Annotated in this window: 60 protein-coding genes (2 of these 60 running past the window's edge); 30 read left to right on the top strand and 30 right to left on the bottom strand. The window is 32.6% G+C overall.

From position 1 onward, the window contains the following. The 4 genes from Q0910_RS14905 to Q0910_RS14890 form a co-directional block, all read right to left on the bottom strand. Window positions 1-1,080 carry the 5' portion of a multiheme c-type cytochrome gene (locus tag Q0910_RS14905; RefSeq protein WP_299218124.1) on the bottom strand. 150 nt of this gene lie to the left of the window's left edge, so the window shows 1,080 of its 1,230 coding nt (coding positions 1-1,080); it begins with the start codon at window positions 1,078-1,080; its stop codon lies beyond the left edge, outside the window. Between the two features lie 209 nt (window positions 1,081-1,289). After that, window positions 1,290-2,666 carry a hypothetical protein gene (locus Q0910_RS14900; RefSeq protein WP_299218122.1) on the bottom strand — a complete coding sequence of 459 codons (1,377 nt, stop codon included), beginning with the start codon at window positions 2,664-2,666 and terminating at the stop codon, window positions 1,290-1,292. A gap of 425 nt (window positions 2,667-3,091) precedes the next feature. After that, window positions 3,092-7,477: a DNA polymerase III subunit alpha gene (gene dnaE / locus Q0910_RS14895; RefSeq protein ID WP_299218119.1), complete on the bottom strand. Its 4,386-nt coding sequence runs from the start codon at window positions 7,475-7,477 to the stop codon at window positions 3,092-3,094. 240 nt (window positions 7,478-7,717) lie between these two features. Continuing rightward, a complete protein-coding gene (locus Q0910_RS14890) occupies window positions 7,718-8,602 on the bottom strand; it encodes a DUF6252 family protein (protein ID WP_299218117.1) in 885 nt (294 codons plus the stop codon). A 359-nt stretch (window positions 8,603-8,961) separates the two neighbouring features. Here Q0910_RS14890 and Q0910_RS14885 point away from each other — a divergent pair, with 359 nt between their 5' ends. The 4 genes from Q0910_RS14885 to Q0910_RS14870 are packed head-to-tail and all read left to right on the top strand — an operon-like array spanning window position 8,962 to window position 11,196. Then, a complete protein-coding gene (locus Q0910_RS14885) occupies window positions 8,962-9,495 on the top strand; it encodes a 30S ribosomal protein S16 (protein ID WP_299218115.1) in 534 nt (177 codons plus the stop codon). Between the two features lie 14 nt (window positions 9,496-9,509). After that, window positions 9,510-10,034: a ribosome maturation factor RimM gene (rimM, locus tag Q0910_RS14880; protein WP_299218113.1), complete on the top strand. Its 525-nt coding sequence runs from the start codon at window positions 9,510-9,512 to the stop codon at window positions 10,032-10,034. Between the two features lie 45 nt (window positions 10,035-10,079). Further along, window positions 10,080-10,430, top strand: a complete 351-nt coding sequence (locus Q0910_RS14875; protein WP_299218111.1) for a four helix bundle protein — start codon at window positions 10,080-10,082, stop codon at window positions 10,428-10,430. Window positions 10,431-10,485: 55 nt separating this feature from the next. After that, a complete protein-coding gene (locus Q0910_RS14870; RefSeq protein WP_299218109.1) occupies window positions 10,486-11,196 on the top strand; it encodes a methyltransferase in 711 nt (236 codons plus the stop codon). Between the two features lie 118 nt (window positions 11,197-11,314). Here the strand turns inward: Q0910_RS14870 and Q0910_RS14865 are convergent, their stop codons facing one another. Further along, window positions 11,315-11,626, bottom strand: a complete 312-nt coding sequence (locus Q0910_RS14865; protein ID WP_118460136.1) for a hypothetical protein — start codon at window positions 11,624-11,626, stop codon at window positions 11,315-11,317. A gap of 390 nt (window positions 11,627-12,016) precedes the next feature. On the opposite strand from Q0910_RS14865, the gene Q0910_RS14860 reads away from it, so the two are divergent. Together Q0910_RS14860 and Q0910_RS14855 are read left to right on the top strand one after the other, a co-directional pair. Further along, window positions 12,017-13,195, top strand: coding sequence for an acyl-CoA dehydrogenase family protein (locus Q0910_RS14860; protein ID WP_118460137.1), 1,179 nt, complete (start codon window positions 12,017-12,019; stop codon window positions 13,193-13,195). Between the two features lie 82 nt (window positions 13,196-13,277). Next, window positions 13,278-13,841, top strand: coding sequence for a hypothetical protein (locus Q0910_RS14855; RefSeq protein ID WP_118460138.1), 564 nt, complete (start codon window positions 13,278-13,280; stop codon window positions 13,839-13,841). A 32-nt stretch (window positions 13,842-13,873) separates the two neighbouring features. Here Q0910_RS14855 and Q0910_RS14850 read toward each other — a convergent pair whose 3' ends face one another. Together Q0910_RS14850 and Q0910_RS14845 are read right to left on the bottom strand one after the other, a co-directional pair. Further along, a complete protein-coding gene (locus Q0910_RS14850) occupies window positions 13,874-15,274 on the bottom strand; it encodes an aminotransferase class V-fold PLP-dependent enzyme (RefSeq protein ID WP_299218106.1) in 1,401 nt (466 codons plus the stop codon). 16 nt (window positions 15,275-15,290) lie between these two features. Next, window positions 15,291-15,926 (bottom strand): LysE family translocator, encoded by a 636-nt coding sequence (locus Q0910_RS14845; RefSeq protein ID WP_299218104.1) that lies wholly within the window; start codon window positions 15,924-15,926, stop codon window positions 15,291-15,293. A gap of 154 nt (window positions 15,927-16,080) precedes the next feature. Between Q0910_RS14845 and Q0910_RS14840 the strand changes: the two genes are divergently transcribed. The 5 genes from Q0910_RS14840 to Q0910_RS14820 all read left to right on the top strand — a co-directional run bounded on the left by Q0910_RS14840 (window position 16,081) and on the right by Q0910_RS14820 (window position 19,869). Next, window positions 16,081-16,527, top strand: coding sequence for an Lrp/AsnC family transcriptional regulator (locus tag Q0910_RS14840; protein WP_299218102.1), 447 nt, complete (start codon window positions 16,081-16,083; stop codon window positions 16,525-16,527). A gap of 38 nt (window positions 16,528-16,565) precedes the next feature. Continuing rightward, a complete protein-coding gene (locus tag Q0910_RS14835; protein WP_299218100.1) occupies window positions 16,566-17,243 on the top strand; it encodes a glycerophosphodiester phosphodiesterase family protein in 678 nt (225 codons plus the stop codon). Next, complete coding sequence (locus Q0910_RS14830) at window positions 17,243-18,454, top strand: NAD(P)/FAD-dependent oxidoreductase (RefSeq protein WP_299218098.1); 1,212 nt, start codon at window positions 17,243-17,245, stop codon at window positions 18,452-18,454. Before Q0910_RS14835 ends, Q0910_RS14830 begins: the two co-directional genes overlap by 1 nt. Continuing rightward, on the top strand, window positions 18,455-19,012 hold the full coding sequence (locus Q0910_RS14825; RefSeq protein WP_299218096.1) for a DUF1697 domain-containing protein: 558 nt from the start codon (window positions 18,455-18,457) through the stop codon (window positions 19,010-19,012). A gap of 74 nt (window positions 19,013-19,086) precedes the next feature. Beyond that, window positions 19,087-19,869, top strand: coding sequence for a hypothetical protein (locus tag Q0910_RS14820; RefSeq protein WP_299218094.1), 783 nt, complete (start codon window positions 19,087-19,089; stop codon window positions 19,867-19,869). A gap of 107 nt (window positions 19,870-19,976) precedes the next feature. Here the strand turns inward: Q0910_RS14820 and Q0910_RS14815 are convergent, their stop codons facing one another. Together Q0910_RS14815 and Q0910_RS14810 are read right to left on the bottom strand one after the other, a co-directional pair. Beyond that, on the bottom strand, window positions 19,977-20,534 hold the full coding sequence (locus Q0910_RS14815) for a TetR/AcrR family transcriptional regulator (RefSeq protein ID WP_299218092.1): 558 nt from the start codon (window positions 20,532-20,534) through the stop codon (window positions 19,977-19,979). Between the two features lie 26 nt (window positions 20,535-20,560). After that, window positions 20,561-21,034, bottom strand: coding sequence for a TspO/MBR family protein (locus Q0910_RS14810; protein WP_299218089.1), 474 nt, complete (start codon window positions 21,032-21,034; stop codon window positions 20,561-20,563). Window positions 21,035-21,132: 98 nt separating this feature from the next. Between Q0910_RS14810 and Q0910_RS14805 the strand changes: the two genes are divergently transcribed. The 4 genes from Q0910_RS14805 (at window position 21,133) to Q0910_RS14790 (ending at window position 25,362) form a co-directional block, all read left to right on the top strand. Further along, entirely contained in the window at window positions 21,133-22,218 is a 1,086-nt protein-coding gene (locus Q0910_RS14805) for a diphosphomevalonate decarboxylase (RefSeq protein ID WP_299218087.1), read from the top strand. Window positions 22,219-22,265: 47 nt separating this feature from the next. Continuing rightward, complete coding sequence (locus tag Q0910_RS14800) at window positions 22,266-23,201, top strand: mevalonate kinase (protein WP_299218085.1); 936 nt, start codon at window positions 22,266-22,268, stop codon at window positions 23,199-23,201. Window positions 23,202-23,216: 15 nt separating this feature from the next. After that, complete coding sequence (locus Q0910_RS14795; RefSeq protein WP_299218083.1) at window positions 23,217-24,125, top strand: geranylgeranylglycerol-phosphate geranylgeranyltransferase; 909 nt, start codon at window positions 23,217-23,219, stop codon at window positions 24,123-24,125. Window positions 24,126-24,525: 400 nt separating this feature from the next. Next, window positions 24,526-25,362, top strand: coding sequence for a hypothetical protein (locus tag Q0910_RS14790; protein ID WP_299218081.1), 837 nt, complete (start codon window positions 24,526-24,528; stop codon window positions 25,360-25,362). 78 nt (window positions 25,363-25,440) lie between these two features. On the opposite strand, the gene Q0910_RS14785 is transcribed toward Q0910_RS14790, so the two are convergent. Further along, entirely contained in the window at window positions 25,441-25,785 is a 345-nt protein-coding gene (locus Q0910_RS14785; protein ID WP_299218079.1) for a hypothetical protein, read from the bottom strand. Between the two features lie 453 nt (window positions 25,786-26,238). On the opposite strand from Q0910_RS14785, the gene Q0910_RS14780 reads away from it, so the two are divergent. The 3 genes from Q0910_RS14780 to Q0910_RS14770 are packed head-to-tail and all read left to right on the top strand — an operon-like array spanning window position 26,239 to window position 28,500. Then, the gene (locus Q0910_RS14780) at window positions 26,239-27,195 is read left to right on the top strand and encodes a carbon-nitrogen hydrolase family protein (protein WP_299218077.1); all 957 of its coding nucleotides are present in this window, start codon (window positions 26,239-26,241) and stop codon (window positions 27,193-27,195) included. 48 nt (window positions 27,196-27,243) lie between these two features. Further along, window positions 27,244-28,083: a pseudouridine synthase gene (locus Q0910_RS14775; protein ID WP_299218074.1), complete on the top strand. Its 840-nt coding sequence runs from the start codon at window positions 27,244-27,246 to the stop codon at window positions 28,081-28,083. A 9-nt stretch (window positions 28,084-28,092) separates the two neighbouring features. Further along, window positions 28,093-28,500, top strand: coding sequence for a hypothetical protein (locus Q0910_RS14770; protein ID WP_299218072.1), 408 nt, complete (start codon window positions 28,093-28,095; stop codon window positions 28,498-28,500). 157 nt (window positions 28,501-28,657) lie between these two features. Here Q0910_RS14770 and Q0910_RS14765 read toward each other — a convergent pair whose 3' ends face one another. Then, the gene (locus Q0910_RS14765) at window positions 28,658-29,419 is read right to left on the bottom strand and encodes a LytTR family DNA-binding domain-containing protein (protein ID WP_299218070.1); all 762 of its coding nucleotides are present in this window, start codon (window positions 29,417-29,419) and stop codon (window positions 28,658-28,660) included. 1 nt (window position 29,420) lies between these two features. Next, entirely contained in the window at window positions 29,421-30,437 is a 1,017-nt protein-coding gene (locus Q0910_RS14760) for a histidine kinase (protein ID WP_299218067.1), read from the bottom strand. A 216-nt stretch (window positions 30,438-30,653) separates the two neighbouring features. Here Q0910_RS14760 and Q0910_RS14755 point away from each other — a divergent pair, with 216 nt between their 5' ends. Together Q0910_RS14755 and Q0910_RS14750 are read left to right on the top strand one after the other, a co-directional pair. Next, window positions 30,654-31,844, top strand: a complete 1,191-nt coding sequence (locus Q0910_RS14755; RefSeq protein WP_299218065.1) for a hypothetical protein — start codon at window positions 30,654-30,656, stop codon at window positions 31,842-31,844. A 1-nt stretch (window position 31,845) separates the two neighbouring features. Further along, window positions 31,846-32,469: a hypothetical protein gene (locus Q0910_RS14750; RefSeq protein WP_299218063.1), complete on the top strand. Its 624-nt coding sequence runs from the start codon at window positions 31,846-31,848 to the stop codon at window positions 32,467-32,469. An 18-nt stretch (window positions 32,470-32,487) separates the two neighbouring features. On the opposite strand, the gene Q0910_RS14745 is transcribed toward Q0910_RS14750, so the two are convergent. Genes Q0910_RS14745 through Q0910_RS14720 form a run of 6 tightly spaced genes read right to left on the bottom strand, consistent with a single transcriptional unit; the run spans window position 32,488 to window position 37,792 of the window. Then, window positions 32,488-33,315: an alpha/beta fold hydrolase gene (locus tag Q0910_RS14745; RefSeq protein ID WP_299218061.1), complete on the bottom strand. Its 828-nt coding sequence runs from the start codon at window positions 33,313-33,315 to the stop codon at window positions 32,488-32,490. A 7-nt stretch (window positions 33,316-33,322) separates the two neighbouring features. Continuing rightward, window positions 33,323-33,751, bottom strand: coding sequence for a hypothetical protein (locus Q0910_RS14740; protein WP_299218058.1), 429 nt, complete (start codon window positions 33,749-33,751; stop codon window positions 33,323-33,325). Beyond that, entirely contained in the window at window positions 33,748-35,127 is a 1,380-nt protein-coding gene (locus tag Q0910_RS14735; RefSeq protein WP_299218055.1) for a mannosyltransferase, read from the bottom strand. Before Q0910_RS14735 ends, Q0910_RS14740 begins: the two co-directional genes overlap by 4 nt. Window positions 35,128-35,129: 2 nt before the next feature. Then, window positions 35,130-36,602 (bottom strand): cellulose synthase family protein, encoded by a 1,473-nt coding sequence (locus tag Q0910_RS14730; RefSeq protein ID WP_299218053.1) that lies wholly within the window; start codon window positions 36,600-36,602, stop codon window positions 35,130-35,132. Next, window positions 36,602-37,294 carry a glycosyltransferase family 2 protein gene (locus Q0910_RS14725; protein WP_299218051.1) on the bottom strand — a complete coding sequence of 231 codons (693 nt, stop codon included), beginning with the start codon at window positions 37,292-37,294 and terminating at the stop codon, window positions 36,602-36,604. Before Q0910_RS14725 ends, Q0910_RS14730 begins: the two co-directional genes overlap by 1 nt. Then, window positions 37,295-37,792, bottom strand: a complete 498-nt coding sequence (locus tag Q0910_RS14720) for a hypothetical protein (RefSeq protein WP_299218049.1) — start codon at window positions 37,790-37,792, stop codon at window positions 37,295-37,297. A 241-nt stretch (window positions 37,793-38,033) separates the two neighbouring features. Between Q0910_RS14720 and Q0910_RS14715 the strand changes: the two genes are divergently transcribed. After that, entirely contained in the window at window positions 38,034-39,317 is a 1,284-nt protein-coding gene (locus Q0910_RS14715) for a HAMP domain-containing sensor histidine kinase (RefSeq protein WP_299218047.1), read from the top strand. 79 nt (window positions 39,318-39,396) lie between these two features. On the opposite strand, the gene Q0910_RS14710 is transcribed toward Q0910_RS14715, so the two are convergent. Continuing rightward, complete coding sequence (locus tag Q0910_RS14710) at window positions 39,397-41,034, bottom strand: 4Fe-4S dicluster domain-containing protein (protein WP_299218045.1); 1,638 nt, start codon at window positions 41,032-41,034, stop codon at window positions 39,397-39,399. A gap of 3 nt (window positions 41,035-41,037) precedes the next feature. Beyond that, on the bottom strand, window positions 41,038-42,339 hold the full coding sequence (locus Q0910_RS14705; RefSeq protein WP_299218042.1) for an FAD/NAD(P)-binding oxidoreductase: 1,302 nt from the start codon (window positions 42,337-42,339) through the stop codon (window positions 41,038-41,040). 321 nt (window positions 42,340-42,660) lie between these two features. Between Q0910_RS14705 and Q0910_RS14700 the strand changes: the two genes are divergently transcribed. The 5 genes from Q0910_RS14700 (at window position 42,661) to Q0910_RS14680 (ending at window position 47,412) form a co-directional block, all read left to right on the top strand. Continuing rightward, entirely contained in the window at window positions 42,661-43,371 is a 711-nt protein-coding gene (locus Q0910_RS14700) for a DUF547 domain-containing protein (protein WP_299218038.1), read from the top strand. A gap of 66 nt (window positions 43,372-43,437) precedes the next feature. Continuing rightward, on the top strand, window positions 43,438-44,373 hold the full coding sequence (locus Q0910_RS14695) for a hypothetical protein (RefSeq protein ID WP_299218036.1): 936 nt from the start codon (window positions 43,438-43,440) through the stop codon (window positions 44,371-44,373). Between the two features lie 49 nt (window positions 44,374-44,422). Next, window positions 44,423-45,421 (top strand): glycoside hydrolase, encoded by a 999-nt coding sequence (locus Q0910_RS14690; protein ID WP_299218034.1) that lies wholly within the window; start codon window positions 44,423-44,425, stop codon window positions 45,419-45,421. Then, window positions 45,414-46,145 carry a hypothetical protein gene (locus Q0910_RS14685; RefSeq protein ID WP_299218031.1) on the top strand — a complete coding sequence of 244 codons (732 nt, stop codon included), beginning with the start codon at window positions 45,414-45,416 and terminating at the stop codon, window positions 46,143-46,145. Before Q0910_RS14690 ends, Q0910_RS14685 begins: the two co-directional genes overlap by 8 nt. Before the next feature lie 4 nt (window positions 46,146-46,149). Continuing rightward, complete coding sequence (locus tag Q0910_RS14680; RefSeq protein ID WP_299218029.1) at window positions 46,150-47,412, top strand: POTRA domain-containing protein; 1,263 nt, start codon at window positions 46,150-46,152, stop codon at window positions 47,410-47,412. 77 nt (window positions 47,413-47,489) lie between these two features. On the opposite strand, the gene Q0910_RS14675 is transcribed toward Q0910_RS14680, so the two are convergent. Further along, on the bottom strand, window positions 47,490-47,684 hold the full coding sequence (locus Q0910_RS14675; RefSeq protein ID WP_299218027.1) for a hypothetical protein: 195 nt from the start codon (window positions 47,682-47,684) through the stop codon (window positions 47,490-47,492). 423 nt (window positions 47,685-48,107) lie between these two features. Here Q0910_RS14675 and Q0910_RS14670 point away from each other — a divergent pair, with 423 nt between their 5' ends. From Q0910_RS14670 to Q0910_RS14660, 3 genes are all read left to right on the top strand, one after another. Then, window positions 48,108-48,236 carry a hypothetical protein gene (locus Q0910_RS14670; protein WP_299218026.1) on the top strand — a complete coding sequence of 43 codons (129 nt, stop codon included), beginning with the start codon at window positions 48,108-48,110 and terminating at the stop codon, window positions 48,234-48,236. Window positions 48,237-48,362: 126 nt separating this feature from the next. Next, the gene (locus Q0910_RS14665) at window positions 48,363-48,494 is read left to right on the top strand and encodes a hypothetical protein (RefSeq protein WP_299218025.1); all 132 of its coding nucleotides are present in this window, start codon (window positions 48,363-48,365) and stop codon (window positions 48,492-48,494) included. A gap of 71 nt (window positions 48,495-48,565) precedes the next feature. Continuing rightward, window positions 48,566-49,396, top strand: coding sequence for a thioredoxin domain-containing protein (locus Q0910_RS14660; RefSeq protein WP_299218024.1), 831 nt, complete (start codon window positions 48,566-48,568; stop codon window positions 49,394-49,396). Between the two features lie 350 nt (window positions 49,397-49,746). On the opposite strand, the gene Q0910_RS14655 is transcribed toward Q0910_RS14660, so the two are convergent. From Q0910_RS14655 to Q0910_RS14615, 9 genes are all read right to left on the bottom strand, one after another. Further along, complete coding sequence (locus Q0910_RS14655) at window positions 49,747-50,712, bottom strand: NAD-dependent epimerase/dehydratase family protein (protein WP_299218023.1); 966 nt, start codon at window positions 50,710-50,712, stop codon at window positions 49,747-49,749. Between the two features lie 83 nt (window positions 50,713-50,795). Further along, window positions 50,796-51,746, bottom strand: coding sequence for an AraC family transcriptional regulator (locus tag Q0910_RS14650; RefSeq protein ID WP_299218022.1), 951 nt, complete (start codon window positions 51,744-51,746; stop codon window positions 50,796-50,798). 36 nt (window positions 51,747-51,782) lie between these two features. After that, entirely contained in the window at window positions 51,783-52,355 is a 573-nt protein-coding gene (locus Q0910_RS14645) for a YceI family protein (protein WP_299218021.1), read from the bottom strand. Window positions 52,356-52,367: 12 nt separating this feature from the next. Beyond that, complete coding sequence (locus Q0910_RS14640; RefSeq protein ID WP_299218020.1) at window positions 52,368-52,856, bottom strand: hypothetical protein; 489 nt, start codon at window positions 52,854-52,856, stop codon at window positions 52,368-52,370. A 7-nt stretch (window positions 52,857-52,863) separates the two neighbouring features. After that, a complete protein-coding gene (locus Q0910_RS14635; protein ID WP_299218019.1) occupies window positions 52,864-53,265 on the bottom strand; it encodes a hypothetical protein in 402 nt (133 codons plus the stop codon). Between the two features lie 123 nt (window positions 53,266-53,388). After that, window positions 53,389-54,504, bottom strand: coding sequence for a helix-turn-helix domain-containing protein (locus Q0910_RS14630; RefSeq protein ID WP_299218018.1), 1,116 nt, complete (start codon window positions 54,502-54,504; stop codon window positions 53,389-53,391). Window positions 54,505-54,528: 24 nt separating this feature from the next. Continuing rightward, window positions 54,529-55,239 carry a TIGR04283 family arsenosugar biosynthesis glycosyltransferase gene (locus Q0910_RS14625; protein ID WP_299218017.1) on the bottom strand — a complete coding sequence of 237 codons (711 nt, stop codon included), beginning with the start codon at window positions 55,237-55,239 and terminating at the stop codon, window positions 54,529-54,531. A gap of 27 nt (window positions 55,240-55,266) precedes the next feature. Further along, a complete protein-coding gene (locus Q0910_RS14620) occupies window positions 55,267-55,980 on the bottom strand; it encodes a DUF547 domain-containing protein (RefSeq protein WP_299218016.1) in 714 nt (237 codons plus the stop codon). A 121-nt stretch (window positions 55,981-56,101) separates the two neighbouring features. Continuing rightward, on the bottom strand, window positions 56,102-56,815 hold the full coding sequence (locus Q0910_RS14615) for a DUF547 domain-containing protein (RefSeq protein WP_299218014.1): 714 nt from the start codon (window positions 56,813-56,815) through the stop codon (window positions 56,102-56,104). Between the two features lie 246 nt (window positions 56,816-57,061). On the opposite strand from Q0910_RS14615, the gene Q0910_RS14610 reads away from it, so the two are divergent. Further along, window positions 57,062-57,671, top strand: partial view of an NADH:flavin oxidoreductase/NADH oxidase family protein gene (locus Q0910_RS14610; RefSeq protein WP_299218013.1) — the start only. 611 nt of this gene lie beyond the right edge of the window; only the first 610 of its 1,221 coding nucleotides appear in the window; it begins with the start codon at window positions 57,062-57,064; its stop codon lies off the right edge, out of view.

Here is a 57,671-nt window from a genome sequence, read left to right as displayed (position 1 = left end):
GCCTTTATCACCAGAGCAACTTATAGGGTTCGTTGTAGTACTATGGCAATTCATACATTTTTGATTAAATGAATTGAAATTTCCTCTTTCTTTTTTGTGAGGATCGTGACAAGTTATACAATCGAGCGAGGGACTTTGTTTAAAGCATTTGCTAGCTGTTAATAAACCATATTGATTTCCGTGTACGTCCAATTCTTCAAGACTTGATTCATCATAATCAGGAAATGAAAACTTTTTTAGCGTATCCCCTGTCATAAAAGAAAAAGCACGTTCTGTGGTTTCAGTTCTTAAACCAGAATGACACAAAGCACATGCGTCTAATCGTTGTTGATGAGATAATGAGCCATACTTTATAATATGCTTGGCAATAGTATCTTTGGGGTTTTGTTTGTGATACTTTACGTGATCTTTTACCGGTCCGTGACAACGTTGACAATCAATTCCGTATACTAGATTTTCTCTATGAAATTGATTGCTGTTTTTGTTTCCGTTTATATTTTGGGCGTAGGTAGTATGACATTCCAGACAACGTTCTAAAACAGGTCTGGCAGGAGCTAATTGGTTTGGAGCTCCAGGACTATTAATCCAACTATCAGTGGGAGTAAAATAAGAAGCTTGTAATTGGAACAGGTTATTGTTATTCCACATCAAATAAGACTGTCCTTTAGTTCCTGAACCTACCACAATATCCATTTTCGCAGAATAAAAAGGAACGCCTTGATCCTTGATTACTGGTTCCTGATAAAAACCAGAATCTTTTTCTATGAAGTTAAAAGTAACATCATCATTTAATCGTAATGCGTTTTTGTCTTCTTCAAAACTACCCTTAATTGTATTTTTGTTGGCAGGTTGGAAGGAATTGAAGTGTGCAGTGTGATGATGATCTTCCACTATTTGTTGATGACATTCTACACAGGTATATGAATCAATAAAATCCATTCCATTTGTATGGCTGGCTATGGGTGTAATGGAAATATATTCACTTTTGTCATTTGATTTTTTTAGATTGAAAGCGAAATATGATACTGTACCAAGAATAATAATACCGATAGTTATAATGTACAATTTATTCTTTTGCATAAGTTCTGATGTGCGATTCTTTTACAAGATATAATAATTTTAAAACAGACACGTCTATAATGTATTTAAGAATTGATATAAATCTGTTTCTTTATCTAGATTCAATTTTCAATTATTAAAAAAAGCTTAGTAACATAATAGTTACTAAGCTTTTCATATTTAACATAAAACTAAAGACAAATAAAATAGTTTATTCTTCAATCTTCTTTTTAGTTGTTTTGAGGTAATCCAATTTGGGAACCGATAACACTTGCGTCTGGTTGTGTAATTACAGGACAGTTTATAATCGCACCTGTTGCCGTTAGTAAATCCGATAAAGAATTTGCTAATGGACTAGGATTGGCATTTCCTCTGAAAGGGATTAAAATACCTTCTTCTAAAAGTTGATTTACTTGATCAAAACTTCTTAAAATTGGGCGATCAGATTCTGGAATTGTAAACTCAGTTACATGTGCATCCCACATTGGTGCATATCTTTCGTCTCTAGGATCAATTGGAAAAGTATTTGTTGGATCCTGTACTTGTTGATCGCTTAAAGAAGCTGTGTTCAAGCCTTGTACTCCAAAACCATCTGTATCCGTTGTTCTACCATTTGCTGTAGGGCTAAAAGGTAGCATAGAACCTCCTGGGAATAATCCAAATGTTGGTAAGTTAGCCAATCTTGGAGCAAAAACTCCTAACTCTATAGCTGCAGGTCCTGGATCTGAAGTATCTGTAACAATATGAAAGTAATATGGTCTACCATCTTGCCACCCGTCTAAAAGTTGCATTACAACTGAGGCTTGATTAATGGCTAAATTAGGATTGTTTAAATCATCTTGATCTTCGATGCTGTTTCCATTCGGATTTGGAATTCTATCATGAATACCAGTACTGTTGGCTACCAATTGAGCATTAATAACTACACCGCTAGGTAATACTACATATGATGACCATTTAGAATCTGCTATCGCACCAGGATTAGCTTCCGCTGGTGGGAAACCAAATAACAATCCATCTGGAGCTCCAGCGACTAAAGATCTTTTTGGCGAAAAATCCACCGATCCTTCAAAAACAAGTCTTCCTCTACGAGTGAAATATGCTTTTTGTTCTCCTCCTGATCCTACTGATGCTGCCATTCTAGGAGAAAAAATGACTCCTAGTTTTTTAGCCATAAATTTATCTGATGCTTCTGTTATTACATAGTATCCTTTTCTAAGGTTTCCATCTGGTAAGGTCTCCCAACCTTGAAACATTGGGAATCTAGCTGTGGGTCCAGCTGGGACAACAGACCTGTCTATTCTGAAATCGATACCTAAAACACTTGGTAAAAATACGTTTTGTGATTCTGTGAACCTAAGTGCAGGATTAAATACATTAAATGGGATTCCTCCGTCTTTACGAATACTACTTAATAGTATTTTGGCTTCCTTTAAAGCTCTAAATGATTGAAATAGTCCTTTAGATTGAGCTTCTTTTTCTAAGTCGTCTTCAGCTATTTCAATGGTTGTTAATTGATTTTCTGGAATTATAGCGTCATCAGTGCTACAGGCTATAAATAATGAGATTGTGAAAATACCTAAAAGTATCGTTTTGAAATTTTTCATTTTTTGTGTTTTAAGAGTTAAATTCTAAAAAAAAATAAAAACAATTGGCCAATCATTTTTAGGAGATCAAAAGGTTTTAAGATTTGATATATGTTGAGACGCTACCAATATTTTATACTTACAGCATTTGATTTTAAAATAAAGTGAATAGAGTCGTTTTTGAACTTTGTCAATTCGGAATTTTGTTGATTTTAAGGGTTTTACGAGGCGGTTGAGTGAAAATAGAATTTTTTAGGAAAGAGTTTTTTAACAAATAATTACCATATTTCCTCACTTTTTAAGAGTGTGTAGAAATGTCATAAGTGTTAGATAGCTAACATGTTAAGTGGATGTTTTTGACTTTTTTATAGAGCCAAATTGAAAAGTTATGTCTTTCCTGAAAACCCACTAATGCTTAATTAAAATATAAGATTAAGTTGTTATTTCTAATTCAATTTATAATAGACAGAATCATTTTCTAGAGCCATTAGTAATTCTTGAGAAATATTTACTTTTTGTTTTCGACTAGGCATATGTAATTTTAATTTTTCTGCCATCTCAAATATTACAAAGTTTAAGGTGTGATTTCCGGAATGCTCGGTTAATAATTCTTTAAGTCCGTCAATTCTCTTATCAGAAAGGTCATTGATATCTAATTGTATAGTTAATTTTCTAGCATAGGTTTCCATTACATCATGCAGTAACTGGAAACTGTTAAACTGTATCCTAGGATCTCCTTTTTTACCGGTATCTCGATTTACCCAACCTTCTTTTATAAAAGCTTTTGCGTACACAAAAGTACTTTGTACCAAGAAAGGTCTGTGTTTTAGATAGTCTTCTCCAAAAATTCTAAACTCGTGTGCAGTATTATAGTCTTCTATACTAAAAATAGCCCAACCTTTTCCGTTTTTAGAGGTACGGTGTTCTACACCCGTGATCACACCGCCAAATGATACTTCTCGATTCAGATTATTTTCTAAATCTGCAAAATTCAGAAGGTCTCCATTACAGAAATATTTCATTTCATATTTAAAATCATCCAGTGGATGGCCTGAAAGATAAATACCAACTACTTCTTTTTCTCGGGCTAGTTTTTCCATGGTTCCCCATTCTTCACAAGGAGGAACTACAGGCTCAGGAATCTGGACATCACTGGCTTCCCCAAATAAACTTACTTGAGAGGAATTTTCATTTTCCTGATATTTTGATCCATATTTCATCGCTTTTTCAAGAAATGTAACCCCATCTCCATCTTGATGAAAGTATTGACCTCTATGCGTTTCGGCAAAGGAGTCAAAACCACCAGCTAGTGCCAAACTTTCAAATGCTTTTTTATTGGCCGCTCGTAAATCAATACGTTTTGCCATATCAAAAATGGATTTATAGTGTCCATCTTCTTTTCTGTTTTCTACGATAGTGTCAACAGCTCCGGTACCAACACCTTTGATAGCTCCCATCCCAAATCGAACCGCGCCATCCTTGTTTACAGAGAATTTTCTATAGGATTCGTTAACATCAGGACCTAATACATCTAATTTCATACGTTTACATTCTTCCATAAAGAAAGTAACCTGTTTGATGTCATTCATGTTGTTAGAAAGCACCGCAGCCATGTATTCTGCTGGATAATGTGCTTTTAAGTATGCGGTCTGATAAGCTATCCAGGCATAACATGTAGAGTGAGATTTGTTAAAAGCATAAGCTGCAAAGGCTTCCCAGTCTTTCCAGATTTTTTCCAGACTATCTTCGGCATGGCCTTTAGCGGCAGCTTGTTTAATGAACTTAGGTTTCATTTTATCCAAAACTGCTTTCTGCTTTTTACCCATTGCCTTACGAAGTACATCGGCTTCACCCTTGGTAAAATCTGCAAGTTTCTGTGATAATAACATCACTTGCTCTTGGTATACTGTGATTCCGTAGGTTTCTTTTAGATATTCTTCACAGGCTTCAAGGTCATAAATGATTTCTTCTGTGCCGTGTTTTCGATTAATAAAACTAGGGATGTATTCTAAAGGACCTGGACGATATAATGCGTTCATTGCAATAAGATCTGCAAAAACAGTAGGCTTTAATTCCTTCATATATTTTTGCATCCCAGGAGATTCATATTGGAAGACTCCAACTGTTTCTCCTCGCTGGAACAACGCATAGGTTTCTTCATCATCTAGCGGGAAATTCTCCGGATCGAGATCTACATCGTGTTTAGCTTTTACAATTTTAACCGTATCCTTGATTAAAGTTAATGTCTTTAATCCCAGGAAATCCATTTTTAGTAGTCCTGCATCTTCTACAACAGAGTTGTCAAACTGCGTACAGTACATATCCGAATCCTTGGCTAAGGCAACAGGAACGAATTTGGTAATATCATCTGGGGTAATAATAACTCCACAAGCATGAATTCCTGTGTTTCTTACAGAGCCCTCTAGTATTCTTGCTTGATTTAAGGTTTCAGCTTCCAGATCATCACCTTCTGCAATTTTTAGAAGTTCATTTACTTTTTCTAATTCATCGCTTCTAAATTTCTTCTTTAAAGTAGCTTCATCTACGCCAAATATCTTTCCTAATTTAGACATATTAGGAATCAACTTGGCAATACGATCCGAATCTCCAAGAGGTAGATCAAGTACACGAGCTGTATCACGTATAGAGGATTTTGCCGCCATAGTACCATATGTAATGATCTGTGCCACTTGGTTAGCACCGTATTTTTCGATTACATAGTCCATAACACGGCCACGTCCCTCATCATCAAAATCAATATCGATATCGGGCATACTTACACGATCTGGATTTAAGAATCTCTCAAAAAGTAAATCATACTTAATTGGATCTAAATTAGTAATCCATAAACAATAGGCAACTGCTGATCCTGCTGCGGATCCACGTCCTGGACCCACTGAAACTCCCATATCTCTTGCTGCACGGATAAAATCTTCTACAATCAGGAAATATCCTGGATATCCAGTTTTTTCGATTACTTTTAGTTCGAAATCCAGACGCTCGTCAATTTCTGGAGTGATTTCTCCATATCGAATTTTGGCACCTTTATAGGTAATGTGTCTTAAGTATGCATTTTCTCCTCTCTTACCATCGTCAACTTTATCTTCTTCGGATTGAAATTCTTCTGGAATATCAAAGGCTGGTAATAATACATCCCTAGCAAGTACAAAAGGTTCTATCTTGTCGACAACTTCTTGAATATTGATAATAGCTTCAGGAAGGTCTTTGAATAAATTTTTCATCTCTTCAGAAGACTTAAAATAATATTCTTGATTAGGCAAGCCGTAACGATAACCTCTTCCTCGACCAATAGGAGTTGCTTGCTTTTCTCCATCTTTTACACACAAAAGAATATCATGTGCATTGGCATCTTTTTTCTCGCAATAATAGGTGTTATTAGAGGCGATAGTTTTTATGTTATGTTTTTTAGAGAAGTCAATCAGTACTGGGTTTACACGATTTTCATCTTCTTGATTATGACGCATAATCTCTATATATAGATCATCGCCAAATTCTTCTTTCCACCACAATAAAGCTTCTTCGGCTTGTTTTTCGCCGATATTCAATACTTTACTTGGGACTTCACCATAAAGATTCCCAGTTAGTACAATGATATCTTCTTTATATTGTTTGATAACCTCTTTGTCAATTCTAGGTAAATAGTAGAACCCATCTACAAAACCAATGGAAGACATTTTTGCAAGGTTATGATATCCGTTTTTATTTTTGGCGAGCAGCACAACTTGGTACCCGTTATCTTTTCTGGATTTATCTTTATGATTCTCACAAACAAAGAATTCAACACCAATGATAGGTTTTATCTCTATTCCAGTGGGTTCTTCACCATTTTCTATGGCTTCTTCGTTTGCAGCTTTTACACTTTTATTGTGATTAGTAACCGCGGATACAAAATGAAAAGCACCCATCATATTTGCATGATCAGTCATGGCAACAGCTGTCATTTTATGTTTAGCTGTTTCTTTCACTAAATCAGGAATACTAGTAGTGGATTGTAAAACCGAAAATTGGGTGTGATTATGAAGATGTGCAAAGTTTACTGAATCAAGAGCTGCAATATTTTTTTTGATCTCTTGTTGAGAAATATCGGAGCTGCCTTGTTGATCTAAAGCATCTTGGATTTTTTGTGAGGCCTTTTTAAGATTTATATGTTTTAAACCTATTAATTGAATAGGTTCTTTGTGAAGCTCTTTAAAATTCTGAAAATAATCAGGTTGAACATCTAGTTCTTCCTGTGTAAAAACTTGTTTACGGATCAATTCCAAAAAACATCGGGTAGTAGCTTCTACATCCGCAGTGGCATTATGTGCTTCGCCAAATGCTGTTCCAAAAAGATATTCGTGCAGTTCGGTTAACGTAGGAAGTTTAAATTTTCCTCCACGTCCTCCAGGAATCTGACATAAACTAGCAGTAGTTTCTGTACAGGTATCTAGAACCGGCAGTTCTTGCAGCTGATTGTCGATACCAAGTCTGTAAAACTCAGAGCCCATAATGTTAATATCAAATCCTACGTTCTGACCTACAACGAATTTGGTTTTGGAAAGTGCAATATTGAATTTCTCTAAAACTTCTGCTAATGTAATACCATCTTGATCTGCTAATGCGGTAGAAATTCCGTGAATTTTTTCTGCGTCATAAGGAATGTTAAACCCTTCGGGTTTTACTAAATAATCCTCGTGCTCTATACAGTTCCCCATTTCATCGTGTAACTGCCAAGCGATTTGGATACATCTTGGCCAGTTATCTGTGTCGCTTATTGGAGCATCCCAACGTTTAGGTAAACCTGTTGTTTCGGTATCAAAAATTAAATACATAAAAAGATCAGTTTCGAGAAAGTTTAATCTTCCGGTGGAAGTGATCTCCAAAAATAACTAAAATGATAAGTCGATTGATTAAAAGTTATTCCAATTTATCAACTATCAAGTATTGGGCTCTTTTGATAAATGAAAAATATAATACTAAAGGAATAAGGAATATTGTTAGAGTTTATCAAAAATAAAAAGCGTTCACCAATCATATTAGTGAACGCTTTTCGAACTATAGTTGAGTTGTGATTAATATCCGTAATCAAATAATCCTTCTGAAACAACTATTCCGCTTGTTGTGGTAAATTCAAAGCTACCACTAATGCATTTGGTTTCAGTATCGTGATAGGTTATCGTAAGCCTTCCTGATACTGCAGATGCTTTATCATTATATAAGCTATAAGTAGCACTGTATTCACCAGATCCGGTCAAAGAATGTGTTCCTACAGTAACATCTATCGGGAAAACAATAGTTATTTCTTCATCTTCATTACTCGCCTTAATCAAAATAGAAGGGTTGTTTACTCCAAAAGGGATTGCATCGTGATCATCTGTGATCATTTGGTTGCCGTTAATCATAGCGATAAGAGATGCATTTAAAAGACATGGGTTTATTTCAGGATCTTCTTCTTCCTCTTCAACGTTTATAATAATTTCTTCTTCCTGTTCCTCTTCTGGTTCAGGAACAAAATTCTCAATAGGTAGTCTATAAAACCATCCGTTTTTGAAGCTCATAGATTTTCCGTTACTACCTTTTAAGTCTTCAAAATAGAAATTACCGGAAACTTGATTGTTATAAATTTCTGTAATTACTATTTGTCCATTACTTACTCCATCTTCTGAGATAAACTTCACATCATTATCTTCAAAACTAACTTTATTAATAGCTTGTTGTTCTAATCTATAGGTTCCAATATCAGTAGAAGAGGTAGTGAAATTTATTGATTCTGTACCATTGTTTCCAACAATTACTAATGTGCCATCATCATGAATAATTGCTTTTCGGATGTCAGGTCTAAATAATTTTCCGTCGATTGTAGCTTGTAATCCTGGTGTGTTAAATTCCACATCATTTGTGCAAGAATTAAAAATTAAGCAGATTACTGCCAGTAGTGGGGTAATTTTTTTAATCATATGCTTGGGGCTTTAAAAATCTCATTACGGAAAAACCATAATTAGATGTTCGGGTACAAACATATAATGAAAATCTTAAGAAAACAATTTTTTTCCGATAAAAAACACATTTTTTGACGATTAAAGATTAAAAACATCGATGAAATACACAAAAAATAACTTTTACATTATAAAAAGTAAGTTTTTACACTTTATTTGTGCTCATGGATTTTATAGATCAGTACCTTATGTTTAGGTATAAATCTTAAAAGATTTTAAATTGATAATAAAGGCAAATCATTTTAGTGCTAATTTGCTAAAAATGATTACATTTGCGCACTTAATTATAATCGGGGTCGAGTACCCAAAAATTAATTCATATGTCTGTTAAAATAAGATTACAGAGACACGGTAAAAAAGGAAAACCTTTTTACTGGATCGTAGCAGCGGATGCTAGAGCAAAAAGAGATGGTAGATATTTAGAAAAAATAGGTACCTACAATCCAAATACCAACCCAGCAACTGTTGATTTAAATGTTGATGGAGCTGTAAAATGGTTACAAAATGGAGCGCAACCTACTGATACAGCTAGAGCTATCCTTTCTTATAAAGGAGCAATGCTAAAAAATCACCTTGCAGGTGGAGTTAGAAAAGGTGCTTTGACTGAAGAACAAGCTGAAGAGAAATTCAATGCTTGGGTTCAGGAAAAAGAAGGAGCTGTTGGTGCTAAGAAAGATTCTTTAGCAAAAGCAGAAGCTGATGCTAAAGCAAAAGTACTTGCTGCGGAAAAAGAAGTGAATGCTAAGCGTGAAGCTGATGCTGCAGAAGCAGAAGCTACTGCTAAAGCAGAAGAAGCTGCCGCTAATGCTACAGAAGCAGAAGCAACAGAAGAAGCTAGCAACGAGGAAGAATAGTTGCATTACTGACGATGAAGAAAGAAGATTGCTTCTATCTAGGCAAAATCGTAAGCAAATTTAGTTTTAAGGGCGAGGTGTTGATAAAACTTGACACTGACGAACCCGAAAGTTATGTGAAAATGGAATCGGTTTTTATTAATTATAATAAAAACTTGGTTCCATTTTTTATTGAAAAAAGTTCACTCCATAAAAGTGATTTGCTTCGCGTGAAATTTGAAGACGTAGATTCAGAAGAAGATGCGGATGATCTAATGAAAGCAGAAATATATCTGCCCATTGATCTTTTACCTAAACTTGAAGGAGATAAATTCTATTTTCACGAAGTGATAGGTTTTAAAATTATAGACAGTAATTTTGGAGAAGTAGGTATTATTAAGCATATCAACGATAGTACGGCACAGGCACTTTTTGAAATTGATCGCAATGGTATTGAGATTTTAATACCGATGAATGATGAATTTATAGATAAGGTGGATAGAGAGACTAATACAGTTTTTGTAAATACTCCAGAAGGATTGATTGATCTTTACCTTTAAATAAAAACCCCAAAAACTAAATCCCAAATTTCAAATACAAGTCTAATGAGTAAAGAAAAGGTTTATGATTTAGAACGAAGAACATATTTATTTGCTAGGGATTGTAGGTTTTTTGTTATGGATTTGCCAAAAACGATATCAAATATTGAAGATGGTAAACAATTGATTCGATCTTCAGGATCAGTAGGAGCAAATTATATTGAGGCAAACGAAAAGTTGGGTGATAAGGATTTTAAGTTTAGAATTAAAATTTCAAGAAAAGAAGCAAAAGAATCTAACTACTGGTTAAGGCTAATTTTAGATCTTAATTTGAATTTAAAATACAAAATAGATCCTTTAATACAAGAAAGCTCTGAATTGAAAAAGATCTTATCAGCCATACTTTTAAAGTCTTAGATTCCGTATTGATAGAAAAATTGTTATTTGTTATTTTGATATTGAGATTTATTTGATGAAACCATTCCAGTTTAAGCAATTTACAATACACCAGGATCGCTGTGCTATGAAGATAGGCACAGATGGGGTCTTACTGGGTTCTTGGGTTCCGTTATCTAATGAGATAAATTCAATCCTGGATATAGGTACGGGAACAGGAGTTATAGCATTGATGATGGCTCAGCGATCTTATGTAGATACCATAGATGCTATAGAAATTGATGATGATGCGTATGAGCAAGCAGTAGAAAATTTTGAAGCCTCGGATTGGGGAGATCGATTGTTTTGCTACCACGCTTCTTTTCAGGAATTTTTCCAGGAGATAGATGACGAATATGACTTACTAATTAGTAATCCTCCGTTTTATACAGATGATTACAAAACAGCTGATGCAAGTCGTGATACAGCTAGGTTTGAAGATTCGTTACCTTTTGAACACCTTTTTGTAGGAGCCTCTCATTTACTATCAGAAAATGGAAGATTTGCGGTTATACTCCCTTATAAAGAAGAAAATAATGCTATAGATATCGCAAAAAGAGTAGGATTATATCCTCAAAAAATTACCAGAGTTAAGGGAAATCCTTCTTCAGAAATTAAAAGAAGTATGTTATTATTCGGATTTGATCAATCCGATTTTGAATCAGAAGAATTGATTATAGAAAAAACCAGGCATCAATATACGAAAGAGTATATCGAATTGACAAAGGAGTTTTACCTTAAGATGTAAGATGAATATATAAAAAAAGGAGCATTATACTATAACGCTCCTTTTCTCCAAATTCAATCACTCTACGAAGTTTAATTTATATTTCTATAAATTAACACTCTTAAGATTTTTGCAGTAATTAGTCTTTAGCAACCCAATTACCTTCAGCGTCACAATGCACTTCTACTGTTTCTCCATCTTCTTTAGTAAGTTCTAACTTAAACTCAGAAGCATCTTCCTTGGCAGCAGCTTTACTAATAGTTGCTCCAGCAAAATCTTTTGCTACAGCGTCAAGCACTGGTTGTGGTAAGTTTTCAACAGCTAATTCAATATATTTTTCCTGAGCAGTAACTTCTACTGTTTCATCAGAAGACAATTCTTGTGCATTGATACTTTGTGTTCCTAATAAAAGTCCAAAAGCTACTACTGGTAATACAAATAAATTTTTCATTTTGTTCTTAGGTTTTAATTATTCTTTATTTCGTTGTTTAATTAAAAGGAATAATTGTGCCAGACGGTTTTCAATGAAGCAAAACGGATTAAATAGCTTTAAATCAGGTTTTTAAATAAAATATTAATAATGTTAAGAGTATCTAAAATGTGTAGAAATCAATTTCCAAATGCGGAATTTGTCCACAAGTTTCTATAAATTTAAGTCTAATATATTTCTGTTATGAGTGGCATTACCATCAAATATTCCAAGGATTAGAGATCCTCAATGTTTTGTATAATATTTTAAGAAGTCAAAAAAAATTGGTTGCTCTTTTTTCATTAATTACATTTGTTAGCGGTTTAATCACCATAATTTTGAAAATAGTATAAAACATAAATAGAAAATATAATGAAGCCCGATCTTTTTGAAGCACCAGATTATTATAATTTAGATGAACTCTTAACAGATGAGCATAAGTTAGTTCGCGATGCTGCTCGCAGTTGGGTAAAACGAGATGTGTCTCCTATTATTGAAGAATATGCCCAACGCGCAGAGTTTCCAAATCAAATTATTAAAGGTTTAGCAGAGATAGGAGCTTTTGGTCCTTATATTCCAGAAAAGTACGGTGGAGCTGGATTAGATCAGATTAGCTATGGATTGATTATGCAGGAAATAGAAAGGGGAGATTCTGGGGTTCGTTCTACGGCTTCAGTACAATCTTCGTTGGTTATGTATCCAATCTGGAAATACGGTACAGAAGAACAACGAAATAAATACCTTCCTAAGCTAGCATCAGGAGAGTTTATGGGATGTTTTGGGTTAACTGAACCTGATCATGGATCAAACCCTGGTGGAATGACTACCAATTTTAAAGATAAAGGAGATCACTATTTGCTTAACGGCGCTAAGTTATGGATATCCAATGCCCCTTTTGCTGATATAGCAGTGGTTTGGGCAAAAAATGAAGAAGGAAGAATTCATGGACTTGTTGTAGAACGAGGTATGGAAGGATTCTCCACACCGGAGACTCATAATAAATGGTCACTCCGTGCTTCGGCAACAGGAGAGCTTATTTTTGATAATGTAAAAGTACCTAAAGAAAATCTTTTACCAGGGAAAAGTGGATTGGGAGCTCCTTTAGGTTGTTTGGATTCTGCTCGTTTTGGAATCGCCTGGGGTGCAATTGGAGCAGCAATGGATTGTTATGATACAGCTTTACGCTATTCTAAAGAACGAATTCAGTTTGATAAACCCATTGGAGGAACACAACTTCAGCAAAAGAAGTTAGCAGAAATGATTACCGAGATTACCAAAGCACAATTACTTGCTTGGCGATTAGGAGTTTTGAGAGAAGAAGGAAAGGCTACTACAGCACAAATCTCTATGGCAAAACGTAATAATGTAGATATGGCGATAAAAATTGCCAGAGAAGCTAGACAAATTCTAGGAGGAATGGGAATTACTGGAGAGTATAGTATTATGAGGCATATGATGAATCTAGAAAGTGTAATTACTTATGAAGGAACCCATGATATTCATTTATTGATTACAGGAATGGATATTACAGGAATTGCCGCTTTTAAATAAGACTGAATTTTTAAAATAATAACGTCTTAGTTTTTCTAAGACGTTTTTTTATGGATATTTGCGGCTTCAAAAAATCAAACCAATGAAAAAAGTAATTTTTATTTTAGTGTGTAGTCTGTTTGTATATTCATCTTTTGCTCAGGATATGGCAAAGGTAGAACCAGTACAATTTCGAATAAATTTTTTAGCTCCAGGAGCAGAAGTTGAATTTGGGGTTACTAAAAGCTCTACAATATTATTAAATGCAGGTTTTTTATGGGGTATTGGATCTAGTGAGGATTTTAATGGAAACGTAGAGACTAATTTTGCGATTCTTCCGATAATTGATGGACAATACCGATACTATTACAATCTGAAACAAAGACAAGAAAAAGGTAAAAATATTTCTAAAAACAGTGGTAATTTTATAGCTCTAAAAGGAACTTATTATTTTACAGAGAGTTTTCTTGAGAATCTGGAAGGTAATGAGGAAGACCTTTTTACAGACGAAAGTGATCTGTCTGTGATTGGATTAGCATATGGAATACAGCGAACATATTTCGATTGGCTTCATTTAGGTTTTGAAGGAGGTATAGGGTATGGACAAACTCGTACAGATAATGTTGTGTTGCCTATATTGTCATTTACGATCGGATACGCTTTTTAGTTCTGAAAATGATTGGTTTACTAATGGATTTTTTAAACCGCAGGTCTGTGCTCGGATAGGTTTTTGGCTTTAGCAAATACTTCGATGGTTTGTTCGATGTCTTTCTCACTTGTCATCCAAGAGCAGATACTAATACGGATTACTGCTTTTCCTTGCCAAGTAGATCCTCCGCACCAACATTGACCAGATGTTTGTATAAAGCTTAAAACCAAATTTGTTTGTTGATCATTTTTACAAGCTACTAATACCTGATTGAAAACAACATCATTAAGTATTTTAAAACCGTTGGTTTGTAATCCTTTTTCGAGTTGTTTTGCTCTTATATGGAATGTAGTAACCATAGTATCAATTCCTGTTTTTCCAAGATACTTAATTGTTGCCCATAGTTCAATACCTCTGGAGCGTTTTGATAATTCTGGAGTGTACAATAGTGGATCTCGTTGTTCACTATAGATAATATATTCTCCTGTAGCTTGCAGAGCGGATAGAAGCGCTTCAGAATCTTTACATAATATTACCCCAGAATCATAAGGTGTATTTAATGTTTTATGACCATCAACCGCCCAAGATGAAGCCTTTTCAATTCCATTTGTGAGATAAGAAAGTGATTTTGAAGCAGCGGCCCAAAGTCCAAAGGCACCATCGATATGCACCCAGGAACCGGCTTTATTAGCAATGTCGCATATGGTATTGAAATGATCAAAAGATCCTGTGTTAGCATTTCCGGCTTGTAAAATTATAAGAGAATGATCATCTAATTCAGGTAATGCTTCTGTATTAAATCTTCCTTGGTTGTCAGATGGAATCCAGGTGATACTTTCGCTGCCAAAACCTAGCATCGCTAATGTCTTCTTAATACTTGCGTGGATCTGTTCGTGTGCAATAATTTTAATTTTTGGAGAACCATTTAATCCTTTTAAATTGATATCCCATCCTAAATTCTTGAGCAACCTAAATCTAGCAGCGGCAAGCCCAGATAGATTTGCCATAGATGTTCCACTAACAAAGCCTGCGACCGTTTCTTTTGGTAATTTAAAAATGGTTTTAAGCCATTGTTCACAGATTTGTTCTAATTTTGCATTAATAGGAGAAGTAAGATATAGTCCTCCGCATTGATCCCAAACATCAGACAACCATTTTACACCTAATGATACTGGGACTGCACCTCCATTTACAAAACCAAAATATCTGCCTCCGGTTTGGGCAATAGTTCCAGAAGAACCAAAATTATGTAATTGGTTAATAATTTCTGTGGCTGAGCAGGATTCTTCTTTAAGTGGTTCGTCAAATAAGTCTAATTTTTTTATGTTTTCTTCTGATGGAAAAACATCCATATCCTCAATCCCATCAATATAATTAAATGCAAAATTACGGGCTTGGTCAAAAAGTTTCTTTTCTGATAGCTCTAGGCGCATTTGCTCAAGTATATTCATAACTTTGCGTTTTTATTTACTGCTTTGTAAAAGCTAATTTGATTCCTAAAATGATAAATACACTACCCGTGAATTTATCTAACCATAGTTTTATTTTGTAATTACGTCTTATACTGTTAGATAATTTTGCCGCAAAAAAGGAAAGAAATAAACACCAAAGGGTTCCGGTAGTTACGAATGTAAAACCTAATATAAGGAAAGGAGTATAATTTTCTGCAAAGTCGGGGTTTATAAATTGAGGTAAAAAAGCAAGGAAAAATAATGCTACTTTTGGATTCAATACATTAGTTAATATTCCCGATAAATAAACTTTTCTATAATTTATCCTATACGTTTTACGCTCTTCTATTTCGAGATTATTTTGGCTTTTAGATCGTAAAAGTTGGATGCCTAAATATAGTAAATATATAGCCCCAGCGTATTTTATAATATTAAATGCTATTGCGGATTTTGCTAATAAAATAGATAACCCCAAGGCGGCAAATAAACAATGGATTAAGGCGCCGGTTGATATACCTAATGCGGATAAAACCCCTGATTTTTTTCCTTGAGAAATACTTCTTCCTAAGATATACATTGTGTCTGCCCCTGGAGTTAGGTTTAGCAGAATTCCTGCTAGTACAAAAGCTTCAAAATTTATGATTCCAAACATTTTTTCTTTTTTAATAAAAATAATTAGATGAGATATTATTATAATTTGAAATGTAAATTTAACTTTATGCTCTCAAGAAAAGAAGGGTGATTCAATCGATTTATATTGTTGTTTCCTTTGAATCGAGCTTTTTTTGGTATTAAAACAATGAATTGTGATAAAAGATGAATTAGATAGTAAAATACTTCTGTTTTTGAAAAATAATTCGAGAGCTTCATATGCTCAGATCGGACGACAGATCGGATTATCAGCTTCTGCTGTCGGTGAACGAATACAGCGATTAGAAAATACAGGAGTTATTACAGAGTATGCAACACTAATAGATACCAAAAAGATAGGTTTTTCTGTATCCGCATATATTCTGATGAGTTTAGAGAGCAAAAATTTTCACAATTTTATAAGTATTATTGATAGCTTTGAGGAGGTGGAACATTGCAGCAGGGTTACCGGAGAAAATTGCTTGATTATGAAGATTACAGTAAGAGATAGTGAGCATTTGCAGGAGGTGATTGATAAATTAGCAAAACACGGTAATCCATCAACACAAGTAATTCTTTCGGATATCATAACTAATGGCAAGAAAATAATTAATGGTAAGTAAATGTTTACTGAAAGTATGATTTAATCAATAGTATATTAATGAAAATATTTGGACATCGTGGAGCAGCTGGATTGGTTGCCGAAAACACCTTAAAATCTATAGCCGAGGCTTTGAAGTATAATGTAGACGGAATAGAAATAGACGTTCATAAATGTAAATCGGGAGAACTAATAGTTATCCATGATGAAACATTGCAAAGAACAACCAATAGTAAAGGAAAGGTTTCGGAATTTACTTTACAAGAATTAAAAAAATATAGAACTAGAGAAGGATATAGGATTCCAACTCTGGATGAAGTCTTGGATTTTGTGAATGCTAAATGTACTCTTAATATAGAACTAAAAGGAATCGGTACCGCTGTTCCCGTTGTAGAGCTTTTAGAAAAACAAATCAAAGATTCAAAATGGGATTATGATCATTTCATCTTATCTAGTTTTGATCACTCTCAGTTATTTCAAATAAAATCTAGAACTTCTGCATTTAAATTAGGAGTGCTAACGGAAAAAAATATCCCTTCTATATTAAAAGTAGCCGAGACATTGGAAGCATTTTCTGTACATCCGCCAATATATTCATTAACAAAGAAAGAAGTTGTTTTGGCAAAAAACAAAGGTTTTAAGGTGTATACCTGGACTGTAAATAATCCATCCCAGATAGAATCATCAAAAACCTGGAAGATTGATGGTATCATAACAGATTTCCCTAATTTTGCTTAATGCAGTATGATCTCTTAATAATTGGTGGTGGAGCAGCTGGATTTTTTACTGCGATTAATGTAGCAGAAAATGATCCAAGTCTAAAAATAGCTATTCTCGAAAGAGGAAAAGAAGTGCTATCCAAAGTGCGGATTTCTGGAGGAGGACGATGCAATGTGACGCATGCAGAGTTTATTCCTGATGCTTTAAGCAAGAATTACCCAAGAGGCGAGAAAGAGCTAAAAGGACCTTTTCATACTTTTATGACAGGGGATACAATGGAATGGTTCGATAATCGTGGTGTGGAATTGAAAATAGAGGATGATGGCAGGATTTTTCCGGTTTCTGATTCATCACAGACGATTATAGATTGTTTTTTGTCGGAAACCAAACGATTAGGTATCGAGGTTCTGACGAATCATTCAGTAAAAGATTTTTATCAAGAAAAGGAAACCTGGAAAGTAGTTACTAGTCAAGGAAATTTTGAAACAGTAAAACTGATGATCGCTACAGGGAGTAATCCTAAAATTTGGACAAAACTTAATTCCTTGGATCATCAAACCATCGATGCGGTTCCATCATTGTTTACCTTTAATATAAAAGATAATAGAATCAAAGGTCTGCCAGGAATAGCAACTAATGCTTCCGTTCAAGTAAAGAATTCTAAATTATCCAGTGATGGTCCGTTGCTTATTACTCATTGGGGGATGAGTGGTCCAGCGATTCTTAAACTTTCTGCTTGGGGAGCAATAGAATTAAATTCCTATCAATATAATTTTGAAATCATTGTTAATTGGATACAGGATTATTCTCAAGAAGAAGCATTGAATACGCTCAAAGTACTAAAAAATAAAAACCCAAAACAACAAGTGTCTAAATATGCTCAGTTTGAACTACCCAAAAGACTTTGGCAAAGTTTAGTTGCTGCTTCTGATATTGAGAGTACAACTCGATGGGCAGATACCAATAAATCCCAACTCAGCAAACTTTCAGAAGAACTGACTAAAGGTGTTTTTAAGGTAAACGGTAAAAGTACATTTAAGGAAGAATTCGTTACAGCAGGAGGAATTGATCTGAAAGAGATAAACTTTAAAACTTTTGAAAGTAAGAAACATAAGAATTTGTATTTTGCAGGAGAGGTATTAAATATAGATGCTATAACAGGAGGGTTTAATTTTCAGAATGCATGGACAGGTGGTTATATTGCTGCTCAGGCTATTACATTAAAATAAATGAATACATATATCGCTTTACTTCGTGGGATCAATGTGGGTGGCCATAAAAAGATAAAAATGGCAGATCTTAAAGAGATGCTGGAAAAGTTAGGATTTAGCGCTGTGGTAACGTATATCCAAAGTGGGAATGTTGTTTTTAGGGATGCTTCAGGAGATATAGATGCTTTAGAGACTAAAATTCAGATTGCCATCAAGAAACGTTTTGATTTTGATGTGCCTGTATTGATAATTACTCACGATACTCTAAATGAAATTTTTCAGAAAAACCCTTATACAAAAAGACTGGAAAGTGGTCAGATTGATGATAAAAAAATGTACTTCATGCTTTTATGTGATCAGCCGGATCCTATAGCAGTAGAAGAACTTTCTAAGGTATCTTTTGATCCTGAAGAATTCATAATTACTAAAAGTGTAATTTACCTATTTGCAGCTATTGGTTATGGAAAAACAAAATTACATAACAGCTTTTTTGAGAAAAAATTAAAGTGTCAAACAACCACTAGAAATCTCAGGACATTGAGTAAATTGTTAGAATTAAGTTTTTTAAAAAACTAAGTTGTTTTAATACTTCTCGGAAATCTGTGTAAAATTTTGTATCTTAAAAAGGTTTAACCATTACCTTATTAACTATGAAAAAAATTACACTAGCACTTATTATTATTTTCATTTGCAATAGCACCTTTGTTGCTCAGGCCAGCGATAATGAGCCTATAAAAAAGCTATTGATGGATTATATTAATAGGATTAACGATCTGGAAAGAGGGGCTAAAAAAAACGATGTTTTGTACTTATTTGATGAAAAATATAGCGGTAATACCGTTTATGTTAATTTATCAGGTGCTTTAGTTAGAAAAAATTATGATAAGAAAAATATTTCTTCACAATTAGATGATATTATAAATGATGATAATTATAGTTTTAAACTAACCTTGGATAAAATTGTTTTTCAGAGTCAGAAAGAAAATGCAGGAATTATTTCGGCTGTGGTTAGTTTTGAATCATTCATTAATAAAAAACTAGCTGAAAAAGGAACCATGTTGATGGATATTGTTGGAATTCAGGTTAATGATAGATGGCGGATCGTGCAAAACAATATGGTAAGAGTTTCTGAAGCTAAAGATATCGGAGAATGTGTTTGTTATATGTATGGAAATGGAGATACTAAGTTTGTTACTGAGGTGTATTTTCCGGCCGGATTAGAGTATGATCAGAAATTAGAGTCTTTTCAGATTACTAGGAAAGATGGAGTTAGGCTTATAAAATCTCATAGTGAAGAGTTTACCTGGAAAGGAAATGGTGGTATATATTACAAAGGAAAATCTATTGGTAAGACAAAAGATTCTAAACTTGCTATACAAGCAGCGGTTAAGGATTTGTATAAAGATTCGTGCATTAATGTGGTGTTCAACTAAGCTGCTATCCAGATTATAAATTTTTTTAAAACCAACAATCAATCTATCCTGCCAAATAATTATTTGGCAGGATAGATTACATTAAATTTTAAAGACTAACGGAATATTTAATCTCTTAAGAATCCTTTCCAGGATATTTCTATGGCTTGATTGATGTGCTTATCTAGCAGTTTTACCTTTTCATTTTCGTGGATTTTTACAAGAGACACTACGTTTCCAAAAAATAGTTCTTCCATAACCATGGAGTTGTATGATTTAAAAACTTTTTGGCGAATACCTGTTTTAAAAAAGTTTTCGATTTCACCATAATATTGTCTTGCCTTATCTTTTAAGGATTGAGGAATCTCTGGTGATCTCGCTATTTGTTCAGAAAACACAAAAGCAAGAGGGTTATTCACGAAATAATGAAACAGATTAAGCCACATGATTGAAAACTGCTTTTTAATATCATCTTCAGGGATATTACGCATAACCACGGTTCCAAAATCTTGAGTAAGCATTAAATAAAGTTCTGTTATAATTTCTTCTTTATTCTTAAAATGATGATATACAGTTCCATTAGCAACACCAGATTCTTTAATAATTTGCGAAAGAGAAGTTGCCTGTATTCCTTGTTTTGTAATTAATTCTAAAGTTGTCTGTAAGACGATTGACTTTTTGTTCATAAAAATTTTATTCCTTCATTCTTGGTTTAGTTAAGTTGCCATATACTAAAATTTAATGCAGTTGCAAAAGCAACCCAAATCAAGTAAGGGATAAGTAGGTAAGCGGCTGTAGAGTTTACAACTTTAAACCACTTGATTGTAAACAATAATAGGATAAACAGGGCAAGTATATCCACAAGTGCAATCAATGGATTACGCATTCCAAAGAAAAAAATGGACCACGCAGCATTGAGTAAAAGTTGAAACCCAAAATGATATAACGCAGTTTTTACCCATTTATGATAAAAACCTTTACTCCAAACAATTCCTGCAGCAATTCCCATCAAAATATAAAGGACCGTCCATACAGGAGCAAAAAGCCAATTAGGAGGAGTAAAAGATGGTTTCTCTAAAGCTACATACCAGGTACTAATGGATGTTTGAGTAGCAATATTGCCTAAAAACCCTATTAACAGGCATAATAACACAGCAATACCTATACGTAGTAACTTTTTTTTCATTAGGATTAGTTAGTTAAATACTAAAATAGCAATTTATTTTTACTAGCTTACTCTTAAAACCACTTAACAGCTTATCTTTGCCAAAATAATTTTGCATTATGGGTGATTATAGCCAATTTGTCTCTAAAATATCTTCAGTAAAACCGGATAAAGGATCTATTTCTTGTTCATCACCTAGTAATATAGCTTTAGTCAAATATTGGGGAAAGCGACCAGTACAATTACCGGAAAACCCCTCGATAAGTTTTACGCTAGATATTTGTAAAACAGAAACAACATTGCAGTATGAAAAGTTAGAGAATGCTTCTGAAGATTTTCAGTTTGAATTGTTTTTTGAAGGTGAGCCAAAACCGGATTTCAAGCCAAAAATCCAAAGTTTTTTTCAAAGAATTTCGGAATATATTCCTTTTCTGAAGCATTATAAGTTTATTATAGATACAAGTAATACTTTTCCACATAGTAGTGGTATTGCATCTTCTGCAAGTGGTATGAGTGCTTTAGCATATTGTTTAATGCAATTAGATAAACAAATAAATCCGACGATAACTGAAGAGGAATATATACAAAAAACCTCTTTTTTGTCTAGATTAGGATCAGGAAGTGCTAGTAGGAGTATAGAAGGACCTATAACCGTATGGGGGAAGCATAAAGAAGTTGCAGAAAGTAGCGATGCTTATGCAATTAAATTCCCATATGATGTTCATCCAAACTTTACTAATTATCAGGATACCATTCTTCTTGTAGATAAAGGCGAGAAACAAGTAAGTAGTTCTGTTGGTCACGATTTGATGCACGGTCATCCTTTTTCGTCAGAAAGATTTAAGCAGGCAAATGAAAACATCATAAGACTAAAAGATATTTTGATGTCAGGAGATTTAGATGGGTTTATTGAAGTGGTCGAAAGCGAAGCATTAACATTGCATGCGATGATGATGACTTCTCTACCCTATTTTGTATTAATGAAACCAAATACATTGTCCGTAATTAACAAAATTTGGGAATATAGAAAAGAAACAGGATCTAAGATCTGTTTTACGCTAGATGCTGGAGCAAATGTACACATATTGTATCCGGATTCCGAGAAAGATGGAGTAATGGATTTCATTAAGAGTGAGTTAGTTGTATATTGTCAGAAAGGGCAGTATATTTGCGACAAAATAGGATTAGGTGCTAAATTGTTGTAACTTTATCCTAATTAGTTAGACAAATTGGATATAATGATAGCAAACTGATGAAGGGACCACTATTTTACTCGAAAATACTTTTATTTGGCGAATACGGAATAATTAAAGATTCTAAAGGACTTTCTATTCCTTACAATTTCTTCAAAGGAGCTTTAAAGGTGACTGATAATCCAGATGAACAAGCTATTAAATCCAACAAAAGTTTACGTGATTTCGCGAACTACTTAGAGAAAATTCAGAATAAAGGTGTTGTGCAATTCGATTTACAAAGATTGAAAGAAGATGTTGGATCTGGAATGTATTTCGATAGTAGCATCCCTCAAGGATATGGAGTAGGTAGTAGTGGAGCACTGGTAGCGGCGATTTATGATAAGTATGCAGATGATAAAATTACGGTTTTAGAAAATCTTACTCGTGATAAACTACTGAAACTTAAAGAGGTTTTTGGATTAATGGAATCATTTTTCCATGGTAGTAGCTCAGGTTTAGATCCTTTAAATAGTTATTTGAGCCTTCCGATCCTTATCAATTCTAAAGATAATATAGAGCCAGCAGGAATTCCTTCACAAAGTGTAGACAATAAAAAGGGAGCTGTGTTTTTATTGGACAGCGGAATCGTTGGAGAAACTGCTCCTATGGTCAGTATCTTTATGGAAAACATGAAACAAGAAGGTTTCCGTACAATGCTTAAAAACCAGTTTGTAAAACATACAGATGCATGTGTTGATGATTTTCTTCAAGGAGATATCAAGTCGTTATTCTCAAACATCAAACAATTATCTAACGTTGTTTTGGATAATTTTAAGCCTATGATTCCTAAACAATTCCACGCATTATGGAAAAATGGAATCGAAACTAATGACTACTATCTTAAGCTATGTGGTTCTGGTGGAGGAGGTTATATTCTAGGATTTACTCAGGACTTAGATAAAGCTCAATCTGCTCTTAAAGATTATAAATTAGAGGTGGTTTACAACTTTTAATAGGTTCATATTAGGATGCTTTCCAGAAAAAATAAACTCATTCTTCTAAAGTTGTTGAGTCTATTTTCTATTGTTAGAGGTTATAATATTCTTGTTATTGTCTTCGCACAATACCTCACTTCTGTATTTATTCTTGCTCCTCATATACCATTGAGAAATGTTCTTTTTGATACTAATTTGTTTGTAATTGTTTTAGCATCTGCTGGCGTAATTGCTGCTGGATACATTATTAATAACTTTTACGACCGAGAAAAAGATCTCATAAACAGACCTCAGAAAACTATGCTGGATCGTTTGGTAAGTCAACGCACCAAATTAACCGGGTATTTTGTGCTTAACTTTCTTTCTGTAATACTTGCTAGTTATGTTTCATTTAGGGCAGTTATGTTTTTCTCCTTATATGTTTTCGGGATATGGTTCTATTCCCATAAACTTAAAAAAATGCCTTTTTTAGGAAATTTTGTTGCTTCAACATTATCTATAACACCATTTTTTGCTGTATTTATCTACTATAAGAATTTTGATGAAGTTGTTTTTGTTCACGCTACCTTTTTATTTTTAATGTTGGTGATGAGAGAAATGGTTAAAGATCTAGGAAACCTTAGAGGTGACGTCGCCCAAAATTATAAAACTATTCCTATTATATATGGAGAAACGACTTCTAAAAGATTAATTAGTTTACTTGTATTTGCTTCTTGTATTCCTATTTATCTGCTATTAACAAGGTATGAAATAGGTTTTATGTATCTTTATTTCTACGTATGCTTAGGACTGTTATTTTTATTTCTGATTGCTTTATGGAAATCATATGGAAGAACACATTACGTTTGGTTACATAATATTCTGAAACTGATTATTGTATCTGGTGTGTTTAGTATCGTATTAATCGATGTCAATATGATTTTGGATAGGATATTTTGGTAAAATTCATAGATCTATCATATTATAGTACGAATTCAGGATAAACTTTGCGCAATAATGATGTGGGCGTGACCACAAGGGTCAGGCTTTCCGTTACAATTCCTCGTACTTCGCCAGAAAAAGGCTCAGGCTGCGGGATTTTCACTACAATCCTTCACGCAAAAAGAGACATTTATAGTGAGTTTTCTAATGCATAGAACGGGTTAAATATCGTTCTGTAAATCACTGAAATGTTTCTTATTCGTTTCATTATATGTGTTATAGTATTTATTTTAAATAGGGGTATTTTCCCCTATATGAGATGTTTCCTTTTTAGGGTAGTTTTAAGGAAATTAAAGAAGATAAATACAAGGTTTATTTTCTTTAACTAAATATCATTTATAACCTTAAAACTTATTTAAAAATGAAATCAAATTCGAATTTATTAAATTACGTATCTCATCTATTATCAGATGATGATGCGTTAAAAACTTTTTTAGTAGATCCTATAACCGAAGCAGAAGGAATTCACGGGATTACTAAAGCAGAACGTGCAGTTTTACGAAGAACTATAGCGCATTTAAGTAATAATTCTGCCAATGGATATACTGTAAGTCGTCACTTGGGATCATATAGGAGATCTTTGCGACTTTTACAAAATGTATTACATAATGTAGGATCAAAAATGGTACAAGATGTATTAACTGATCCGCAATCCGAAAATGCAACAGCATTATATCCATTTTCAGTCGTTTATAATCTTCCTTCCGGGTCTAATGGCTCCGTAGATTTTACTTGTAAAGGGAATGATTTTGTGGATCAAAATTATGGAGGTCCTTATGCCATTTCTACTCCGGCATATACAGTGCAATTAAGCAATCAAAACCCAACAATTAAGGAGGTAATGGATGAAGTAAATAAACAGTATTTTTCATCTCCTGTGATGCCTTATACTACAGTTACGATTGATGGCGACTTATATGTAAAATCATTTACACCATTATCCGTATATGAATTAACTGCCGATCTTAGCAATTCTTGTTATGATCTAACAACTAATCCTGGCGCAGATTATGTTTTCTGGTTTTATTCTATTAATGGAAGGGCAAATCCAAATACTTCGGGATCAATAGGAGCATCTTTTGCAGATCAAAACTTAAATTCGGGAGATACTGTTTTTTGGCAATTGATTGCTCCTGATGCTACTTATGGATTTCAACCTTGCGCTATAACAAACGGGAATAAATATGTAAAGAAATAAGCTACAATACGAATAAAAAAAGAAAGAGCGCTTTTTATTAAAAGCGCTCTTTTAAATTATAGATTTTACTAAAGAAGTTTAAGCTTCAGGATTCAATACTTTTAATCTTAATCTGAATACTTTGTTTCCTGTTCTCGTGATATCAGAATCTACTTTTTTGTAGTTTAATCTGGTTTTTACATAATCTTCTATTGCTTCTTTTTCTGAATCAACGTTTAAGATTACAATTTCACCCTTAGCATTTAAGATAAACTCTATACTAGCGTTAATTTCGTTACGTTCTAATTTGATCTGTGGCTTTTCTAATAAAAGAGCTATTTCACTTCTTAATTTTTCCTTGTTTGTTTCTTCCGCGTTTTTGTCATTTGCAAAAACCTGAGTTGATGCTAAAACTACTACTAATAATACAATTAACTTTTTCATTTTTTGTGTTTTTGATTTGAGTTATAAAATATTGTTTGTTTAAATTTTATACGACAAATGTAGATGTGATAGGTAGATTTTTTTTAGTTTGAATTTTATTAGAATGTGTTCCTAAGTTTACCATTGTGTAAAAAAGAGAACGTTTTAACATAAATTGAACTTTGAATAATATATACTTTTTATAAGTTTACTTTAGGAGTATGAAGGTGGATTGATTTTTTTGATGTTAAATTCTCAAGTCTTGATATTATTGAAGTGCGAATAATTAAATTTTTGTAGCTACTCTAATGTTAACTTAACGTTACCAAAGGGTTTGACCGTAACGTCGATATTTTAATTTAAGTAGTTGAAAGTCAATTTTTTAAATGTTAATTATTCGTTAACTAAATCCTTAAACTTTGTGAATCCTAACAGCAAACCTGAATACAAAAACGATAAAATGAGACATTCTTCATGAAGAATCAATTACTTACTGTTGCATTGGCACAGATATCACCCGTATGGTTGGATAAAAAAGCCACTATAGAAAAAATAAAAAATTCAATTATCGAAGCTGCCTCAAAAAAAGCAGAGCTTATCGTATTTGGTGAGACATTGTTGCCAGGTTATCCATTTTGGGTTTCACTAACAGACGGAGCGCAATTTGATAATACAATTCAGAAAGAAATTCACGCACACTATGCTCAGAATGCTGTAGTAATAGAGAAAGGTGATCTGGATGCAATCTGTAGTTTAGCAAAAGAGCACGAAATAGCAATTTATTTAGGTATTATAGAACGACCATTAGATAGAGGAGGTCATAGTTTATATGCTTCATTAGTATATATAGATCAACATGGAGAAATTAAATCAGTACACCGTAAGTTACAACCCACATATGAGGAACGATTGACCTGGGCACCTGGAGATGGAAATGGGCTTCGTGTACATTCGCTCAAAGCGTTTACAGTGGGAGGCTTAAATTGTTGGGAAAACTGGATGCCATTACCAAGAGTTGCATTATATGGACAAGGAGAAAATCTACATGTCGCTGTTTGGCCAGGAAGTGATTATAATACCAAAGATATTACTCGCTATATAGCTAGAGAATCTAGATCCTATGTAATTTCAGTTTCCAGTTTAATGCGCAAAGAAGATTTTCCTTCAACCACACCACATTTAGATGAAATTCTGAAAAAAGCTCCTGATGTTTTAGGTAATGGAGGCTCATGTATTGCAGGACCTGACGGGGAGTGGATTCTAGAACCTGTAATTAATAAAGAGGGGTTGCTAATAGAAACCTTAGATTTTAATCGCGTATTACAAGAACGCCAGAATTTTGATCCGGTTGGACACTACTCCAGACCTGATGTTACTCAATTGAGTGTGAATAGAGAACGTCAAAGTACTGTTTGGTTTGGTGAAGAATAGTTGTTATTTCTAACAACTAAACAGCTATCTTTGCAAAAAATGTAAGATATGAGTCGTGGAGACAATTCCAATAGAGGAAAAGGAAGTGGAAGACAAGGAGGAAAACCAAAAGGGAAATCATATACTAAAGGTAATGCCCCAATAAAAAATAAAAATAACTCACCTAAAAAGATTTCTGATTCTGATGAAATCCGATTAAATAAATTTGTAGCTAATTCCGGTGTTTGCTCCAGGAGAGATGCAGATTTGTATATTAAGACAGGTAGTGTTTGGGTAAACGGAAAACCTATTACAGAAATGGGTTACAAAGTAAAGCTTACTGATGAGGTTAAATTCGATGGACGACTGATAACTCCAGAGAAAAAAGAATACGTGCTACTTAATAAGCCTAAAGGTTTTGTGACCTCTACGAGTCCAGAGAAAACGAGAACAGTAATGGATTTAGTAGCCAATGCTTCTAAAAATAGATTAAAACCAGTTGGTAGATTAGAACGTAATACAACAGGATTACTTTTGTTTACCAACGATGTGGATTTAGAAAAAAAATTGACACATCATAAGACAGGAGTTCGTAAAATCTTTCATGTAGAGTTAGATCGCAATCTTAAGTTCGAAGATTTTCAGAAAATAGAAAAAGGGATCAAATTAGAGGAAGGTTATATCCAGGTGGATGAGATTTCTTATATAGAAGGGGCTGCTAAAAGTGAAATTGGAATTCAATTGATGTCTTCAAAAAACGGAATCGTAACAAAACTTTTTGAACACCTTAATTACGGTGTAGTGAAATTAGACAGAGTTATTTTTGCTGGATTGACTAAGAAAGATCTTCCCAGAGGTCATTGGCGAATACTCACAGAACAAGAAGTTATTAACTTGAGGATGATGTAAATCAATTTCATGAGAAGTTTTAAGCCTCTAATTTTTGTAACTTTATCATTCTATTCTTTATGTTCTTTTTCTCAAATCAAATCTGAACATAACAATATCATTGAAAGGTATGATACTAGTTATGCTAGTATAATTGATTCTACGAAAGTTCTTTCTAGTAATAGCTATCTAACGTATTCTAAAGGTGAATTGTTTAAGTGCATTCATCTTACTAATGAAAATGGAGAAATTTATTTGGTAGATGTACGCTATTTAAAGAATTACAGAGGTTATATAAACTTTGATTCTGATATTGAAAAATTAGTTCTGTTTACTTCGAGAGGATCTGGATCCGGAAATCCAGAATACTTTATTACAATAAACAAAGACACAGGAATAAAGGGGTTTTTTGAAAAAAGGCCTGAATTAAATAATTAATACCTAGCCAACAACTCATTTAATTCATCACAATACTGTTTGATTCTGTACTTTTGAATTAAATGTATTAGCTGTTCTTACAATTTTATTTCACCACTTTTCATTCTATAAAAACTTTCTTTCCAGATAAATTCTTAAAAGCTATACCTTTTTAGTGTTAACTATAAAAATTTCGTAACCAACTTGAGCGTTCTTGACTTAAATATATACCATCTTCATATGTAGGTTCAAGTTGGACAACAAAGCGTCCTGGTTTATAGTTTTTTAAAGATTTAATAGCACTAATGTTAGTAAGTAATTTTCTGTGCAATCGTATAAAATGATTTGGATTTAATTCTTTTTGTAGTTGTTCTAAAGATTCGTCTATTATATAAGAATCACCATTTTTTAGCTTTACAAACACGGATTCATCCCTATAGAAGTATGCAATCTGCTCAATATTTACTGGTGTATATTTCTTGCCGTCTTTTAATAAGAATCGTTTCTTGTATTGCTCTTTTGTTTTAAGTTGATTTATAAGATCCATGTTTTTTAAGAATGAAGAGTCATTATCTATAGCAAATTTTTCTACAAATTTGGATACAGATATGTTTACATCCTCCTTGGTAATAGGTTTTAGCAAGTAATCAATTCCAGTTGTTTTAAAAGCTTTAATGGCGTATTGATCGTAGGCTGTGGTAAAAATAATTGAGGTGTCAATAACTACATTCTCTAAGATCTGAAAAGAAATACCATCAGAAAGCTGAATATCCATAAAGATTAGATCAGGTCTTTTATTGTTTTGAAACCATTTTGTCGCTGTTTTAACTGAACTTAAAATTTTGACTACATCAAAATCGAAAGAGACCTGATTGAGAATTTTTTGTAAATGCTGCAAGGCAGTGATTTCATCTTCTATGATAACCGTTTTTATTTTCATTTTATATAAATGGAATGGTTACTTTAAATATTTTTTCTTTAGATACTATTTTCACTTTTTCATTTGTAAGATAACTATATCTTTTTTGGATATTTTGTAATCCAGATCCGAGGTGATCTCCAGATACTTTTTTTATCCCTATAGAGGTAATTGACAATGAATCATTATCATTATTAAATTGTAATTCTAAGGGAGTGTCCTTATCAATTTGGTTATGCTTAATAGCATTTTCAATAAGTTGTTGGAGTACTAAAGGAGGAAGTTTTTTGCCTGCAATTTCCTTAAGAAATAGGTTGTTATTGATGATTAAAGCGTTCTGATAGCGTTGTTTCATAATATCAAGATATTGTATAGCAAGACCGTATTCTTCTTTTGCATCTATTACTGAGTTATTTTTGTTTTGAAGCATTACTCTATAAATACTCGAAATATTTTTTAAAAAACTTTTGGCAGACTCTGTGTCTTCATCTATAAGAAAGTAAAGAGTATTAAAATTATTAAAGAGAAAGTGTGGATTCAATTGATTTTTTAAAATAAGAAGATTGGCTTCTGTAATTTCACTTTTAATCTTTTCATTTTCAATTAATGTGTAGAAATGTTGGTTTTTCAAATCTGATAAATACTGAATTAGGGAGAATATGATGGATAAGCAAAGTCCAATAATAAATGCAAGGGTCATATGCTTTGAGTTAGGCTTCTCACTATAATATAGTAAGTGATCCATCCATTTAAAACCAAAAAATAATAAGGAATATGCTAATGTCCCTATTGCAATGCTTGATAAAAGAAATAGTATTTGCTGGATTAAATTTTTCTGTAGTATTTTAGAGTTACGCATCTTTTTTTGAAAAAAGCAAATAACTTCAAATGTAACGTGGGCAATAAGAAACCAAACAAAAGTCAAAAAATTAATTTCAGGAGGCTCTTTAAATTGAGATGTTAACCAAATGAGTACAACAAAAATTGTGGAAACAGCAATGGATATAAGTATCCTCTTATATATTGAAAAATTTTTCATAAACTATAATTGTATCAAAAATAGAATATTTCCAATAGGTTAAAACCATTATGACTCTAGTACAATGGATAATTTTGATGAATTCAACATCTTTATATTGTATATAGTAAAGTCTGTGCTCAAAATATTTAGGTTAATACAGCGATAGTTTACATTGAGAAAAATTTTAAAAAAACAAAGTGTTGAAATCTCTAGTTTTGAATAAAGACTTTTGAAATGAAACAAGTTGTTATTTTGTCAATTATATGGACCTTTTTTTTAAGTGTAAATGGTCAGGAAAAAGGACTTTTAGAAACTAATAGTTTTTTTATTGCAGATATATCTAATTCAAAATTTACACAATTTATTAAGCCTAAGATTCAGGAAAGTCAGTTTGTTTTTTTAGGAGAACAACACGGTATTATTGAAGTTGGTGAAATAACAAGTCTTTTGTATAACATTGCCCAACCTTTTGGATTCAGAACTTTGTGTATTGAAACAGATGACGTAGCAGCAAAAACACTTTCTTCGTTTTTAGATTTAGAATCTCCTATAAACAAGGCAAAAGAATTTGAAAAAAAATATCCTTTTACGATACCTTTTTATAATAATTATGAGGACTTTGAGATGTTTAAAAATATATTCAAATTAGAAGGTTCTCTATGGGGGATTGATCAAAGTCTAATGACACAGTTTAGATATAACTTTGATTATATTATTAACCGGACTAGCAATAAAAAGTTAAAGAACGCATTAATTCCTTTAAGGGAACAAGCAATAACATCTTATAAAAAAGCAATAGAAGAAAAAGATTTTATGGCTCCTTTTATATTTCAGTATAGTGAATCAATTCATCAAGAATTAATGAGCCTAACTATTGATTCTGTAGAGAAAGAAATTATTGAACAACTTTGGAAAACTAAAGAAATCTACGAATATAATTTTAATGGTGAATATTATTTAAACAATCAAATCAGAGGTCGTTTAATGAAGTCAAACTTTATGAATTATTACAGAAAAGCCTCTTTATTAGATTCATTACCAAAGGTAGTTTTCAAGCTTGGTGCAAATCATGCTGCTCTTGGTTTAACAAGAACTAATATTTATGATATTTCTAATTTATGTTCAGAATTAGCCATTATGAATGGAATGGAATCTTTACATATTTTAGCAATGGGTATTTCAGGAGTACAAAGACTAGCAAATCCTTTCGAGCCATCAAAGACATTACATACCATAAACGAAAATAAATACCTTCCAGAAGAATTTCTAGCGTTAACAGGTAAATCGGATGAAAAATATCTTGTCATAGATACAAGAGCATTAAGGCCTTATGCTAATAAATTTTCAAGAAAAGTAAAACAATTTATTTTCAAGTTTGATGTAATTATTCTTATCAAAGATGCAAAACCCCTTACGAGTTTTTGACATGAGAAGATTTTTAAAAAGGATAAATGGTTTTCAAATCATAATTGAATCTTTACTTATAATATTTAGTATTCTTTTTGCACTTGGAGTGAATGAAATTCGTGCTACGAAACAGTTAAACAGTCAAAAAGAAGAATCGTTACATAATCTTGAAAATGAACTGAAGCAAAATTTCATAGGTTTAAAGAAGGTTATTCCCTACCACAAAAAAATAACTCAAAGATTATTGAAAATAATTGACTCGGTGGGTACCATAAAAGGGAAAATAAATAAAACTGGTTTAGAGTTAATGAGTGATGTGAATCCTTCCGGTATTATGCCTCCTTCGCCACAGAAAACATCTTGGGAGACTATTAGGATTACTAATTCAATTAGTTTATTAGATTTTGAATTAGTGAATGATCTTTCAAAGCTTTATAAGCTTCAAGAAGACGGTGTTGAAATTACTTGGAAACTAATCGCTAATTTTTTACTCTCAAGAGAAAATTTTGATCCTAATCATACATTCGAAAACCTTAAGATTCTCAATGCATACATTACCGAACTATATAGTCAAGAACTCTATCTTAAACAGAAAATCAAAGATATTTTGGCTAAACATTTTGAAAATAGTGGTAAGGAATAAGCAATCCTTCTTCAGATCTCAATACCTCTTCAACAAATCCTGTAACTCATCATAATATTGTTTAGATAGGTAAATACCATTATGTCCAGCACCTTTGATGAGTGTAAGTTCGATTTTATCGGGATATAATTTTTTTAGTCGTTTAGAATGCTCTTCTGGTTTGATCAGGAAATCTTTAGAACCGTGAAAAACGCGAATTGGGCACTTGACTTCTCCTATGAACTTATAGGACGGAATTTCATAATTAATTAATGCTTGCGGAACAGGAGCTATATTGGCTATGAATTCGTTCCAAGCATAATACGGAGCTTCTAAAATAAGAAGTTTAGGATTATTCTTTGCTGCAGTATACGATGCAAACCCTGTTCCTATTGAATATCCTAATACAATAACATCTTTTTCTTCATAAAGAGTAAGCACATAATCATATATTTTTTGGGCATCATTATACAATTCAGATTCTTCCTCGTAAAAACTATCACTTTTACCATATCCTCTATAATCTACAAATAAGACATCAAAGCTATTTTCTGTATATAAATATGCTCGCTCTCCCCATTCATGAATTGCTCCTGCATTTCCATGAAAGTATAGGATTACACCTTTGCTAATAGAATCGGTTTTAAATAATAAAGCATTTAAACTCACATCATCTTCTACCTTAATGTTGATTTCCTCAAAAGATTGATCAAAAGAATAGGTATAATCCTTAGATAATACTTTAGGGTTAAAAAAGAAACGTTCTTGTTTTATATATAGGAATATGTATCCACAAAGAATCAAAATAATAATGAATACTATAAATCGTAATAATCTTCTTCCTATTTTTCTGAAATTGATTTTCAAAATGTCGCTATATTTTTTTTAATACAAATAAATTTGCTGGTGACTCCGCATACAGTATAAACCCTTTTTCCTTTTCGTTAAAAAGCTTGATGGTTTCAGATCCTAATAATTTCAAAATTTCATTATTAAATGTAGAGTAGAAACTCATTAAGAAAGCATTGTCATATTCATGTTGGATTTCAAAATCTCCTTCATCAATTTTTTCTGAATCTTCTAGTAAGATAAATTGATTTTTTATAAACTTAATTTGATAATTACAGTACAATCTATTCGAATTCGATTCACAATAATGTTTGTTGGTCATATATTTACATAGACTCCAATCGTTTTGTAATGAGTCTATTACAGCAGAAGAAGTGTCTTGAGAAAATGAAAAACTACTTATAAATGATGTTATGAGTAGATAGCATATTTTACTATGTAATGTAAATCTCAATTATAAATATATTTTAGTGAAACTATTTTTGTGTTTTTAAACACTTCGAAAATAAAAATACCAAATACGGTACTATATTCTAGAGCAACAAACCATAAATTTTCTTTAAAATCTGGATGCATATATGCAGTATAGCTAAATATAATGACAAATGACCACCAAATAGGGAACTTATATTTTGTAAAAACACAAAGCGCTAAAGGAACTGACAGATACCAGGGGTGTACCGTAGTTGATAAGAAATAATAACTACAAATTCCAATCATCATTACTGTAATTAGCTGAGTTGTACTTTTGTTTTTCCTTAAAAACGTGAGCAGTAAAAGGATCCCAATCACAATTAATGGTAAAATCTTACCAACCGTGCCAATGATATTCCAGCCAATAGTTTGGTAACCTATCCAGCGAATGATGTAATAAATGCTAGCGTTGAATTCAAAATTCTGAAACCAAAGGCCAATAGTTTTACCAAAATTAGAGATAAATTCTGAAGATAAAAAAGGAGCAAAAAGAAGTACAGTTGTGATAATAACGATACTATAAAATCCAACAAGTTTTAAAATCCGATATTTTAGACTGAGCTTGTCGAAGCCGACTATGAACTTCTGAAAGAATAATGGTAAAAATAATAATGGAATTAGTTTCACTGAAACAGAAAGCGCAAGAGCAATGGCTGCCCAATACCAATATCCCTTTTGCAGTAGATATAATGACCAGATAATAAAAAATATCATGACTGATTCAAAATGAAGGTTTCCTGTGAGCTCAAGAATAACAAAAGGATTCAGGATGTACCAAAATATTCTGTTTTCTGGTATCTGGAGTATTCGTAATAATTTTCTTCCAAAGAAAAAAGTACCGACATCTGCCAAGATAATCAGTAATCTCATAACCACTACTGAGCCCAGAATACTTTTTCCAGCAAAAATTCCGGCGATTAAGTAACAGAATTGACTGATCGGAGGATAATTAGTATAATGACTACCATTAAGTGTGCCCATACCTTCATATAACTCTTGTGCTTGAGCAATTGGAGCATTACCTTGTGCGATCCACGTTTGGGGTAATGATAGATATGGATTAAATCCTTCTAGTAACATACGACCATCCCAGATAAATCGATAAAAATCTTGAGATAGATTAGGTATGGCTAATAGAAATATGATTCTAAATCCTAAAGCAATACCAGCTAAGAATTTAATGTTGTTAGGGTTGGTTTTAATAATTTTATAAGAAAGAAAGAATAATCCGGTCCATAAACCAAACATTTTTAGAAAGTCAATACGTTCTAGTTGATATGCAAAACTCCAGTAAAATAAGGCACAAAATAAGGTAAAGATGATGGAAAACTTATGGTATTTCCAAAGTCTAACCATTATTATATTTTAGAAGTAACTGACTTAAAGAATACAAACCCAAATCCAAGGAATAACATGATGTGAAATAAAAACAATCCAAAGTCCTGAAGTTTAAAGGCACTGTATAAAGCAAATGCAAAATAGCACATAAGGAATGCTTCTATGATTGTATTTCCAGAAATATTCTTATTCACGTATTTATTTCCTTTCCAGGAATCCTTAAGTGTATTTATATTAAATTTTGGTGTTCTGACAAATTCACTTTTCTTTCCGAAATGACCTTCTAAAACTGCCATTGAATTATGTACAGAGAACCCCATAGCTATAGAGAAGAAGGTAAAAAACATTTTTATGTATTCTATAAAATTCCAAAATCCACCACTATGGATTTTCTTAAAGGTATGCCAGTAACAGAAGAAAAATATCACCGTACTTAATGCAAAGAAGGCAATTACATTAAAGTACCAGCTAAACATTGGATTACTGTTTTTAATGTACATCACTGGAACACTTAATATTGCAACTAGTAGTACTAATAAAAACATACTACTATTTAGTAAGTGAAAGAAACTATGAAATTTAGTTTTAAAGGGTACCGTTTTGTCTTTCAGCATTTTCCAATATAGTTTCTGGAAATTTTCTGCGGCACCTTTGTTCCATCTAAATTGTTGTGAACGGGCAGCACTAATAACAACTGGTAATTCTGCAGGAGTTTCTACTTCTTCAAGATATTTGAATTTCCATTTTTTGAGCTGTGCTCTATAGCTTAAATCTAAATCTTCTGTTAATGTATCTCCTTGCCAGTTTCCGGCATCCTCAATACATTTCTTTCTCCACACACCTGCGGTTCCATTAAAATTAATAAAGTGATCTTTATAATTACGACCAACTTGCTCCATCGTGAAATGAAAATCCAGTGCAAAAGCCTGAATTTTAGTCAACATAGAATAGTTTCGATTGATATGCCCCCAGCGAGTTTGTACAACACCAATGTTTTCTTTTTTGAAATAAGGTATTGTTTGTAACAACCATTTTTTACCAGGAAGAAAATCAGCATCAAAGATTGCTATATATTCACCTTTAGCAATTTTTAATCCTTCTTTTAAGGCTCCTGCTTTAAACCCAGAGCGATCTTCTCTACAGATATGTTGAATATCTAAACCAGCATTTTGTAGTTGCTTAACATGAGCTGCGGTAGTATCCACAGATTCATCTGTAGAATCATCTAACACCTGTATTTCTAACTTGTCTTTAGGGTACTCTAATAGTGCAATGTTATCCAGTAAACGTTCCATCACATAGAGTTCATTATACACTGGCAATTGAATAGTAACGTAAGGAGTCTCTTCTTCTTTGGAAAGGTCAAAAGTAGGAGAATTATCGTCCAGTTTACGAGACTTAAGATAGTTGAAAAGTAAATTCAACTGTGCCAAACTGTACAAGAAAATTATTAGTAAAGCTACTGTATAAATAACAATGATAGCAATATCCATTATGCAAAGCTATATTTAAAAATCCAACTTAAAATCTTAACGCCTGCAAAGATAGCACCTTTTATGGTTCCTGAAACTTTTGAGACGCCTATTCTCTTTTTATAACGAACAGGGACTTCTATATAGGTAAACTGCTTTTTTATTGCTTTTAGTTGCATTTCTATTGTCCATCCATAGGTTTTATCTTCCATATTTAATTCCAGAAGCTTATTGTATTTAATTGCTCTAAAAGGTCCTAAATCTGTGAATTTTGCTCCAAAAAAAAGTTTCATTAAACTTGTAGCAAGCCAATTCCCAAAAATCTGTGGAACGGTCATAGAACCTGATTCTCTTAATTTTTTATCTCTTGCGCCAATGACCATATCGATATCTTGATTGATAATAGGTTCAATAATCTTTGTCAATTCTTCAGGGTAGTCACTATAATCACCATCTAGAAATACGATAATTTCTGGTGTAATTTTTTGCGAAGCAACATACTCTAAACCTTTAAGACAGGCATATCCATATCCCATTCTTTCCTCTCTTAGTACAACAGCACCAGCTTGTTTTGCTACTGCTTCGGTATTGTCTGTCGAGTTATTACTCACGACAATTATTTCAGAAACTTGGTTAGGAATTTCATTAATTACATGACCTACAGAGTCCTCTTCATTATAGGCAGGTATGATAACTTTGATTATGGGATTCATTTATAGTGAAGCATTGGGATTGTCTTTTTTAAAGCTAAAAACATCTGTCCATTCTCCCATTTTATGATCATCAACGTATTTTTCTGCTTTAAAGAGCTTATCATTTTTGTATAATAGGCAGTACCCATTTTTTTTGTTATTTTGGTATTGATATTTTTTGATAATTTGATCTTTCTGACTACTTGCGGCAATATCGTAAATAATCCACCATTTTTCTGCTTTATCATTTATAAAATGTCCTTCTTTAATGAGTTTGCTTTCTGAGGAATAGAAATACCAATATCCTTCTTTCTTATTATTTCTATAATGTCCTTGCTCTAAAATATTTCCGTTAGGATGATATGTATACCAATAATCTACCTTTTGATTATCCTTCTTCCAACCTTCAGCTTTTATAGAGCCATCACTGTAATATTCTCTTTGGTATTTTTTCTGGACCATTATTTGATTACCAAAAAAAGAATAGGCTACTAATATTATGAAAAATTTGTGTATCATCTATGTATTGCTATAGACACTTAGACGAAACTTTTACGAGATACCAACAAGAATTAATAAAAAAAGACAATTTTAACGATCGTATAATCGTGAGTAAATGTACCTGTGTTCTTACTTTTTTTGTAAAAAACAAACAAAAAGATGCTTTTTATCGATTTTTTTGTTAACTTTAACGATATGGTTGAAGTTTAATTTCTGTTTCTATATAAAGTTTAACGGGGCTAAATAAATTGATATTGATATGAATATTAGTAATACATCCCGAAAATTACCCAAGTTCTTTCAATTTGACAAAGTGTTGTTCACTGTAATGTTTATTGCATTGCCAGGAATAATATTAGATGGTGTCGTAGAGTATAATGAAGGAGGGCTAAGTGTCTATTTTAAAAGGGCAGTTATCACTTTCACAATAGTTACTATTGGTTTATTATTACAGAAAGGTGGTTTGATCAGAAAGTCTAGATTACTTACGCTTTCGGTATATACTATTGTTTTAGGAATGATGTCTTCACTTTTTTATGGAGTACTAGACCCTAATTTCGAATTTGAATCATTCTTTTTAAAAGTAGAAGTAATTGTATCTCTACTATTTTTTGCTGTGGGAATGTTGGTGCATTTTAGACATATTATCTTTTTACTTACCATTAATTTTATTTTCATCACATTATGTATGTTTTATTACCCTAAATTTCCGATAGAGAAATTAGCATTTTATTTTGTGATTGTAAGTGGAGGTGGTCTGATGGCATATTTTTGTCAACGTCTACTCGTACAGCTATCCAGAAAAGTAAAAGAGGCAAATAGATTGATAAGTATCAAAAATGAGGAGCTTAAAGAAATGAATCAATCAAAAGATGATCTCTTTAGAATTATTGGACATGATCTTAGAACTCCTTTCTATCAATTAAGGTCTCTTATCGATATGGTAGATGAAGTGGATAATATTCAGGAACGTGATCAGATAAAGAATATGATAAAAGAGGCTGCTGACAAAGGGAATAATTTGTTAGAAGATTTACTAGAATGGGGTAATATTTATAAAAAGCAATCACAGGTTTTGCTAGAAACGAAGAAAATTTCTGTTATCGTAGATAAAGTTTTTGCATTTTCTGATTTAAAAACAAAAAATAAAGAAATTAGTTTAATAAATGAATTACCAAAAGATCTAAAGGTTACTATTAATCCGGCTATGATGGAAACTGTTATGCGAAATTTGATTGCGAATGCGATAAAGTTTTCTCATCGAGGATCTGATATTATAGTAAAATCCGAAAAAATAGGAGGACAAGTAAGAATAGTGATAGAGGACAAAGGAATAGGAATACGTAATGAGAGTCTTTATGATCTTTTTACTACAGAAAAGAATAATTCTACAACAGGAACAGAAAATGAAAGAGGTACCGGATTTGGCCTAAGCATCGCTAAGAAACTAGTAGAAAAGCAAAACGGAGTTTTGGAAATAGAAAGTGAGTATAATAAAGGAACAACAATTAGTCTGTATTTTCCACACACGATGAGCGCTTAAAATTTACAGCCTAACCTTTTACATAAAAAAACAGCCTAATCGATTAGGCTGTTTTTTTATGTATTGAAGCTATTGAATTTTATTTATTATTTACAAAATCCATTAGATCAACATCATTTCCTAATAAAATCTCATTAGAATTTATTCTACCATCTAAACCATCATTTTCTAGTTTTAATACACCTCTTGGACATACAGCAGAACAAATTCCGCAACCCACACAACTAGATCTTACTATGTTTTCACCTTTTTGTGCATATGCTCTTACGTCGATTCCCATTTCGCAATAGGTAGAACAATTTCCGCAAGAGATACACTGCCCTCCATTAGTTGTAATTCTGAATTTAGAAAACAATCGTTGTTGAATTCCTAGAATTCCTGCCATAGGGCAACCCATACGACACCAAACGCGATTTCCTAGAATAGGATAAAAACCAGTACCAATAACCCCAGAGAAAATAGATCCAATACCAAAACCATAAAAAGCTCTTAGTGCACTATCAGCAGCGTAACTTTTGTCGTTCAAACCAAAAGAAAAATATTTTGCTTGAATTTGTATTTGACTTAGATCGACAAAACTAATCAAAACAAGAAATGCAATAGTAAAGATGAAGAATCCAGCTGCTCCAGTAACAGCACTTTTATTTAGTTGATTTCTTTTGTAATAAAGAATACCTGCAAAAAGTAAGGTTAAAAATACACCTACGCTTATTAAAAACACATTTTTTGTAAACCAATATTTTGTAGCATCGTATCCTAAAAATGTGGAAATGGTAGCTACTGTCATGATAACAGAAAATACTAATACCGTATGAATCATCCATCTTTCTAGTTTCCATGCATTCACACTTTTGTCAGATAATTGACGAAACGAATCTCCTGCAGTTTCTGCTAATCCTCCACAACCACAAACCCAAGAGCAGTACCATCTTTTTCCATATTTATAGGTCAGCCAAGGAGAAATTACAAATACCATTAGCACAGCTAGTATTAAAAAGAATAACCCTATTGTTTGCGCATTGATAAATTGATCTACTCGCCATTGTTCAAATGCATAATAATTAAGAGGCCACATGTTTTTTAGGTCATTATAAGGCAAAGAAAAAGTATCAGAATTTAAACGAGCCATTAATTCTGGTATTACAAAAGCAAATGCTGTTTGAAAAAACATAACACTCATAGTACGCAATTGCTCATAGCGATTATGCTTATATTTCATCAAAAACTTTATTCCAAAACCAACAATAGCAATCGTATATAATGTTCCATATACAAACCATTGACTAGCCGGATTACCACTTAGCAAACGACTTAATGGATCAAATAACCCTACTAATCCTGTATTTGTTCCATCTACTCCTTGTCCTAATCCTAATAATTCGGCAAAAAAGTATAAAACAACATAAAAACCAGTAAGTACTATTCCTGCAATCCAGGCAAGAACTCCTCTTGATGACATAGATTTAAACCAAACTCCATCATTTTTTATGCCTTCTAGTTTTTTATCATATGCTCCTTTTGAAAAAATGATAATACCTATTGTTAAGGCTGATAAGGATATTGTAAGCCAAAGTCCTTTGTTGGCTAAGTTTAAATTAAAAGATGCCAATAATAATACTAGTAATCCCGATATCCCGATAAGAACACCAATTTTTTGAATTGTATTAAGGCTTTTAGGAGGTTGTCCTGTTAATGCCATATTTCTTTCTACTGCCATGGTTTATGCGTTTATTGTTTGTTGCTTTTGAAAAGCATTTAAAATATCTTTTTCGAAATGTTTAAAAAATTCTGGATCGAAATTAGCTTCTGCTAGATGATCCATAACATAATCCACATCTTTTTTCTCTGTTAGCCATTTGTCAAATGTTTCCTGACGCATTCGTATTCCAAAAGTATTTATACCAAGAAACTCTCTGGTTTCTTTATGGTAAGAAACGGTAACACACTTTGTATCATCCTGATGTATCCAATGAAATTGTGCTTCATATTCTTTGGGTTTGCCAAATACCCATCCATAGGTCTGATACTCAATATCTAAAAATTTGGCGCTATTAAACCAATGTCCTGGTTTATACTCTAATTTATTTCCACATATAGTCTGAGCAACTGTTTCGCCCATCATTCTACCTGTGTACCAAACAGCTTCTATAGGTCTTCTATTTCCAATAGCCTCATGTTGTTCTGCACAATCACCTATTGCATAAATATTAGGAATATTAGTTTCTAGAAAGCGATTCACTTTGACACCTCTTCCTAGTTCAATGCCTGAATCTTTTAAGAAATTAACATTTGGTGATACACCAGCAGTTAGACCTACAACATCACAATCGATCACTTCTCCAGTTTCCTGAATTACTGCTGCTTTCACCTTTCCGTTATTATCAGCAATAATTTCTTTTAGATTCATCCCTAAACGAAGATCAATATGATGATTCTTTATATGCCTGTTAATCATTCCGCTTTCTCCAGCAGGAAGAACTCCATTCCAGAAACTATCTTCTCGTACCAAAAAAGTAACGGGAACACCTCGGGAGTTTAGCATTTCTGCTAATTCAATTCCTATTAGGCCACCACCAACAATTACTGCTCTTTTACAGATTTGATTATTAGGAGCGTATTTTTCAAGATTTTCAAGATCTTGTTTGTGATACATTCCCATTACACCATCCAGGTCCTGACCTGGCCATCCGAACTTATTTGGTTTGGAGCCTGTGGCAATAATAAGCTTGTCATATTGCAGATTTTCTCCACTATCGAAAATTAATTGACTTTTTTGGTGATCTACTTTAGAAACAAACCCCTTTTTTAATTCTATTCGATTTTTTTCCCAAAACCAATTTTCATAGGGTTGGGTATGTTCAAATTTCATATGCCCCATATAAACATACATTAAAGCGGTACGAGAAAAGAAATAATCTGTTTCGGCAGATACAAGGGTAATTTTTTTATCAGACATTTTCCGGATATGCCTTGCAGCAGTAACACCAGAAATTCCGTTGCCGATAATTACGATATGTTCCATAAAGTTGTGTGTTAGTTGAATTCGATTTTTAGTGTTAAAAAATGAAGCTTCTGTCTGTAAGTCGTTCATAAATATAAGAACTTAAAGAGAATTAATAATTTAGAATTAATCTAAAAAGCTGTGCTTCTGTAAGTTTTGGTAAGGAATTCGAACAGTAATCTCTTTTCGAAATGGAGATAAGTTTCTTTTAAACAAATCCAAAATAATTTGTAAGTAGCAAGTATGCCCTTCGACTCAATGCCAGTTGCCAAGGTAAACATAAACCATATTAACTCATATAAAAACAGCTTCATTTAATGAAGTTTATAAAAACATTAAATCATGAAAAAATTAATTTTCTTATTGGCTTTTCTTCCAGTCACTATTGGTTTTTCTCAAAGTACAACCGATTTTTTTACGAAGTCTGATGCTTTTTTCAAAGAGCACGTCACCGATGGAAAAGTTGATTATAAAACCATAAAAAATGATCCCGCGACCTTAGATGAGTTATTAGATATAGCTGCTGGTATCAGTGTTTCCAAAAGCGACGCTAAAACTTATCAGGCGTTCTTCATAAATGGATATAATCTATCTGTGATAAAAGGGATTGTAAATAACTACCCAACAAAGTCTCCATTGGATATCAAAGGTTTTTTTGATAAAGTTATTTATACTTTAGCTGGTAAATCGACGACATTAAATGATTTAGAAAATAAGATTCTTCGAAAAAACTTCCCAACAGAAGCTCGTTTTCATTTTGTGTTGGTATGTGCAGGATTAGGATGTCCTCCTATTATTCCAGAAGCATATAAACCATCTATTTTGGAAAAGCAACTACAGCGTCAGACAACAATAGCTTTAAACAATCCTAATTTTATCAAAGTAAAAGGGAAAAAGGTACAGCTTTCTCAAATATTCGAATGGTACAAAGATGATTTTACACAAAACGGTTCTGAGATAGATTATGTAAATCAATTCAGAAAAGAAAAAATACCTGCAGGAGCAAAAGTATCGTATTACTCGTACAACTGGAGTTTAAATATCATCAAATAAATATAACATCATACAAATAGGGTAACCAATCCTTAAAATGCTTTAATCATATAATTTACTTACATCATGAAATCAACTAAAAATATCATAACTACACTTTTTCTATGCCTAACAATCACTTTTGGATTTGCACAGGATGATGATCCTGATGTATCGAATATACAAGAGTTTACACCATCAAAACTATTGAAAAAAGGACAGTGGGATATTAAATTTTTTAATAGTATTTATACACAAACTGAACAAACTGATTCTCGATCAAATTCTGTTACTATAGATAGACAAACATTCTTTACGAATACTACAGAAATATTTACAGGGATTAGCGAGAATTCACGAATAAATGTTGGAGCAGTTTTTCAAGTTAGGTCAAATGCATTAGGAGGTCAAGGAGCTTTGGATGTTTTTTCTTTTGAAGATAATGGAAATGATAGAAGATCTGGATTAACTACAATAGCTCCAGCGATTAGAGTACAACCATTTAGAAGTATAGCTAATTTCTCTTTTACTACATCGTTTATTATTCCAGTATTCGAAGATGCTCCTGATACGGTTAATGATGATGTTTTTTCATTCTTGGATCAGAGAAGTTTTGCCTGGGAAACAAAATTCTTTTTTGACCATACTTTCGGAGGTAATAAATGGCAGCTTTTTACTGAAGTAGATTTTAAATATAATTTTGGAGAAAAGTCAAGTGAGGCAGATGGATCACAAGAAAATGTAAGCGAACGTTTTGCAAATAACAGTTTGTTTTTACCTTTGAGTGCTTTTCTAAGTTATTTTCCAACATCAAAATCAACAGTTTTTATAAATACCCAACAAGCTTTTCTTCTTGATTTAGGAAATGATTTTGCTCAGAATTCTACATCTTTAGGTTTTGGAGGAAAATATCAATTGACAGACATTCTAAATTTGGAAGCATCTTTTGGAAAGATTGTTAGAGGGAATAATTTTCAAGGATTAGGGCAAACATTTAGCTTAGGTTTAAGAGCCATATTTTAGGCAATTATAAAATATAAATTGTATTTTCAGCAGTATAAAAAAGTAAAGCATGCGAAACCTTTTTATACTGCTAATCAGCTTATTTTGTTCCGGTTGTTCTAGTCAGGAATCTAAAATTAACGGAATCAGTTTTGTAGGTTCTCCCAAAGAAATCAATGAAACCAATGTAGATCCTGTTGTGAAAATTAATGCAAATTGGGCAGCCGTAATGCCTTTTGGTTTTGTTAAAAATTTAAAAGAACCATCAGTTGTTTTTAATATAGAAAGGCAATGGTGGGGAGAGCGAGCAGATGGAGTAAAACGTACGATTGAATTACTGAATCAAAAAAGGATTAAAGTAATGCTAAAACCTCAGATTTGGGTTTGGAGAGGAGAGTTTACAGGTAATATTTCTATGGATTCTGAAGAAGACTGGAAGACTTTCGAGAATTCTTATGAAGATTTCATTATGTTATATGCTCGATTAGGTCAAGAAATGAAAGTTCCTATTTTATGTATTGGTACTGAATTGCACACTTTTGTACAAAAAAGACCTGAATATTGGAGTGAGCTCATAAAGAAAATAAAATCAGTATATAAAGGAAAGTTGACCTATGCAGAGAACTGGGATCAGTTTGCCAATGCTCCGTTCTGGGATCAGCTAGATTATATAGGTGTGGATGCATATTTTCCGGTTTCTGATAGTAAAACACCTACTGTAGAGGAGTTAAGAGACGGTTGGCAGCAGCATAAAAGTAAAATAGTGACATTGCAGAGAACTATCGGAAAACCGGTTTTGTTTACAGAATATGGATATAGAAGTGTTCATTATACAGGAAAAGAACCTTGGGATTCTAATAAAATGAATGGAAATGTAGATCTAATGGCTCAAAATAATGCTCTAACAGCATTGTATGAAGAATTTTGGAGAGAACCTTGGTTTAAAGGAGGCTTTCTTTGGAAATGGTATCATAATCATGATGAGGTAGGAGGTGAAGATAATAATAGGTTTACCATACAGAATAAACCAGCAGAAAAGTTAATACAATCATTATATAAAGATGACTAAAACCAATTATATAGTACTCATGTTATGTTGCATTCTATATGCGTGTAACAATGATGAAAATACTATACAATTGGATAATTCTTTGGCTTCACTTGTGGATACTAATGAAATAGAAATTAATAATGTGATTGCTTGCGCATCGGGATCTAAATCAGATCAAAATACCATTATTACTTATGTGTATCCAAGGCCGGGTGTAACAGATATACGATATTATGAGACTTCTGGAATAGATGTGGATAAAGATAATTATCAAAATTATATGCATATTGATATAGAATCTTCGGATTTTTTTAACGGATATCTCAAAAAATTTATTATTACTGAAGAAAAATGGGTGATTATTACTTTTTTTGAAGAAGGAAAACTACACTTGTCTAATCCAATTAGACTAAAGCATATTACTAAGCCTACAGAGTTTACTAATGAAGTAGCGATTACTACAGTTATTGAGGCGATGCCGTCTTTTAGCTGGAATGACGGTTTTATTGATGATAACAGGATATATTTCCAGCTAGTTTCTGATACCGATGATGAATTGCTTTCTGGAACGTATACTTTTCAAAAACAGTTTCAGTATTATAAACTGGATAATGTAGTTTTAAATATTACCCAAGGAACACCACCACAACTAGACCTAATGGATTCTTATAATTTTACTTTAATGGGAGTAAGCGAAGATAATTGGGTGAATTTATTTATTGAAAAAAACTTTACACCTTAGAGTTATGAAAAGGTTCATTTTATTAACCGCGCTATTTTATTGTTTTATCAACTATGCACAGGAATTAAAAATTGTTGATCTCAAAGTACAGGGAAATAAAAAAACTAAGGCGTCATTCATCAAAAAAATTGCAAAAGTAAAAGCAGGAGCAACTTTGGATTCAATTGCAATTGAAGAGGATATCAAAAGAATTAAAAGATTGCCATCGGTCGCTCATGCTTATTATCAGGTTTTCGAAGCGCAAAAAGAAGGAGAGTATAATGTTTTTTATACTATAGAAGAAAATTTCACTATCATTCCTAGTGCGAATGTGTATACAACTAATGATGATGAGTTTGCGTTTAGAGTTGGTTTATATGAATTTAATCTCTTTGGTCAGAATATTACTTTCGGAGGATTTTATCAAGATGACATATATAGTTCCTTTGGGATTAACCTGCGAGCTCCATATTTGTTTAGCAGTAAAATTGGCCTAGCTTTTAATTATCAAAACCTCACCACTCAGGAACCTGTTTTTTTGGATACTGGTACTGCAGATTATAGATACAATAACACATCTTATGAATTGCTGGGATTGTATGAGTTTAATTTTCAGCATCGAGTGGAGTTGGGAGTAAATTACTTTAATGAAGATTATAGCTACAAAAGAGGAGCAACAGGTCCGGATGTACCGCTGGACTTTGATGTCAATAAATTATTGTACAAGTTAATCTACGAGTATAACAATCTTGATTATGATTTTCAATATGTATCTGGATTTAGGAGTATAGCTAATTTTCAATATGTAATCAGTACAGAAAATGTTTTACCTGATTTTTTAATTGGCTGGAATGATTTTTTGTATTATCACAGAATAGGAAAAAAAGGTAATTGGGCATCTAGATTACGTCTTGGATTGGCAACTAATGATGATTCACCCTTTGCACCTTTTGCCGTAGATAATAATCTTAATATTAGAGGTGTAGGTAATACAATTGATAGAGGAACCGGAGTAATCGTACTAAACACGGAGTACAGACATACCTTGTATGACAAAGATTGGTTCGTGTTGCAGAGTAATGTTTTTATAGATGGGGGTAGCTGGCGAAATCCAGGAGGAGATTTTGGAGATTTTGGAGATTCTCAGAATTTTAGAGTATATCCAGGTGTAGGATTGCGTTTTATGCACAAACGTATTTTTAATGCAATATTCAGGATAGATTATGGATATGGGATTACGGATGACTCGACAAATGGATTTGTATTTGGGATTGGGCAGTATTTTTAATTAAATGTAAAAAAGGCAACCCAGAAATGATTTTCAGATTAGGACTGCCTTTTTTCAATTAGTTACTTATTATAAATTTATAATCCAACACATCCAATGGTTTCCTGATCTCCAAGACAACAACCGTTTGATAATGGAAATCCGCCACAAGACCTACATAGTTGAGGATCAACTGGATTAGGGCAAATCCCTAAATTACCTCCATTTACAGATCTTTGTTCTTCTTTGCTAAGCGTTTGAGCGTCTTTTAAATTTAAAATGTTTTTTAACATAATTAAGGTTTTAAGAATGATATTTCCCCAAACATTTAGAGACACTTGAGGTTTGTGTCTATAAATTTTAGTAACGCTAAAATGGGGAATTTGTTGTTTTTTTTTGTTAGTTATGATTTCTCTAAAGATTTTTCTTTTTGGTTCAAGAACTTGTATAAAACATAGTTTCCTTTAGTTTTTTCCTAAGGCGGAGCGGTATGATTAGCAGCAATAATAGTAGATTATTAAAAAAACTTTAAAATCCAAGGTAACAATTCCATACTTCCTTACACATTCTTATGGTGGCTCTCCAGAGAGTCGAACACATATAAGAATAGTAATCATAAAAAATTAAAAGTATGGCATTAGAGAATCTAATTGATCAAGGCGTATCAGAATAAAAAATATACCTTAGAACGGTATTAACCCTTAAGTAATTTTATAATGAAGTCTAACAAAGAAATATTAGATAATTTCGGAAAAAAGATAATTTCCGAATGTTATGATTCTGGAATTAGCTATATAGGTGAATTAAGAAAAAAAGAAAATCCTCCATTCATAATTGCTGAATAGGCAAATTTTATCAAAAGTCTTAACAATGAACAAATAAAAGGTCCAAAGCGAGTTATACATCGCACTCAAAATAATTTTTTATTTGCACTATTCAGAATTTTCGAAGAAAAAGATGAAGAGTACAAAATGTTTTATAAGGATGGAGATAGAATGGTAAATTTTGTAGAAATTAGCGAGATACTAAAAGCAGAAGCTACTATTGAGAATGGATGGATTGCACGTTTTAGTAAATATGCAAAGGATGATGAGATGATATAACTAAAATATCAATTAATATGGTAAAGCCAGCCTCTGTAAAATCAGATTGGTAGTACTATAATTTTAAAACAATGAAAAACGCAAAGCAACTAAAGTATAGTGTCTTATTCGTAATTCTATTACACACCACAACGACAATAGCCCAGGTGCAATGGATTGATGATTTTAAGTTAGGGCGTGCGATTGCCATAGAACAAAAAAAATGGATGGTAGTTGATTTTTGGGCTAGTTGGTGCGGTCCCTGTAAAAGAATGGATAGCAAGCTTTGGCAAACAACAGCGATTAATTCCATAAAAGATAATTTCGTATTTGTAAAAGTAAATTTTGATAGAAAAAGAGAGTTCGCCAAATACTTTAATATAAAATCGCTTCCGACAGTATTAATTATGGATCCTAATAAAGCAGTCATTGATAGAAAAACAGGATACATCCACACAGATGAGTATATAAACTGGTTTAAAAAAATCCCTAATGCCGATCTAGAAAACGTATATACTGCCATGATTCCCATAATTCAAAATCGAAATAGTAGTATGGCTTATTTTAAGCTCGGGGTAGCGTATCAGAATCTTGCTATGGATCCATCCAATGCTTTAATCAAAAGCATATTCATAAAACAAAGTAATCAGCAATTCAAGGTGATTCTAAAAAAAAGCAAAAATGAGGACCTATTACACAAGGTTCAGTTATATAAGTTGCTCAATAAAGCTATCGCTGGCAAAAGTAAAAGTGTTCTTAAAAAACTAAACCAGAAAACTCCTGTAGATTACACACCGGAACTAACAGATTTAGTGCATTTTATAAAATGCTATTGCTACCTTAAAGAAGGTAACGATAAAGCCCTATCTATCGAAAAACAACAGCTCAAAAATCTTGATATGTTGACACTATTAGAACAGTAAACTTGATAAGATTGTCAAAATCCGATATAGTGCTAAGTACAAACAACCAGGCGCATTCTCAGTTGAGCTTGGTTGTTATCACAAACCTTCGGATATTACTCGTATCTTATGAGATGAAGGTTTGCCTTTTAACATAATTAAGGTTTTAAAATGATATTTCCCCAAAAATTTATAGACATTTGAGGTTTCTGTCTATAAGATTCTTAATGTAAAAATGAGGGATTTGTTGCTTTTTTTTATTTATGATTTTATGAGTATGCAGTCTTATGATACTATAAAATTAAGATTTTTGTAATGTTTACAAGAGATCATTTTTTTAAATTCTCTTAAATAATCCTTGTGTTTTATGTCTAGTTGGGTCTCATTTCAGCCAATCCTTCTTTTATGGTTATAACATTGGTATATCCTAGTTCTTTTCGTGCTTTTTCATCGTTAACAGAAAACTCTCTTCCCATTAGTCTTATCATTATAGGAGCAACTGGAGGTTTTGACTTTAGTCTAAAAATTTTCCAAATAATATCACAAGTATTGGCAATAAAAGAAGCAAAACCTATAGGAATACTATCATCACCAGGATAAATACCTTGGGATTGTAGAAGTGATGTAAAGAAGTCTTTCATAGGTCTGCGTTCACCATCAGTAACAAAATAGGCTTCACCTCCTTTATTTGTTTTTATAGCGGCCAAAACAGCACTTCCTAAGTTTTTGATGTGGATGGTAGAAAGTACTTGATCACCTTTTCCTAACCATTTCCATTTTCCTTCTTTTGCTTTCGCAAAAATCTCATCATAATGATGATTATTGTTTCCCCAAATAGCTGGGGGTCTTAAAGAAATAGTTTGGAAAGTTTTGGTGTTAGCAGAGAGTACTTCTCTTTCTGCGATTGCTTTAGTTTTTGGGTATAATGCTTTTGGAAGTTCAAAACCACTATCTATTTCTTGAGCGTTGATTATAGGAGAACCTGCTATTACGGGAGCGGCACTTATATAAATAAACTTGGCAACACCATTCTTTTTGGCCATCCAAAGCAAGTTCTCAGTTGCTTTTACATTGATGTCATAAAACTTTTTTTTATCATAGGAGAAATCCATGTAAGCTGCAGAATGAATTACAATATCACAGATTGATAAAGATTTGTCTGTATTTTTGGATAAAGAAGTAAGATCATCTAATACAGGAGTAGCACCTAGTTGTTGTATTTTTTGTGCTGCACTTTCACTTCTGGCTAACGCTTGAATCTGATGTCCATTCTGAATAAGTAAAGGAATTAAATTTTGACCTACAAAACCAGATCCACCAGTTATAAAAATGTTCATAATATTGTTTTTGTCAAAACTACATACTGAAACAGGTGAATTGTTTACCCAATGAGACATTTAATTATCCCTAAAAGACATTGTTATTTAACTTCGGAGGGGAGCATCTGAAATTGCTTTTTAAAAGCTACAGTGAATTTTGAGGGATGTGAATAGCCAAGTTGATAACTGATTTCAGAAATAGTTAGAGATTTCTGAATAAGTGTGCGATATGCATATTGCATTTTTGCTTGTAAGTGGTATTGATAAGGAGAAGTCCCAAAGACCTGTTTAAAAGTATTCTTAAATTTTGTCAAACTCATTGCAGATTTCTGAGCAAGTTCTTCATTAGTCGCAATATCAGAAGCGAAAGGATCACGCAGTTGTCCTGCGATCATAAATAACATTTTTAGATCATCTGGATTAATATTTTCTGTCGAATTTAAAGCATCACGCTTTATAAGCTTTTCAATAAAGAGCGCTAAAAAATTTAAGAGATTAGCATGCTTCTGAAAGAGGTTGGTTTCTGGTAAAATACATTTTCTGAGGTGATTTTCTGAATCAAGATCTAAATCTTCGTATATCAATTGGCTCGAAGAAATTACTTCTGCGATATGTTCTAAATCTTCATTTTTCTCAACATAGCTTCTCAACATAGTTTTAGGAAATTTTACCAAAACTATATTGAACGGAACTCCAGCCGGACTAATACTAAACACATTAGTTCCCGGTTTATAAAATAACATTCCTGAAGAATTATCACGCTGTATCTCTATATCTTCTCCGTTAACTGTTTTATTAACTGATTGTTCTGATAGATTAATATTTAGTAAATAATAGGAGCTACTTTCTGTATTTTCCGAACGTGTTTGTATAGGTAGATTTAATGAAAATTGTATGTGTAATAGTTCTAAATTTCCATCAAAAATTATTTTTTTGGCAATCCCTGTACCTAATTTTTTAGGAATGATAAAACTGTCCTTATTTATTTTAGCATCTAATTGACTTGCAAATTCTTGCAGGATGTCTTCGTTTACTTTGATATCGAGTTGCATCCTCTAAATATAGCATAAATACAATCTTATTTTATATTATTTTGAAAATACAAATGTACCTTCTAGTATAAATTCATCCGCAATTGCATTTTCTTTCATACGTTTAAAAATACTAGGAGAGTTATGGTTAACTCCATATTTGGTTCTATCGATAGTATGATGGAATTTAAGAATGATTCCTGATTCAGTTTGCTCTATGTTTACAGGAATATTTTCTGTATTTGTTTTTTCCTTGATAGTTAATTTTCCTCTTAAAATTACTTTACCATCTTGAATGTTTGTGATATTATCTAGAAAGAAAGTGGTTTCTGGGTACTTTTTTACTTCAAAAAAATCTTCATTTTTTAGATGATTTTTAAGGTCATTGCTTTCATGATCTAAACTTTTCATATCGATTAGAATGTTTAAAGTCGCAATTGCATTATCGGTTATATTGAGAATACCTTTTTTAGGAGTAATAGTTCCTTTTAATGAGTAAGAATTAAATGCTGCTTTACCTGTCCAGGATAGTGCTGATTTTCGCGTGTCTAACTTGAAATTTTGGGTATAAGCTTTTTGTAATCCGAGTTGTAGACAAAGTGTAATTAATAGTATTTGTAATGTTTTCATTTTAGAAATTTTTTAATTTAAAAGCGTATCTGTGGTTTCAATTTTTTCATACCCACATACGGTTTCTCCATCTTTTGTAGTACCAATAAAATACCACATAGCCCATCCTCTAAAAATAGAACTATCAGTACGCCAGTTGTTTGCCCAGGTATAGGGTTGGGACTGCTTCATTATTTGTTTTTTAGTACCGAAGTTTTTGTTTAAATCTTTTAATGAATATGATTTTCTTAAATTCCAGGTGTCATTATAAAACAAATAGGCTCCATACTCAATGATTTTAATCTCACTTTCTCTGCACAAAATAGCGGTATTGTGTTTCCAGTAATATCGATCATCAATCTTAATAGGATCAATGGTTTTTGGAAAGTTGTTTACTTCAATTGCTCTGGGTAAGCTTTTTAGTTTTTCGGGTAGTTGATCATTTATGGGAGTCCCATATTGTATTTGAGCAGTCAATGAATTTAACGTGAGTGCGATTAATAGTACAATTATTGTTTTCATAATCCTATTATTTTATTTTTTCAGCAATCCAAACGGCTAAAAACCCTCTCTCAACAGCGTGTGTAGAACCATATAGTTTTCCGTCTTTGTAATAAAAGCTAGTATTATAACTTCCGCTATTGTCACCAGAGATTAGAGCAACATAAATAACGTCTAATTGTATATTAACTCTTCCTTCTTTCATTTCCACCCCTTCTCGATAAAATGTTCCCTGTATCGAACTGGCATCTATCTTATCTATTCGCATCATAGCAAAATTGGCGTCTGTTTTATCCTGAGGACTCATATCTAATTGCCATTCGCCAATTAATAGCTGTAAATCTTTATTGCTTTCTTGGGAAAAGCTTGAGAAAGAAGTAATAAAAAGAATAAGTAGACTTACTTTTTTTAAGATCGTGAGATGTTTCATTTTTTCTGATTTTAGAATTTATTTGAGACAAATATTGATCAAATGCAGAAAAGAATCGTTTCAATTTGCTAAATGAGACAGATTTTAGACAAAATTAAGGGCTCAATTTCTTAATTGAAACCTTTATTGTCCTGATTTTAGAGCGCTAGGAGGGTGTCCGGTAATTTTCTTTACAGCTCTGTTAAAAGAAGCTTTAGAATTAAAACCTGCATCATATGCCAATGCAAGAAGGGTAAGATTATCATTTTTGGGATTACTAAGCAGCTTCTTTACTTCTTCAAAACGAAGTTCGTTTATATAATCAGTAAACTTTTTCTGATAGATTGTGTTTAGGCATTTAGTAACCAAATAGGGTTTTACAGAAAGTTGTTTTGACAGAGAAGCTAATGTAAGTTCTGGGTTTTTGAAGAGCTGTTCTTCCTTCATTTTAATTTCTAAAGTTTTACTAATATTTTGTAATTGCTCTTTTTCTTTATCAGAAATAGTAGCAATTTGTTTGAACGCACTTTCTTTTCTTCTAGCAAAACCTTCTATGCCTAACCAATAGGTAATAATTGCCATTCCAATAAATACAGGGTGTCCATAGAAAAAATTACTAGCAAAATTGAAAAAGAAAAAATCTATTAATATTCCAAGGACATATATGATAGAGAATATTTTCATTACTAACACAACTCTTTTAATCCAGTCAATTTTTTCTGTAAGAATCTTATATCCTTCTACCTGAATAGTGTTGCTGAGTATTTTTTCTGCTTTGATGCTATAAAAAATAATTAATGCTCCAGAAATGATAAACATTGTAGGGTAATGCATCCATACGACATATCCCCAATATCCTAACCAGGAGAGACTCTCGCGAGTACCATCCCAATAAAAATTTTGTGCTTTTATAAAAAAGCTCCACGAAAATTCTATAAATACAGGTAAGAAATGGATCCAATCTTTTCGTACTAATTTGAATTTTGGATTGACGTAACTTTTTATAAAAAAGTAGATAAGTGTTCCGTAAATCCAATTGTATTCTAATAGTATATGATACCAGAAATCGTATCTCCCCAGCCCAAAAATGTTTAAGGTCTCTACAATAAGGCGATAGGAGAAGAAGAATAGTATGGTAGCTAGAAATCGATTAGCAATATAGTGCAACCCTTTTTTTTGCCATAAAATGATACCGAAAATGATTCCTTGTATGGCACCAATACATAGTAATATAATCAAAAGTATTTCTATTGTTTTCACTTCCTTAAAGATAAAGAAGAAGATTTAAGAAACAACTTTTTCCTTATAATAGCGATATAAATCTTCTGATGATGCGCCCAACCATCTTCTCATATGTATATTAAGAAAGTGGTATTGTAATCGCCAAACCCCAACTTCTCTATAGCGTCTGGCAGAGGTAACAACATATTTAGGGATGATAACAAATTTATTTATTTCAAAAAGTCGGTCAACTAAATCATTGTCTTCGTACACTACATAAGCTTCATCATAACCATTTATTTCTTTGAATAATGATGAAGTAATAAACTGACTTTGATCTCCACCGCGACATCTTTTGCTTTCGAATTGTGTTAACCAACCCAGAAAACGCAGCCACCAATGATTAGAGTCAAATTTCATCCGAAAACATCCTGCTTCATTTTCTTTATGAACTTCTTCTACAATATAGTTGTCATAGTTCTTTGGAGGAAAAGAATCAGCGTGTAAGAAATATAGTATATCTCCAGAAGCTTTTGCGGCTCCGGCATTCATTTGCTTAGCACGCCCTTTTTTTGAAGAAACTACTCTAATAGTAGTGCTTTGTGTATCCGAAAAGTTTTGAACCGTTTTTATAGACTCATCCACACTTCCCCCGTCTACAATGATAATTTCTTCGATAGCATTTTCTGTATTTGCGGCTTGTATCAAATGGGAAAGCAGCTTACAAATTGTAGCTGCTTCATTTAGAATAGGGATGATTATTGATATTTTCAAAAGTTTGGGTATTATGCGAATATAAAATTACTCATTTAAACTCCAATCATATTTTTTATATCCTTTCTTTTTCTGTTTGTCAATCTTAACTTCTGAATACTTATTGATAAAAGCCTTAGCGTTTTCTCCATCTACCTTAAAATCTTTTTTAAACCAACTGAAGATTTTAGAGACTTCAACTACTTCTTCAGTTATCGTATTTCTTTTAGGGTCATTTATAAAATTCCTGGTAAGCGTTTCTAGTGCATCATCTACATTTCTAGCCGTGAATGCTCTATTCCAAACTATAGGACAAGAGAATGAAGCACAATTAATGGCAAAATGAATCCTAGGATCTCCAAGTTTTCTAAGAATTTTGTGCTCTAACTCATTTAAACTATGCAAAACACCATTGATTTTGAAAAATTGTCTATCCCAAGGATCTTTGATTTCTTTGATACTTTTTAAAGGATAATTATCGATGATTAATTTTATAGTATATGCATTATAGGCATTGATCCAATATGCTAGTGTTTCTTCTTTACTCCATGTTGCAGTAGGAGGATTGTCAGATAGGTAAGTGAAATATTCATATAGTTGAGCACTATCTCTCATAAACCCCTTGTAATCTACTTTCCCGTCTTCAGAAACATTAATTAATAAAATTTGATCCCAGACAGCATGATCAAGCTTTTGTTGTGCCTTTGCCTGAAAGGCAAATAATGTAAATAATGCTAGTATAATTATTTTTGGGGTATTCATTCTTAAGTTTTTATATTAATTTTTAATGTTCGATTATAACGAATTCTTTTGGTGAATATTTAAAAGCACTCAGTTTTAGTCCAAAGTTTGTGCCATTCCTTACATCTTGCAATTGGTGATTTTAGCGACGCTCATTTAGACTCCAATCATATTCCATATATTCTCCGTTCATTATTTTGTTGATTTTTGTGTCTGAGTATTGGTTTATAAATGATACAATATCTCCTTCTTTAAAATCATCTTTATACCATTGGAATACCATAGAGACATTTACTTTCTCATCCGTAATTACATTTTTTGCAGCGTTATTTATGAATTGATATGATTTATCTTCTAAAGCGGTCATAATGTTTCTGGCAGTGTATGCTCTGTTCCATAGTTTAGGAGAAGATTTTGTGGCACAATTAAGTAGAAAATGAATTCTGGGTTCATTCATTTTTCGTAAGATAGTATGCTCAATATCATCAAGACTGTATTTTGTTCCATTAACTATTATTTGCTTTTGTTTCCATGGGTTTTCAATATCGTTTATGGATTTAACAGGATAATTGTCGATAATCATTTTCATCGCAATAGCATTGTACAGGTTGATCCAATAGGCAAGTTTTTCCTCTTTACTAGAGTTTTCTGCTGGATAATTTTCAGATAACGATTTGAAATATTTGTCAAATAAAAACTTATCTCTTATAAAACCAGGATAATTGACTTTTCCATCATCAGAAACATTGATTAACAGAATTTGATCCCAAACCATATGGTCAATATGATCTTGAGCTTTCGTCTGGAAAGATTTTGACATAAGTAAGGCTAATACAGTTGTTTTTAAAGCATTCATTTTTAAAATTTTTAGTAGGTTATTCTTAGTAAATTTGGTTTAATTTTTTTTAGATAGTATCTAAGTGGTAATCTTAGAGTTAAACTACAATCTGAAAATTTTAAACCTTGGTCTGTGTTTTGTTTTTATCCTTACATATGATTTTGAATTACAGTAAAATAGAGTGTTTTTTATCATTTGATACTTGTATTTTATTATTGTAGATTAAGGTTGGATTCCGTATTATTGCAATCGAACTATTTTTATATGATTAGTACAGTTTTAACACTCCCTTGTGGCGCGATATTAAATAATAGATTAGTTAAATCTGCCATGACAGAGCGCATTAGCAATAATAAGTTTGAACCAACTAAAGGACATGAACAATTGTATGCGGATTGGTCCAAAACAGGTGCAGGTTTATTGATTACTGGTAATGTGGTGCTGGATCGAAAACATTTGGAATCTGCCGGAAATGTATGTTTTGATGATGATAAAATGTTGCCAAAACTAAAATCCTGGGCTGAAGCAGGTAAAAAGCATGGGAATCATATTTGGGTTCAGATTTCTCATTCGGGAAGACAGACCAATAGATTTGGAACCAATAGACCCTTAGCACCTTCTGAAATACAGTTAAAGAAATTAGGGCTTTTTGGCAAACCCAAAGCAATGACAGAACAGGATATCCAAGAGGTAATACAAGGTTTTGTTAAAGCGGCTAAACTAGCCAAGGAAGCTGGTTTTACTGGGGTTCAGATTCATTCAGCTCATGGATATCTATTAAGCCAGTTTTTATCACCCAATACCAATATACGACGAGATCATTGGGGAGGGAGTATTGAAAATCGTAGCCGCTTATTACTAACGATCATCAGAG

The sequence above is a fragment of the uncultured Aquimarina sp. genome (assembly GCF_947495315.1).
Classification (GTDB): domain Bacteria; phylum Bacteroidota; class Bacteroidia; order Flavobacteriales; family Flavobacteriaceae; genus Aquimarina.
Note: the sequence above shows the minus strand (reverse complement) of the source record. Positions and strands in the feature narration are given on the sequence as shown.

Coding starts and splice junctions, on each gene's coding strand:
- Q0910_RS14900 (WP_299218122.1), bottom strand. CDS start 2,666: ATGAAAAATTTCAAAACGATACTTTTAGGTATTTTCACAATCTCATTA.
- dnaE (WP_299218119.1), bottom strand. CDS start 7,477: ATGTATTTAATTTTTGATACCGAAACAACAGGTTTACCTAAACGTTGG.
- Q0910_RS14890 (WP_299218117.1), bottom strand. CDS start 8,602: ATGATTAAAAAAATTACCCCACTACTGGCAGTAATCTGCTTAATTTTT.
- Q0910_RS14885 (WP_299218115.1), top strand. CDS start 8,962: ATGTCTGTTAAAATAAGATTACAGAGACACGGTAAAAAAGGAAAACCT.
- rimM (WP_299218113.1), top strand. CDS start 9,510: ATGAAGAAAGAAGATTGCTTCTATCTAGGCAAAATCGTAAGCAAATTT.
- Q0910_RS14875 (WP_299218111.1), top strand. CDS start 10,080: ATGAGTAAAGAAAAGGTTTATGATTTAGAACGAAGAACATATTTATTT.
- Q0910_RS14870 (WP_299218109.1), top strand. CDS start 10,486: ATGAAACCATTCCAGTTTAAGCAATTTACAATACACCAGGATCGCTGT.
- Q0910_RS14865 (WP_118460136.1), bottom strand. CDS start 11,626: ATGAAAAATTTATTTGTATTACCAGTAGTAGCTTTTGGACTTTTATTA.
- Q0910_RS14860 (WP_118460137.1), top strand. CDS start 12,017: ATGAAGCCCGATCTTTTTGAAGCACCAGATTATTATAATTTAGATGAA.
- Q0910_RS14855 (WP_118460138.1), top strand. CDS start 13,278: ATGAAAAAAGTAATTTTTATTTTAGTGTGTAGTCTGTTTGTATATTCA.
- Q0910_RS14850 (WP_299218106.1), bottom strand. CDS start 15,274: ATGAATATACTTGAGCAAATGCGCCTAGAGCTATCAGAAAAGAAACTT.
- Q0910_RS14845 (WP_299218104.1), bottom strand. CDS start 15,926: ATGTTTGGAATCATAAATTTTGAAGCTTTTGTACTAGCAGGAATTCTG.
- Q0910_RS14835 (WP_299218100.1), top strand. CDS start 16,566: ATGAAAATATTTGGACATCGTGGAGCAGCTGGATTGGTTGCCGAAAAC.
- Q0910_RS14830 (WP_299218098.1), top strand. CDS start 17,243: ATGCAGTATGATCTCTTAATAATTGGTGGTGGAGCAGCTGGATTTTTT.
- Q0910_RS14825 (WP_299218096.1), top strand. CDS start 18,455: ATGAATACATATATCGCTTTACTTCGTGGGATCAATGTGGGTGGCCAT.
- Q0910_RS14820 (WP_299218094.1), top strand. CDS start 19,087: ATGAAAAAAATTACACTAGCACTTATTATTATTTTCATTTGCAATAGC.
- Q0910_RS14815 (WP_299218092.1), bottom strand. CDS start 20,534: ATGAACAAAAAGTCAATCGTCTTACAGACAACTTTAGAATTAATTACA.
- Q0910_RS14810 (WP_299218089.1), bottom strand. CDS start 21,034: ATGAAAAAAAAGTTACTACGTATAGGTATTGCTGTGTTATTATGCCTG.
- Q0910_RS14805 (WP_299218087.1), top strand. CDS start 21,133: ATGGGTGATTATAGCCAATTTGTCTCTAAAATATCTTCAGTAAAACCG.
- Q0910_RS14800 (WP_299218085.1), top strand. CDS start 22,266: ATGAAGGGACCACTATTTTACTCGAAAATACTTTTATTTGGCGAATAC.
- Q0910_RS14795 (WP_299218083.1), top strand. CDS start 23,217: ATGCTTTCCAGAAAAAATAAACTCATTCTTCTAAAGTTGTTGAGTCTA.
- Q0910_RS14790 (WP_299218081.1), top strand. CDS start 24,526: ATGAAATCAAATTCGAATTTATTAAATTACGTATCTCATCTATTATCA.
- Q0910_RS14785 (WP_299218079.1), bottom strand. CDS start 25,785: ATGAAAAAGTTAATTGTATTATTAGTAGTAGTTTTAGCATCAACTCAG.
- Q0910_RS14780 (WP_299218077.1), top strand. CDS start 26,239: ATGAAGAATCAATTACTTACTGTTGCATTGGCACAGATATCACCCGTA.
- Q0910_RS14775 (WP_299218074.1), top strand. CDS start 27,244: ATGAGTCGTGGAGACAATTCCAATAGAGGAAAAGGAAGTGGAAGACAA.
- Q0910_RS14770 (WP_299218072.1), top strand. CDS start 28,093: ATGAGAAGTTTTAAGCCTCTAATTTTTGTAACTTTATCATTCTATTCT.
- Q0910_RS14765 (WP_299218070.1), bottom strand. CDS start 29,419: ATGAAAATAAAAACGGTTATCATAGAAGATGAAATCACTGCCTTGCAG.
- Q0910_RS14760 (WP_299218067.1), bottom strand. CDS start 30,437: ATGAAAAATTTTTCAATATATAAGAGGATACTTATATCCATTGCTGTT.
- Q0910_RS14755 (WP_299218065.1), top strand. CDS start 30,654: ATGAAACAAGTTGTTATTTTGTCAATTATATGGACCTTTTTTTTAAGT.
- Q0910_RS14750 (WP_299218063.1), top strand. CDS start 31,846: ATGAGAAGATTTTTAAAAAGGATAAATGGTTTTCAAATCATAATTGAA.
- Q0910_RS14735 (WP_299218055.1), bottom strand. CDS start 35,127: ATGGTTAGACTTTGGAAATACCATAAGTTTTCCATCATCTTTACCTTA.
- Q0910_RS14730 (WP_299218053.1), bottom strand. CDS start 36,602: ATGGATATTGCTATCATTGTTATTTATACAGTAGCTTTACTAATAATT.
- Q0910_RS14725 (WP_299218051.1), bottom strand. CDS start 37,294: ATGAATCCCATAATCAAAGTTATCATACCTGCCTATAATGAAGAGGAC.
- Q0910_RS14720 (WP_299218049.1), bottom strand. CDS start 37,792: ATGATACACAAATTTTTCATAATATTAGTAGCCTATTCTTTTTTTGGT.
- Q0910_RS14715 (WP_299218047.1), top strand. CDS start 38,034: ATGAATATTAGTAATACATCCCGAAAATTACCCAAGTTCTTTCAATTT.
- Q0910_RS14710 (WP_299218045.1), bottom strand. CDS start 41,034: ATGGCAGTAGAAAGAAATATGGCATTAACAGGACAACCTCCTAAAAGC.
- Q0910_RS14705 (WP_299218042.1), bottom strand. CDS start 42,339: ATGGAACATATCGTAATTATCGGCAACGGAATTTCTGGTGTTACTGCT.
- Q0910_RS14700 (WP_299218038.1), top strand. CDS start 42,661: ATGAAAAAATTAATTTTCTTATTGGCTTTTCTTCCAGTCACTATTGGT.
- Q0910_RS14695 (WP_299218036.1), top strand. CDS start 43,438: ATGAAATCAACTAAAAATATCATAACTACACTTTTTCTATGCCTAACA.
- Q0910_RS14690 (WP_299218034.1), top strand. CDS start 44,423: ATGCGAAACCTTTTTATACTGCTAATCAGCTTATTTTGTTCCGGTTGT.
- Q0910_RS14685 (WP_299218031.1), top strand. CDS start 45,414: ATGACTAAAACCAATTATATAGTACTCATGTTATGTTGCATTCTATAT.
- Q0910_RS14680 (WP_299218029.1), top strand. CDS start 46,150: ATGAAAAGGTTCATTTTATTAACCGCGCTATTTTATTGTTTTATCAAC.
- Q0910_RS14675 (WP_299218027.1), bottom strand. CDS start 47,684: ATGTTAAAAAACATTTTAAATTTAAAAGACGCTCAAACGCTTAGCAAA.
- Q0910_RS14670 (WP_299218026.1), top strand. CDS start 48,108: ATGAAGTCTAACAAAGAAATATTAGATAATTTCGGAAAAAAGATAATT.
- Q0910_RS14665 (WP_299218025.1), top strand. CDS start 48,363: ATGTTTTATAAGGATGGAGATAGAATGGTAAATTTTGTAGAAATTAGC.
- Q0910_RS14660 (WP_299218024.1), top strand. CDS start 48,566: ATGAAAAACGCAAAGCAACTAAAGTATAGTGTCTTATTCGTAATTCTA.
- Q0910_RS14655 (WP_299218023.1), bottom strand. CDS start 50,712: ATGAACATTTTTATAACTGGTGGATCTGGTTTTGTAGGTCAAAATTTA.
- Q0910_RS14650 (WP_299218022.1), bottom strand. CDS start 51,746: ATGCAACTCGATATCAAAGTAAACGAAGACATCCTGCAAGAATTTGCA.
- Q0910_RS14645 (WP_299218021.1), bottom strand. CDS start 52,355: ATGAAAACATTACAAATACTATTAATTACACTTTGTCTACAACTCGGA.
- Q0910_RS14640 (WP_299218020.1), bottom strand. CDS start 52,856: ATGAAAACAATAATTGTACTATTAATCGCACTCACGTTAAATTCATTG.
- Q0910_RS14635 (WP_299218019.1), bottom strand. CDS start 53,265: ATGAAACATCTCACGATCTTAAAAAAAGTAAGTCTACTTATTCTTTTT.
- Q0910_RS14620 (WP_299218016.1), bottom strand. CDS start 55,980: ATGAATACCCCAAAAATAATTATACTAGCATTATTTACATTATTTGCC.
- Q0910_RS14615 (WP_299218014.1), bottom strand. CDS start 56,815: ATGAATGCTTTAAAAACAACTGTATTAGCCTTACTTATGTCAAAATCT.